Origin of the sequence: Nitratireductor aquibiodomus NL21 = JCM 21793 (assembly GCF_000615975.1) — a bacterium.
In the GTDB taxonomy this organism is placed as follows: domain Bacteria; phylum Pseudomonadota; class Alphaproteobacteria; order Rhizobiales; family Rhizobiaceae; genus Nitratireductor; species Nitratireductor aquibiodomus.
The window spans coordinates 1-54,875 of record NZ_BAMP01000022.1; the positions used below are offsets into that span (position 1 = coordinate 1).

The following is a 54,875-nucleotide window of genomic DNA, read 5'->3' on the forward strand; positions in this document are numbered from 1 at the left end:
CGCCCGGCCGCCCTTGTGCCGCGCCAGGGGGCAGCGCCCCCAAGCAACCGGCCCGGCCAGAGCGAAGCGGAGGCCGGGGAGAAGATCTGATCGGGATACGTCCAGCCTGAAAACCGGAAAGTCGTGTATCTCGATCTCCTTGTTCCTTGAGAGGCGGCGGCCATGAGCAAAAAGAAGCCCCGCTCGGTTGAGCGGGGCAGTTCGGGGAGCCGGTCTTAGTCGCCGTTGCGGCGGGACCAGATGAGGTTGTGGGACTTTCCGTCCTCGGCTTCGACCAGGCTGGCATAGATCGGGGCCGGGAAGCTCGGATCGTCCAGCTTGACGCTGAGGTATTCGCGCTGCGTCTCGCGGGTGACCTTCTTCCAGGCTGCGCCGAACTCGGTAGCGCCGGCGAAGATGCGGAAGTCGGGGCCGCGCTCGCTATCGCCCTCGGTGGCGGTGAACTTCGCCTTGACGTTGAGGGTCAGGGTCTTGACCGCGCCGGTGAAGCCCGCGCCGTTCTCGTTCTTGGTGAAGGTGCCGATGGTTGCCATTGTCGTATTCCTTTTCCTGTCGGGCCGCACCATTGCGACCTCGATGGCGGTCGTTCGACCGGGGACGATCGGCCCCGCACCCCTTGGGGCTGGAACAAAGTGGAAGGCGGCTGGCGACGGCTTTTTTGTTTCGCGCTGCAAAGCCGAAGGCGGCGGAAAAAGCTGGCGACGGACGTTGCGGGAAGACGAGCGAGGCGAAGCCGGTCTTCGGTCAGACCTTGCCAGTCGAGGACGCGGATGGGGCGTCCGAACAGGAAATCAGACGGAATACGACAATGGCGACCGTCGTGTGCCTCGCCGGGATCGGGGACGGTGCTGCATGGGCTGCGCCGGTGCGGTCTTCCCTGATCCGACCGGCAAGGTGAGTTCGCCCTGTCGCCAGCGAGGGTGATAGCGGGTGTGGTCTCGTCTGACCTTCGCCGGTGCTGCCGGGTCCGGTGTGGCTGGAAGACCGCCTGCGGGGCGCTGCGCCATGCCTCGGCCAAGCGGACGGTCCGGGCGCTTTCTTGGCGCTGATCCGCCTGCCGGTCGAAGTCGAGCGCGGAAAGCCCAACCTCGTCGTAGTCCTGCCGTGGCGACTAGGACCAGCTCCCCGAATTGCCTTGTTCAACCGGGTGGGGCTTGCCGCGAAATGGCCGCCGCCGCCCTTGCGTTATGGGATTGAAGCCGAATGGCGGAAACGCGCCGAAGGCGTGGTTCCGGCGTAGCCGAAAGCCCGGCCCGAAGGGCAACGCCCTGTTCAGTGCCGTGCCGTCCACGGATCAATGACCGGAACACCTGCCGCATTGAAGGCGCTGGAATCGCGTGTGGCGACCGAAAAACCGTGAGCGGTTGCGATGGCGGCAATGTAGCCGTCCGGCGTGGGAAAGCCCTTACCAGCGCTGCGAGCTGCGACGGCCAGATTGGCATAGTGGTGGGCGGCTTCGGTATCGAAGGGCAGGATTCGACCATCGAACAGGGCAAGAAGCTCGTCCAGCGTGTCGGCGAGCTTCTGCTTGCGGCGTCCGTCCGGCAGCGCGGCGATACCGAACAGCAATTCCGCGACGGTGACGCTGGAAAGATAGAGAGTTTCGGCGGCCTGCTCGTCAAGCCAGTCGCGCACGGTGGGGTCCGGCTCCGGCTTCATTGCTTCGGAGACGACATTGGTATCCAGAACGATCATTCAAAGCTCATCGGCTTGGCGGGCGTCCTGTCTCGGGCCTGTTCCAGCGCCTCGAAATCGGCATTGGTCAGCCCGGCCTTGCGGCTCACCGCCGACAGGGCAGAGCCGATGCGCAGACGGTCGGCGGGGCGAACTGCCGCCTCCAGAATGTCGCGCATTTCGGCTTCGGCGCTGCGACCATGATGGGCCGCGCGCACCTTGAGGGCGCGGTGTGCCTCGTCTGACAGGTTGCGAATGGTAACGGCGGGCATTTGATGGCGTCTCCGGCGAAGTGATGGCGGTGCTATCAATATAGAGAATGTGCTATCGTCCGGCAAGGTGCGGCGACTATCTGGCGGGCTGACCGATGCCCGCCGCCAATCGCATCCATGCCGCTATGCCGACGCATCCACCCCCGACGATGCAGAAGATTTGTCGCCAGATTTCGGACGGCACGGCTTCCTTGGTGACGCCATGGACCAGCGCATAGCCTGCGACGGCGGCGGGAACGGCGAACACAAGCGCCACGATAAAGCGGATGGCGGGCGAGCGGATCGTCTCGAACAGGACCGCCAGGACGCCGAAGGCGACGCCAGCGGAGAACAGCCCGACCAGCCCCGCGCCGATCAAGCCCGAGCCGGTCTGATAGGCGAATTGCGCGGCTGTCAGCCCGAGCATGAAGGGCAGCGCATAAATAGCGAGCGTGTAGGCGAGGACGCAAAGAAGCGCGACCAGCGCAACACTCATGAACATCACGGCGACCATGATCTTTCACCTTTACCTTACTGCACCGCCTTTCGTGCAATCGTGACGATGACTGCTCACCATGGCGATGGTGCCTCTATGTCCTTGTCCTGTCGAGCCTGTTGGGGCTGACGGTCCTTGATTTGTCGAGGTCATCCGGCCGCGCGGCCGGATTTTTCCCGATGGAAGGCCGGGGCCGCTGGCGCGGCCCCGGTTCATCATCATTCCGCCGCGACGGCGAATGGCTCGTCTTCCATGGTCCCGGCGCTGTCGGCTTCCGGCATGGCGTCGGCCACGACGGGGGCCTGCGGCTGCTCGTCGGCCAACCACGCGGGCGGCTCGGTGCGCAGCGGGATCGGGAGCCAGCCGGTCCCGGCTAGAAGCTGCTCGGCCTTTTCCGCCATCTCCTGCTTCTTTTTGTCCGCGATCTGCTCGGCGGCGTCCTCGCCAACGGCTTCACGCACGGCGGCAAGGATTTGGGCCTTGGTGACGCGCCCGAGATAGGTCCGCACGGTAGGCGTCCAGTGCGCCGTCATGTCGAGCGCCACCGCCGTCGCCAGCCTGTCCGCCGTCTCGTGGGCGTGGCGCTTGTTCTGCTCCCACGGCAGTTTGAGGGCGTTGACGGTCTGCGCGGCGCAATGAGCGAACAACGCCATGACGCTGGCATGGTCCAGCCCGGCGATGAAGGCCCAAAGGTCCGCCACGTCGCGCGGCATGTCAGACGCCCATGCGGCATGACGATCCGCCAGTGCCTTCGCCGCTGCCGTGTCCTCGATGCCGTCCGCATGCCCGCCGAGGCTGGCGCTGATCGGGCGGATTTCGAGGCAATGGGCATCCCCGCCGCCGCGATAGAAGGTCTGCGCGGCGAGCGCATGGGTGACGGCGATCAAGGCCATGTCCGGCTGCTCGCCAAGGGCGAGACGCAGGGCAAGGGTGCGATGCGCGGTCAGGTCGCGGATGAGCGAATCCGACAGCGGCTTGCCGTCTTCCTCCGCTTCCTCGTCCTCGGTCTCAAGCGCGGAAACGTGGTTCCCGTCCTCGTCATGTTCGCCATCGTCCATGATTTCGCCATCGCGGTTGACGCGCACACCGTCGATGATGGTGCCGCCGTCCTGCGCTGCGGGTTCTTCCGGTTCCGGGGCTTCGTCCTCGGGCCGGATAAAACCCCGCTCGATGCGGGCTTCCCCATCGTAATTCAGGACCACGAAAACGCCGCCGCGCGCGATCTCATCGGGATCGTAGGCGTAGCGCTCGCCGCCGAACTTCTCGATTTCGGCTTCAAGCTCGGCAAAGCGCTTGTCCACATCGGGCGGCAAGTCCTCGCTCTTGTCTTCCCACTCCGCCGACAAGCGCTCAAGTTCCTCCTGCGCGGCATCGTGGGCGGCAATGTCTTCCTCGGTAAGCTCTACCTCGTGCGGATAGGTGCGGCGCATGCCGTGGGCGTGAGGCCAGTCGATATAGGCCGAAACCCATTTCCACCCCTCTGCCTCCTGAACCTCCGCAGCGATCCTTTCCAGCTTTTCCAGCACAAGCCGGTCCAGTAGCGCGGCGTCCTCATAGAAGCCGCCGCGATCCTCGGTGAACAGGTCGCGGATGATGTAGCCGCCAGCCTCCTTGTAGCTTCCGGGCCGATGAATACCGCGCGCCGATCCGAAGCCGCCACGTTGCAGGCGGTCAGGTTGCGGCGGATGATCACGGTTCCTTGTTGTGGGACAGGTTCTCAAAAACGTGTTCCTGCCGGGCATGGTCGTCGGTGATGGCGAACGCCTGCAACTGGTCCATGGTCAGCCCGCCGTCGCGGTAAACCTGAATCAGCTTGGGGCTGACGGCTCCAAGGCGAAGCCGCTGCTTCACCACATGCGCGGACGTGCCGAACCGGGCCGCGATTTCCTCCGCTCCCCATCCGCGATTTTCCGAAAGCTCGCGGAAGCGCTCGAACTCGTCGGCGGGGTGCAAGTCCTCGCGGTTGACGTTCTCGTCAAGGCTGATTTCCGCCGCATCGTTCGCGGTGTCGATCACGCAGCGGATCGGCTCGGTTTTCTTGATTTCCTTGCGCTTGGCGCGCAATAGCTGCGCCAGCCTGCGGCCTTCTCCGACGCTGACCAGATAGAAGCCGGTCGGCTCTCCGTCCGTAATCTCCGGCTCCACCACAAGGTTTTGCAGCATCCCCTTGGCGGCGATGCTCGCGGCCTTCCCCTCGATAGACGCCTCGCTGTGCGGGGTTTTCCGGGCGTTCTTCGGATGCTTCTTGAGCTTGTTGAGCGGGATGAAAACCGTTTCGCCATTTTCGGGAACGGTGATGGTCTTGGCATTGGTCGTCATGGTCTTTCTCCTAATGGCTTGGGTTGGAGCGCAGCGCTGCGCTGCAACCCTGGCCGTCGCCGAGACCGGGGGGTGCAAGGTGCAAGGGCGGCCGGGCGGAGGGGGATCACCCAGGCTGCACAAGCGGATCGAAGTCATGACGACAATGCGCAGCACGCATCCGCGCGGAAGGCTGGGGATACCGCCCGGCCGCCCTTGTGCCGCGCCAGGGGGCAGCGCCCCCAAGCAACTGGCCCGGCCAGAGCAAAGCGGAGGCCGGGCGCATCGACCGGATCAGGATATGGGAAGGTGGCTGGCCTGAAACCCTGCCATCCTGATCGCATCTTCATCTGGTGAACAAAGAGAGTAGTATGCCGATATTGTCAGTGTAGTTGGCGAGGCGGCTTCGCCATGACCGAAGAACGCAATCGGGAGATTCTAAGACGCGGCGAGCTGGTGAGACCTTTCCGGCCCTTGCGCGGGATTACCAGATCTCGCGGGAACGTGTGCGCCAGATAGTCGAGCGAGAGGACAGGAAGGAACAGCGCCAGACTGAATTGGCCGAGGCCGACAGCCGCCCGGATCAACCGAACCCTCTGCATCTGGAACCGCATGAGCGAAGAATCCTTGCCGAGTTTTGCGGCAAGGCGGAGTTCACGCCGGATGATGTCCAGGAGCGCGGCTTCTGGCGAGGCAATCTCCGTTGCGATGACAGGGCGTGGCGCGCAATCGTGAAATGGATGGCGCTCACCGGTAAAAAACCCATAAAGCCGCCGGGCATGTGGACGATTGAGGAGTGGCAACAGCACGATTTTGGTCGTGCGCGTAGGCGCTCGTAAACGGATGCAATCCGCCTATTCAGGTTTGCAGAACAGCGTCCGAAACAGTCGCTCCGACCGCTCCGCACCTTCATCGGTCAAGATGACGGATTTCGCCTTGCTGACTGGATTGCCGATGTAGCCCTTTTCGTGCAGCCGGTTCATGGCGTCCCAATCGAAGCCCTTCCAAGCGCGTCCGTCGCGGTCGAGCGACAGGAACAGCAGGGCTAAGATTGCATCGTCAATCTTTTCCTTGTCGATTTCCATCTGCCGATACCTCGCAGCGTTCCAAGATGTTTGTCACGCACAAAAGATCGGCGGCGCTTTAAACGCCGTCAATCTCGTGCAAAGGTCTATTTAGTAGGGTCATGGAGGGCGATGGAGTAGACATAGTTCTCATCGCTATCTCGCATGTCCCGCCATTCATTTCCCCCGGCTTCTCATTTCCCTGAATGGCGGCAAAGAGCTCGCTCTTTTCTAGTGGCGATTATTTTCCTTTTATTTCAATTAGTTGGCCTGCACTTGTGCGCATCGAAGCCGCGGCCGGCTCTGATTTCTCATGATTCTGACTGGAGGTCAGAACATGAAACTCAAGAGCCTTCTGATTGGCTCCGCAGCTCTCGCAGCTGCTGCAACCGGCGCCAAGGCGGCCGACCCGATCGTCGTCCCCGAGCCGGAGCCGATGGAATATGTGCGCGTTTGCGACGTCTACGGCGCAGGCTTCTTCTACATCCCCGGCACCGAGACCTGCCTGAAGATCGGCGGCATGGTCCGTTACCAGATCAACTGGGATGAGAACGACGACGGCTGGAACAAGTACGCTCGCGGTGAGCTGAACATCGACGCCCGCTCCGAGACCGAGTACGGCACGCTTGGCGCGTTCATCAAGTTCCGCGCAACCAGCAACAACGCTGGCTACACCCCGGCCGGTTCGGCAACGCCGTGGGCGACCACCGCTGGTCCGCTTCCGGCAGCTGGCGTCAACGATGGTGACGCACTGTCGCTTGGCGTGGGTTCGAGTGTTGGCCTTCAGCAGGCGATCATCTCGCTTGGTGGCCTCTCCATGGGTCTCTCTGACACGCTTTACGACGCTGGCCTCTCCGGCGAGTTCGACAGCGGCGGTGGCGATCGCGTTCACTTCATCAGCTACACCTTTGTTGCAGGCAATGGCGTTACCGCAACGCTCGCTCTTGAAGAAGCCGATAGCAACTACGACTACACGCCGAACTTCGTCGGTAAGGTCGGCATCGCTCAGGGTTGGGGTTCTGCTGACCTCTGGGCAGCTTACGACGCGACCGCTGAAGAGTTCGCGCTTAAGGCAATCGTGAAGGCTAACCTGACTGATCGTCTGTTCGCCGAAGCAATCGCCACGTATGAGAGCGGCATCAACTTCTACTCGACCGATCCGTTCAACGTGACTGGAACGGGCATCCCGTCCACGATCCGTTTCGGTTCGGAGTGGTCCGTGGGTGGCCTCATTGGCTACAAGTTCACGCCGAAGCTGAAAGCTTCTATCGGTGCTCAGTACTACGACAATGTCGGCAACGACTTTGTTTCCTCGGTTGTGGGTGGCGACGTGAACTTCCTGAGCGCAGGCGTCACGGTCGACTACGAGATCGTCGAGAATTTCGACGCGAAGCTCGCTGTCAACTACGGAAAGCTCGACACGCCGGCTGGCAATGTCGACAACTGGAGCGGCTTCGTTCGCTTCCAGCGCAACTTCTAAGATGCGCGGTTAGAAAAAAATACGGAACCCGGCGGAGAGATCCGCCGGGTTTTGGCTTTGAAGACATCGCTGGTAGCGGGCGTCATAGGCGCAAATGCTTCGGGTGACAGGGTTTAGCGAGGTCTTCAGTCAGGCTCTCTCAAGGGCGAGTTCGTCACATTTTTTGAAAACTCCAGGAAGGAGAAACCATAACCCGCCGTCAGGGGCTCATCAGGGCGGGGCCATAAGTAAGTGAAAAAATGCTTTTTTTTCTGGACTGGCCTAAGTCACGAGTGCTAGTCCCCTTAGCCGGGGATATGACTAGCTTGGGGAAATCGAGAATTTTTATCTCGAAGGGGTGGTTCACAACTCAGAATTTTACCGAACACGCATTTGACATAAACGCCCGGGACGTGACCTGACATGGGGGCGGTCAATAGTCCTGGTAGCGAGTGGGGCCTCTCGAGGTCGCGCTATTCCGTCACGTTCGGTAGCGAGCATTTGCGTCTCGTTTCTGAGTACAGTTTAAAAGAACTCTTCACAAAGTATGGGGACATACTTTGGGAACCTGGCACGCATAAATACAATGTCACCTTCTTCATCGGTGAGCTTGATGAGCTCTTGATGGGGAAACGATTCAGTGCGTTCGAGCAGAGTCTGCTCGATGAACTGATCGGCAAACTGCGCGCCCGCGGAAACAGCAATGCGACCATCAATCGAAAGATGGCCGCGCTGAGCAAGCTTCTGCGGAAAGCGCATAAGATGGGTGACATTCACAGCCTGCCGGAATTCCGGCGCCAGAAAGAGCGCTCCGGGCGCATAAGGTTCCTTTCCTGCAGCGAGGAGGAAATGCTGTTCGCGGCAATCCGCCGGCGCAGCGAGGATGCCTGGCGGCTTTCGGTGTTTCTGGTCGATACGGGCTGTCGTCTCGGCGAGGCCATTGGCCTTACCTGGAACGACGTGCGGGACGGGCGTGCGAGCTTCTGGATCACCAAGTCGGCACGTGCCCGATCGGTACCATTGACAAAACGTGCTCAGGAGGTCTCGAACCTTCCCAGAAATGGGGAAAAGGGCCCGTTTGCAATGCTTCGGCAGGCGCAGTACCGCACGATCTGGAACGAGGCGAAGGCGGAGATTGGGCTGTCACAGGACACCCAGGTGGTGCCGCATGTTCTACGCCACACCTGCGCATCCCGTCTTGTTCAGGGCGGCATCGATCTGCGCCGCGTGCAGATGTGGCTCGGTCATCAGACACTGACCATGACCATGCGCTACGCGCATCTGGCAACAGGCGATCTGGACCCCTGCGTGGGCGTTCTCGAACGTTGCTCCAAAACGGCCACCGCTAAGCAGGCATAGCCTTGCGGCCATGCCTTGCCGCTGTTGTGGGAGAAAATCTGGTCCTGCCCGCCGAAACGGCGGGCAGGCACCCTGGCTCGTCCGGGTTCAGGCTGATTTTTCCGCACGCCTGATGAAGGCGGCAATCTCTTTCGGCAGCGCTCCCGTTTCCAGAAGCGGGGCATGGCCCTGACCGGCGACCACGATCTGTTGCATTGTCGGGTGGCGTGCGGCCATCTCCTCAAGTGTTCGGCTGGAAAGCAGGCGGGAGTTTTCGCCGCGAATTGCCAGCACCGGAGTTGCCTTCAGCCTTCAAACAGCGGCCAGAGTGCGGGAAGGGGTGTGTCGAGGTCGATCGCTTTCAGCGGCTTTAGTAGTTTGGGATCGAAATCGGCGCGCAGGCGCCCTTTCTCTTCTCTGTAAAGCGCCTCGGTAAAACGCCACCAGTCTTCATCGTCGAGGGCCGGGAACGCTTCTCCGTGAATGGCCTTCTGGATTTTGACCGCCTCGGCCATCGTACCGGGTTTGGGCGCGCGCTGCAGATAGGCGCGGATCTGGGCGAGCCCGTCTCCCTCCACCACCGGGCCGATGTCGTTTAGCACCACGGCTTTCATGAGGGTGGGGCGTGCGCCGGCCAGGGCCATGATGATCAGCCCGCCACGCGACGTGCCGATGAAGGCCGCATGTTCCACCCCAAACGCGGCAAGGCCGGAAACGATGTCAGCGGCTTCCACCGTCACGTCATAGCGTCGCCAGTCCGGGTCGTTGTCGGAGAGGCCGCGTCCGCGATAATCGAAGGCGATCACCTTCCGCGGGGTGGTGGCGTCGGTGGAGAGCTTTTCGGCAAGGGCATGAAAATCGCGGGCATTGCGTGTCAGGCCGGGCAGGCAGACCACCGGCAGGCCGGGATTGGCTTCGCCATAGAGGCGGGCATGCAGCTTCAGGCCATCCTGCGCTGAATAGAAGACATCGCGAAAGCCGCGCTCAGGCATCATATCCTCCAGAGACGTCCCGCATCAGCCAGGACGTCCCGTATCAGTTGTCTCCACGCCTCGGGCACAGAGGATTTTAGTATCAGGCAGGTGCACCTGACGTCCGCACATGTGCGGTGAAACGATGCCCCGGTCAACGATAGCCGGGTCATGGGGCGGGCAACTCAATCAGCTTCCTGCGGAAATATCCGCAACAATGTCGAACTGGCCGGTAAGACGCATTTTGTAGATCTGCAGGTTCTCCATCACCCTTTGAACATAGTTTCGCGTCTCCGAATAGGGAATGCGTTCGATCCAGTCCACAATGTCTTCCACCGGCTTCCCGCGCGGATCGCCGTAGCGCTCCATCCATTCGGCCGCGCGGCTCGGTCCGGCGTTGTAGCCGGCGAAGGTGAGAATATAGGAACCGTTGAACCGCGCGAGCTGTTCTTCCAGATAGGCCGCCCCCAGGGTTGCGTTGTAGGTTGCATCGGTTGTGAGGCGCGCCCGCGAATAGGGAAGGCCGCTCTTGCGCGCCATCTCCCGTGCCGTCGCCGGCATGAGCTGCAGCAGGCCGCGCGCGCCGGCCGGTGAAACCGCCGCTGGATTGAACTCGGTTTCCTGCCGGGCAATCGCATAGGCGAGCGCCTGGCGGGTGGAAGGGATGGCGGCGGCTACGGGTATGGCACCCACCGGGTGTGCCAGTGCGCCGATGTCGAGCCCCCGGCCTGCCGCAATCTTGCCGACCCGCAGGGCGGTCGTGTAATCGCCGCGCGCCTCGGCCATCCGGGCGAGCAGGGTCAGTTCGCCGGGCCTGTCCAACGTCTCTGCCAGTTTTCGATAAAGGCTGCCTGCGCGCCAGACATGGTTGGTCTTCTCCAGGCTCTGGATTGCACGCACCATTTCGCGGGCGGAAAAATGGCGGCGGTCTTCGTCGTCGGGTTCCGGCGCATCGGCTGCAAGCGCGGCGCGACCGAGCCTTGCTGTCGCCAGTTGCCCGTAGAACGTTGCACCGAAGCGGGCAGCCTCTTCATAGGAGGCGGTTGCATCCCCCGGAGCACCGGCCTCCACCGCCCGCCCCAGCCAGTAATTCGCCCGCGCATTCGAGATCGGGCCCTCGGCAATTTCCGCAATGCGGGCGAAATGCGGCGCGGCCTTCCGGGCGTCCTTCAGGGCGCGCAGCGCATACCATCCCGCGTGAAACTCCGCGTCGGCGGCGCGTGAGGGGCTTTCTGCCGAGTGGGCAGCCGCCACCCTGTAGGCCGTCTCCGCATCGCCGGTGTCGAGCAGTTCGCGCGAGAGCACGCGCCGTTCCACCCACCATTCGTCCGGATCGATCAGGCTTTCCGCATCCCGCGGCGCGGTCAGCATCAGCCTGGCAGCTTCATCGAAGCGCCCGGCACGGCGCAGGAAGCGTGTCCTGGCAAAGATATATCCGGCGCTGCGTTCCGCCTCGGGCACCGCGTCGAGCAGGTTTTCCGCACTCCTGTCACCACGAATAACCGCCGCCCATGCCTTTGTCAGGGCCGCGCCGCCGGCGCGTTCCGCAACCCGTTCGGCCGAACGCACCCGCGTGTCATACAGCATCTGCTCCATGCGCACCCGGTGGTCGGTCCTAGAAAGCAGATCATCGAATGTCTCCAGAAAGGCTGTTTCACCCGTCGCATCGAGTTTTGCCTTTCGCCAGAATCCGGAGACAAGCGCGCGCGCCTTTTCCTCTTCTCCCAAAGCTGCATAGGACCTGGCGAGCACCATCGTGCCCTCGAGGGTTCTGGGCTCCGTGTCGCCAAGCAGGCTCACCACCACCTGAGGTCGCTGCTTCTCGCGGTAGAGCGCGCGCTCGGCATGCTCGCGCAGTGTCAACATGCCGGGCCAGTCGCCAAGCTCCCTGGCGATGGCCGCAATTTCGCCGCTCGAGAATGTGTCGCTCGCCGAAAGCGCCATGGCCCAGGTCAGAATTCGCCGTTCGAGACTGTCTTCCTTCATGTGGTTGCGAAGGGTGCGCGCGGTCGCCGGATCGCTGAGCGAGAGCGCATCGAGCCCCGCGATCAGGGCGCGTTCGTTGGCCGATTGTCCGCCCTGGCCGTCCATCACATTCGGGCGAACGGCGGCGGTGTTTGTCAGCGCGTTGATGGCGGCTGCAGGCGAGTTGACCGCGTCGGGGCGTGCGAAAGGGATCGGGCCCATGTCCGGCAGGGCCTGCGCATGCGCGAGTGGCGAGACTGAAAGAAGAAGCAGCGAAGCAAGCGCAGCCTTTGTCGTCATACACAAACGTCCCGAACGTTGGACCCTTTGGGCAGCAGGAGCTGCTTCCAGAACAGGCAATATCGTTTCACGATGGCGCAGAGCCTGCGGATACTGGCGTAACACACCATCTTTGCAGGATTCTTGCGGGCAAGAGATGGCAAGACTATGGTGCGCCGCCTGATCTTCGGTTAGAAGCATCCGGCGCCGGCCTGGGCTGGCAGCAAACCATCAATTTCATTCAGGAGTTCGACATTATGTTCAGGGGGTCTCTCACAGCGCTTGTGACACCGTTTGCCAGGGATGGCAGCCTGGACAAAAAAGCGTTCCGCGAACTCGTTGAATGGCAGATTGCAGAAGGCAGCAGCGGGCTGGTGCCCGTTGGTACGACCGGCGAATCCCCGACGCTCACGCATGAGGAGCACCGCGAGGTTGTCCGGATATGCGTCGAGGCGGCTCAGGGGCGCGTTCCGGTCATCGCCGGTGCAGGCTCCAATTCGACCCGTGAGGCAATCGCGCTGGCAAAGTTTGCCGAAGAAGTGAAGGCCGACGCGGCACTGGTGGTCACACCCTACTACAACAAGCCGACGCAGGCAGGGCTCTATGAGCATTTCGCGGCTGTAGCCCGTGCCACGAGTTTGCCCATTATTATCTACAATATCCCCCCGCGTTCCGTGATCGACATGACACCGGAGACCATGGGGCGTCTGGCGAAGGACTTTTCCAACATTGTCGGCGTGAAGGACGCGACGGCGAAGGTGGACCGGGTCTCCGAGCAGCGCATGACCTGCGGCAAGGATTTCATCCAGCTTTCCGGCGAGGACGCTTCCGCGCTGGGCTTCAATGCGCATGGCGGGGTGGGCTGCATCTCGGTGACAGCCAATGTCGCACCGCGCCTGTGTGCCGAGTTCCAGGCGGCCACGCTCGCCAATGACAAGGAAAAGGCGCTTGAGTTGCAGGATCGGCTGATGCCGCTGCACAAGGCGATTTTCATCGAGCCAGGGCTTTGCGGTGCAAAATACGCATTGTCTCGTCTCGGCCGGGTCGAGAACACCGTGCGTTCGCCGCTTGTGCCGATCGAGGCCTCGACTGCGGAGCGCATCGACGCTGCCATGCAGCATGCAGGGCTGCTGAACTGACGCATTTTGCAGCCGGGCAGGGCACCTGGCGTCGCACAAATGCGGTGAAACGAACGGGCGGCTCTTCTGCCGTCCCAGGGAAAGCGGAAGTGCCACGGCGCTTCCGCCGCATTTGGAACTGATGGCAAAAGACAAGAATCCCAACGTCAAGACGATTGCCGAAAACCGTAAGGCGCGCTTCTCCTATGAGGTGCTCGATACGCTGGAAGCCGGCCTCGTCCTGACAGGAACCGAAGTGAAATCGCTGCGCGACGGTCACTCGAACATCCAGGAGGCTTATGCTTCCATCGAGGATGGCGAGTGCTGGCTGATCAATTCCTATATTCAGGAGTATTCCGCCGGAAACCGCTTCAACCACGAGCCCCGCCGCAGGCGCAAGCTGCTGGTGTCCAAGCGCGAGCTGTCGCGCCTGGCCCAGTCGATCGAGCGCGAAGGCATGACGCTCGTGCCGCTCAGGCTCTATTTCAATGCGCGTGGGCTTGCGAAACTTCAACTCGCCGTGGCGCGCGGCAAGAAGCTGCACGACAAACGCGAGACGGCCAAGAAACGCGACTGGAACCGGGAAAAAGCAAGGCTCCTGAAGCAGCACGGCTGAAGAGGCGCAGGGCGCCGCGCCGCTATCGGACTCTATTTGTCCAGAAACGCGTGTATATCACGGAAAACGCTCACGAACATCTCTTCCGTCAGACGGCCGGTGTTCGTGTTGTAGCGTGAGCAGTGATAGCTCGAGAAAATGGCAAGTCCGGCAAGCTCCTGATGCCCGCCATGTGTGAAGGGATGGGCTGCAACGCGCCCGCCGAGCGCCCGAACGGTTGACTGATGGGCGATCACGCCAAGCGTGAGCACCGCTCTGAGATTCTTGAAGCGCTTCAGCGTCGGCGCAAAGAAGTGCTGGCGGCAGGTGTTGATCTCGGCGCCCACTGGCTTGTTCTCCGGCGGAACGCAGCGCACGGCGTTGATGATCGCCGTATCAACGAGGGACAGGCTATCATCCGGCCGGGCTTCGTAGCTGCCCCTGGCGAAGCCGAACGTCTTCAGCGTGCTGTAAAGAAGGTCTCCAGCGTAATCGCCGGTGAAAGGACGTCCCGTCTTGTTGGCGCCGCGAAGCCCCGGCGCCAGGCCGACGATGAGAAATGCGACGGCGTCATCGCCTCCTTCGGGCAGGAAGGTGGGAACGGGCGCATTGTGCCATTCGGGTTCGCGGGCGCGCCAGTCGGCAATGAACTGGTGAAGGCGCGGGCAAAGTGGGCAGTCGCGCGGCGGCTCGGTTTCACGCGCCGAAACAGGTATCATAGATCGTCGAAGGTCTCGTCTGCGTCGTCTTCGGGTTCCACCTTGCGGGAAGGCCGTTCGCTTGTTGCACGGCCGATTTCCTCGCGCAATGACGAGAGGTCGATGAAATTGTCCGCCTGCCGGCGCAGATCGTCGGCGATCATGGGCGGCTGGGACTGGATGGTCGATACGACGCTCACCTTGCGGCCCTTGCGCTGCAGGGCCTCAACCAGCGTGCGGAAATCGCCATCGCCGGAGAAGATTACATAGTGGTCGACCACGTCGCTGAGTTCCAGCGCGTCGATCGCCAGCTCTATGTCCATATTGCCCTTGATCTTGCGGCGCCCGGCCGAGTCGGTGAATTCCTTGGCGGGCTTGGTAACGACCTTGTAGCCGTTGTAGTCAAGCCAGTCGATCAGCGGGCGAATGGAGGAATATTCCTGATCTTCCACAAGGGCCGTGTAGTAGTAGGCACGCAGAAGGTAACCGCGTTCCTGGAAGCTGCTCAGGAGCTTCCTGTAATCGATGTCAAATCCTAAGGCTCTCGAAGTGGCATAGAGATTGGCACCATCGATGAAGAGAGCAATTTTTTCCCGCGGATCGAACATCGTCAAAATTCCTGTTTCAAATAAACGTTCAGCGCTCAAATGAGAGGCTCCGGGCCGAAAATCGACCAAAAAGCCATCTCTTATGAGGAAATAGCGCTGGAATATGATTGTTCCAACCAATATATAAATTCGTCACAAATACAAGCGCGCGAGACGCAGGCTGCGCCGCCATCGCCACGCCCCATTTCCGTGTTGATCGGAGAGCGGGCGTTGAGCGTTGGCCTTGAATTTTGCGATGTGGCAGGCTATTGACGCGCTGGATTTCCTTGCAGATTTACGCATGAAAGGGGCACTGAATGGCCCGTGTGACCGTTGAAGACTGTATCGACAAGGTCGATAACCGCTTTGAGCTCGTGCTTCTGGCCGGCCATCGCGCCCGTCAGATTTCGCAGGGTGAGGCGATCACCGTCGACCGCGACAACGACAAGAACCCTGTCGTTGCGCTGCGCGAGATTGCCGATGAAACCCTGTCGCCTGGCGATCTCAAAGAAGATCTGATCCATTCGCTGCAGAAGCATGTCGAGGTGGACGAGCCCGAGGCTGACCTGCCCGAGATCAGCGAGCCGGCCGCCGCTTCCGCCGAAGCCGGTGCCGATCAGCCGGAGGAAGAGATTTCCTTCGACCGCATGAGCGAGGAAGATCTGCTTGCCGGTATCGAAGGCCTCGTTCCGCCGGAAAAAAGCGACGATTTCTGATCGATACGGATGTTCGGCGCGGCATTCTCTTCCTTGCCGAAACATTCTTGCCTATCTTAAACATGCGCCGTGAATTTCGCGGCGCATGTTTTGCTTTGCGTAGATAACAACAACAAAAACGAGGAAGCCGCCCATGATGCGTCAATACGAGCTTGTCGAGCGTGTCCAGCGCTACAAGCCGGACGTCAATGAGGCGCTACTCAACAAGGCTTATGTCTACGCAATGCAGAAGCACGGCCACCAGCGCCGTGCCTCCGGCGATCCGTATTTCTCGCATCCGCTGGAAGTTGCCGCTATCCTGACCGACATGCATCTGGACGAGGCGACGATCGCTGTCGCCCTGTTGCATGACACCATTGAGGACACCAGCGCCACGCGGGACGAGATCGACGAGCTGTTCGGTCCGGATATCGGCAAGCTGGTTGAAGGGCTGACCAAGCTGAAGCGTCTCGACCTCGTGTCGAAGAAGGCGCACCAGGCGGAAAACCTGCGCAAACTCCTGCTGGCCATCTCGGAGGATGTCCGCGTCCTTTTAGTGAAACTCGCGGACCGCCTGCACAATATGCGCACGCTCGACCATGTTCCCGAGCACAAAAGGCTGCGCATCGCCGAAGAGACGATGGACATCTATGCGCCGCTCGCCGGACGCATGGGCATGCAGGATATGCGCGAAGAGCTCGAGGAACTGGCCTTCCGGCATATCAACCCGGAGCTTTCCGCGCGGTCACCGAGCGGCTTGCCGAGTTTTTCGAGCGCAATCGTGGGGTCATCAAGGCCATTGAGGAGGCGCTGTCGCATCTCTTCGCCGAACATCAGATAGAGGCGACGGTAAAGAGTCGTCAGAAGAAGCCCTGGTCGGTGTTCCGCAAGATGGAGACCAAGGCGCTTTCCTTCGAGCAACTGTCCGACATTTTCGGCTTCCGCGTGCTCGTCGACAGCATCGAGGACTGCTATCGCGCCCTTGGGGTCATCCATTCCACTTGGTCGATGGTGCCGGGCCGGTTCAAGGACTACATCTCCACCCCCAAGCAGAACGACTACAGGTCGATCCATACGACGATCGTCGGCCCGTCGCGCCAGCGTGTCGAACTGCAGATTCGCACCTATGACATGCACGGCATTGCCGAATACGGCGTGGCGGCCCATTCGATCTACAAGGATTTCGGCGGCAAGGTGAACGGCGCGGATCACCGTATCTCGCGTGACACCAATGCTTATGCGTGGCTGAGGCGCACCATCGAGGCGCTTTCCGAAGGCGATACGCCCGAAGATTTTCTGGAGAACACCAAGCTGGAACTGTTCCAGGACCAGGTGTTCTGCTTCACGCCCAAGGGGCGGCTGATCGCGCTTCCACGTGGCGCAACGCCCATCGACTTTGCCTATGCGGTTCACACCGAGGTGGGCGACACCTGTGTGGGCGCAAAGGTCAATGGCCGCATCATGCCGTTGATGACCGAGCTGAAGAACGGCGACGAGGTGGAGATCATCCGTTCCAAGGCGCAGGTGCCGCCGGCGGCCTGGGAATCGGTCGTGGTCACGGGCAAGGCGCGCGCCGCCATCCGCCGCGCGACACGAAACGCGATCCGCAAACAGTATTCAGGCCTTGGCGCGCGTATTCTTGAGCGAGCCTTCGAGCGCGCAGGCAAGAGTTTCTCCCGCGACGGCCTCAAGCCGGTTCTCCACCGCCTTGGGCGTCAGGATGTGGAGGATGTTCTGGCGGCGGTCGGGCGCGGCGAACTTTCGTCGCAGGATGTCGTGCGCGCGGTGTTTCCCGACTACAAGGACGAACGCGTGACACAGGCGCCGAAGGAGCGCGAGGAGGGCTGGTTCAATCTGCGCAATGCCGCCGGCATGCTGTTTCAGATTCCCGGTCGCTCGTCGCGCAAGGCCAAGCGTGCCAAGGAAAGCGCTGCCCCATCGGACAAAGGGGTAGGGGGCGCTCTGCCGATCCGTGGCGTTTCGGGTGATCTGCCCGTCAGTTTCGCTCCCGAAGGCGCGGTGCCCGGGGACCGAATTGTGGGCATTCTCCATCCGGGGTCGGGCATCACCATCTATCCAATCCAGTCGCCGGCGCTGACCGCCTTCGACGACCAGCCGGAGCGCTGGATAGACGTGCGCTGGGACATCGACGAGAACACGAAGGAGCGGTTCCCCGTCCGCATGTCCGTCACAGCCATAAACGAACCTGGCTCGCTGGCGGAAATCGCGCAGGTGATTGCGTCGAACGACGCCAACATTCACACGCTCGCCATGGAGCGAACCGCTCCTGATTTCACCGAGATGCTGTTCGATCTCGAGGTCTGGGACCTAAAGCACCTGACCCGCCTCGTCTCACAGCTGAAGGAAATCAGCTGCGTAAGCGACGCACATCGGGTGAATGGCTAGGGTCCTGACCCTGGCAGCTGTGCCGAAAGCACGGCCCGTCCGGATCCGTGCCATCGGCAGATCGAAGTGCTGTTTCGTCCGAAATGAGTAGCCCGGGAACGACCAGGATAAGTTGACCCCTTGAGGGTCCGGCGCCCAACATCCTGAATGCACAGTGGTCAGAAACACCAGTCTTTGGAGTTATTGAGAGGTGGATTAGCCGCTCTCACTCTGATCGCCCTTGTGCTGTTTCCTTTTGGTGGTGTGCACATGCACGTGACCCCGCCAGCCGCTGCGGCGGATATCTCCTCCAGTCACGCCGTTTCCCACACGCAGGATCACGCACACGAACACGGCAATGAGCATGGCGACGAGGCGCACGGCAGCACGGGGTCTGCCGATACGGAATGCTGTATGGCCCACTGCATGCCGATTGACAGCCTGAAGCATGAAATCATGGTCCATGCGCGGTTTGACGCCTGTTTCGCTGCGGGGCCCATGGCTGCACTCTGTTCCAATCTGGTGGAAAAGCCGCTCAAGCCTCCACGCAAAAAGCTCTCCTGAACCGTCCGGTCATATTCGCCGGCCACGTCGGCTCCCGATGCGTCCTGCATCGGAAGCGGGCGCTGCCAGCATGACGGGCGCACGCTACTCATGTTCAAGAGAGGCTGAAATGAAAACCTTACTGCATTTCGATGGCGGCAGGATCAAGCGTTTTGCCCGACCGTGGCACTCGGCCCTGTCAAAGGTCCACCTGGTGGCCCGTCGCGCGGAACTGACCGGAGCATATCCCGATCGCGAAAGCGCTGTAAGCGCCGCACCCCGCTGGGCTTTGACCGATTACGATCATGAAGACGTGGTTCCGGTTGCGCTCGACAAGATGAGCAGGATCATCGACTGGGACTATCCAGTCATGTTCTGGCTCGAGCGGGAATTGCGGGCGCGGGCAGGTCGCCGGGTTCGCCTGCTGGACGCCGGCGGGCATGTTGGCACGAAATATCGCGCTTTCCGCGAGCTGCTCGATCTTTCAGGCGTGCAATGGCAGGTCTATGAACTGCCGTCCATGGTGAAAGCCGGCCGGGCCATGGCGCGCGCCGAGGGTCTCGGTCCGGAACTTTCCTTTTGCGACAGCTTTTCCGAGATCAGGAAAGCCGAGATACTGCTGTGTTCCGGGCTGCTGCAATATCTGGACATTCCGTTCGCGGACTTTGTCGACAGACTGCCCGAGCGGCCGCAGGTGATTCTCCTGAACAAGGTGGCACTGCGGGAAGGTCCGTCCGTCTATACGCTGCAGCGCGGCGGGCCGACCTTCCTGCCTTACCACATTCGCAACAAGAACCGGTTTCTCGCGGACCTTGACGCACTTGGCTATCGCATTGTGGACAGCTGGTGCATTCAGTACCTGGCTCACAGAGTTGCGAGCCATCCCGAACTGGGCTGGAGCGAGAGCCGTGGATATATGCTGCTGCGCAAGGATCTGGCGCTTGGCGATCGAATACCTGCCGAGCCTTCAATGGCGAAAGCGGGTTAGGCCAGGCGCCCAAATTCCGCCGCTTCATGTGAATAGCTCTATCGTGTTTCCTGCTTTTGTAGCCGGAAACACGATTATTAACCCGTTTCCCTTGCCCCGTCCGACCGAGCTTGCCTATATCGAACCAGAGACATGTCCCAGGGAACCCGTCGTTAAGAAAACGGGCTCTAGGATTCTGTCGGCAGGGGGAAGCCTGGTTGCTGTTGGGGGTGCTTCGTAGTCGCTATGTTGTTTCGACGTAGAAAACCGGCGGATCTATGGGAGAGGACGCGGACCATGGTCTGGCCGCGTCGCTCGTTCTGGCGATCCGCACAATATTTCGTCAAGCGTGTCCTGCGTTTGACAGCGACGCCGCACGCCATCGCTGCAGGCATCGCTGCCGGTGTGTTCGCGTCGTTCACGCCCTTCATGGGATTCCACTTCTTCATCGCGGCCGGTCTGGCATGGTGTATCGGCGGAAACCTCGTCGCTTCGGCCATTGGCACCGCTGTCGGCAACCCGCTGACATTCCCATTCATCTGGGGGGCGACACTGGAAACGGGGCGTCTCATCCTCTATGGGCGAGAGCTCTCGCACGGTGCCCCCATACATCTGGGCAAGATGCTGCGCCACCTGGAGTTTTCCCAGCTCTGGGAGCCGGTCATCAAGCCGATGTCCGTTGGCGCACTGCCCCTGGGCATTTTCTTCGCCCTGGTGTTCTACTTCGTGACACGCTGGGCGACATTCACCTTCCGCGAGCAGCGCCGCAAGCGTCTCGCCGAGCGGGCACGCCGCAAGGCCGGCCGGCAAGCCTTCGACGCAAGGACCGCGACGAGTTCATGATTATCGGAATTGGAAGCGACCTGATCGACATCAGACGAATCGCCAAAACGCTTGATCGCTACGGAGCGCGCTTCACGCAGCGTGTCTTTACGGAGATCGAACGGACCAAGTCCGACAGGCGCCGTGAGCGCGCCGCCTCTTATGCGAAGCGCTTCGCCGCCAAGGAGGCATGCTCCAAGGCGCTTGGCACAGGCATCTCGCGTGGCGTCTTCTGGCGCGAAATGGGGGTCGTCAATCTTCCCGGCGGCAAGCCGACAATGGAGCTGTCGGGCAAGGCCAGGGCGAGGCTTGAGGGCATGACACCTTCAGGCATGAAAGCGCTGGTTCATTTGACCATCACTGACGACTATCCCCTGGCTCAGGCATTTGTGATCATCGAGGCGGTTCCCGACAACGGAAACTGACGCCGAAAACTGCGCAAGGGTTGTGCTGTCGCATTGCCGCCGCCTTTCTGGCGCGATAAGACCGAGCCGAAACACTCGAACCGAGGACATGATGAGCGTGGCTGACAAGACAAAGAAGAAATCGGGCGGCGTGGGCGAAACCGTCAATGTGATTGTCCAGGCGCTTATCCTCGCGCTGGTTATCCGCACCTTCCTGTTTCAGCCATTCTCCATTCCGTCCGGTTCCATGCGCCCGACCCTGCTTGAGGGCGATTATCTGTTTGTCACCAAATGGGCCTATGGCTATTCGCGTCATTCTCTTCCGTTCTCGCCGCCGCTCTTTTCTGGCCGTATCTGGGGTTCCGAACCTGAGCGCGGCGACGTGGTCGTCTTCAAGTTTCCGCCCAATCCTTCCATCGACTATATCAAGCGCGTGGTCGGGATGCCGGGCGACAAGATTCAGATGCGGGAGGGTGAGCTCTACATCAACGACAAGACCGTGGAGCGCGAGAAGATCGGCCAGATCGACGATCCCGACATTACCGAGATGGACCGGCCGGTGGACGTCTACCGGGAGACGCTGCCCAACGGCGTTTCCTACGAGACGCTGGACCTGACGGCGAACGGCATTGGCGACAACACGCGCGAGTTCATCGTGCCCGAGGGGCATTACTTCATGATGGGCGACAATCGCGACAACTCCGCCGACAGCCGTTTCTCGGTCGGTTTCGTGCCGGCTGAAAACCTTGTCGGACGCGCCAACATCATCTTCTTCTCCATCGCCGGTGGCGCAAGCCCGCTGGAAATCTGGCGCTGGCCTTCGGAAGTGCGCCCGTGGCGCATCTTCGACTGGGTCGACTAGAGTTTGCGTGGATCATGACTGCCAAGCGCCTGCGTGGCCCCCAGTTAGTCAAAGCGGTCGCCGATTGCACCGGATTTGAATTCACGAATGCCGCGCTTGTCGAAGAGGCAATGACACATGCCAGCGCGCGGAGCCGCTCGGGTTCCGATTACCAGCGGCTTGAGTTTCTCGGCGACCGTGTGCTGGGGCTTGCTGTTGCCGAACTGCTCTATGAGAGCTTCCCCAAAGCGCCCGAAGGCGAACTCTCCGTGCGGCTCAACGCGCTCGTCAATGCCGAGACGCTGGCAGAGGTCGCCGACGAGTTGAAGATCAGTCCGCTTATCCATATGGGCAGCGACCTGCGCGGTGCTGCGACCCGCAAGCAGATCAACCTGCGTGCCGATGTGATGGAAGCCCTGATCGCGGTGGTATACCTTGAAGGCGGCATCGAGCTGCGCGTGCCTTTGTGCGCCGTCACTGGCGTGAGCGTGCGCAGGCCGAAGGGGCCGATCGCCGCGATCCGAAAACCGCCCTGCAGGAATGGGCGCATCAGGTTGCCGGCGTCACGCCAGGCTATACTGTTGAAGACCGGCAGGGACCTGACCATGATCCGGTTTTTTCCGTAACCGTCAGGATCACCGGATATGAGCCCGCGCACGGCAGGGGCCGTTCCAAACGCGAGGCGGAACAGGCCGCCGCCACCGGCATGCTGGAGCGGGAAGGCGTGTGGCAGAGCAATGAGAGCACATCATGAGTGAAGACGTTCCCGCAGCCGGCGCACAGGGCGAGACCCGGTCCGGCTTTGTGGCATTGATCGGCGCCCCCAATGCGGGCAAGTCGACGCTTCTTAATCAGCTTGTCGGTGCCAAGGTGTCCATCGTCACCCACAAGGTGCAGACGACACGTGCCATCGTACGTGGCATCGCAACCCACGAAAACGCGCAGATCGTGTTCATCGACACGCCAGGCATCTTCAATCCCCGCCGCACGCTCGACCGCGCCATGGTCACGACCGCCTGGGGCGGGGCCAAGGACGCCGACATCGTGGCGCTGCTGATCGATGCGGAGCGTGGCATCAAGGGCGATGCCGCCGCCATTCTTGAGAAGCTCAGGGACGTGGCGCAGCCAAAATCCTGATCCTCAACAAGATCGACCGGGTAAAGCGCGATTCCCTGCTGGAGCTCGCCGCCCGGGCCAATGAAGCGGTGGGGTTTGAACGCACTTTCATGATCTCGGCGCTGCAGGGGTCGGGCTGTGACGATCTCCTCGCCCATCTTTCCGAAACGCTTCCAGCGGGCCCCTGGTACTATCCAGAGGACCAGCTATCCGATCTGCCGATGCGTCAGCTCGCGGCGGAAATCACGCGCGAAAAGCTCTTCCTGCGCCTGCACCAGGAACTGCCCTATGCGATCCACGTTGAAACCGAGAAATGGGAAGAACGCAAGGACGGCTCCGTGCGCATCGACCAGGTGGTCTATGTGGAACGCGACAGCCAGAAGAAAATCGTGCTCGGTCACAAAGGCTCGGCCATCCGTGCCGTGGGGCAGGCCGCCCGTGAGGAACTGGCGGGAATCCTCGAACAGAAGGTCCATCTCTTTCTGTTCGTGAAGGTGCGCGAGGGCTGGGGCAACGACCCTGAACGCTTCCGCGAAATGGGGCTTGAATTCCCAGGTTGAGGGAAGGACAGTGACCTGATGGAATGGCGCGATGAAGGGATCATTCTGGGCGCCAGAAAGCATGGCGAAACGAGCGTCGTCCTGGAAACGATGACGGCGGCTCATGGCCGGCATCTCGGCCTTGTGAAAGGCGGCCGGTCGCGCCGCATGCAGCCACTTCTCCAGCCGGGAAATCGCGTTGATCTGGTCTGGCGCGCCCGCCTTGAAGAGCATCTGGGCACGTTTCAGGTCGAACCGCTGGAGTTGAACGCCGCGCGCCTTCTGGCCTCGGCGCTGGCCATCCACGGCATACAGCTTCTGGCCGCCCATCTGCGCCTGATGCCCGAGCGCGACGCCCATGCAGGGCTTTATGAGACCCTCAAAGTAATCACTGCGCATCTGGATGAGCCCGAGATCGCCGGGCCGCTGATGGTGCGCTTTGAACTGGCACTGCTCGACGAGCTGGGATTCGGGCTCGATCTCACGCAATGCGCGCTGACGGGCAGCCGCGAAAGCCTTGCCTATGTGTCGCCGAAATCCGGCCGTGCGGTGACCGAAGAAGCCGGCGCTCCCTGGCGCAACAGACTTCTGCCGCTACCGCGCTTTCTGACAGTGAAGGCGCGGATGGAGACGCCGCCCGATGCGCTTGAGGACGCTTATCGTCTGACCGGGTTTTTCTTCCACCGAAACGTGTACGAACCGCGCGGGATGGACGAGCCCGCTGCGCGCGGCGGTTTTCTGGCGGCACTCGCCCGCAGCGCCGAGGACGCGGCCGGTTGAACCGACGGCCTACTCGGCTGGCGCAAGAGCAGGGCGCGGCACGGCTGCTTCCCGGATCGGCCAGTGAACCAGGGCTGCAAAGAGACCGAGTATCACGCCGAGCCACCAGACCGGGTCATAACTGCCAAACAGGTCGTAAAGATAGCCGCCCAGCCAGACGCCCAGGAACGAGCCCACCTGGTGTGAAAAGAACACGACCCCACCCAGAAGCCCCAGATGCCCTGTGCCGAACATGATCGCCACCAGCGAATTGGTCGGCGGCACGGTGGATAGCCACAAAAGCCCCATGACGATGGCGAAGACGATTACGCTTGTGGGCGTTTGCGGGAGCAGCAGGAATGCCGTTACGGCGATTGACCGCGCGATGTAGATCAGGGCGAGAAAACCGGGCTTGGAATAGCGCTGGCCGATATAGCCCGAGGCGAGCGAGCCGATGATGTTGAAGAAGCCGATCAGGGCTAGCGCCACCACCGCATAGCGTGCATCAATGCCGATATCGCCGATATAGGCCGGGAAATGCGCGGTGATGAAGGCGACCTGGAAGCCGCAGACAAAGAACCCCGCGACCAGAAGCACGAAGCTGCGATGCGCGAAGGCCTCCCGAAGGGCCTCTCTGACCGTCTGCTTGAAGGTTTCCGCGCTGTTGCGCGCTGTCGCCGCATTGCCGACGAGTGGTATGGCCAGAAGCGGAACAATCAGCATCGCCACGCTCATGTAAACCAGCGTATCGGACCAGCCGAACGCATCGATCAGGCCCTGGCTTATCGGCGCGAAGATAAACATGCCGGCAGAGCCAGAAGCTGTCGCAAGGCCGAAAATAAGGCTGCGCTTTTCGGCAGGAACGCTGCGGGCGAAGGCTGCGAGGATGATGCCGAAGGAGCCGCCGGCAACGCCAAGGCCGACAAGAACGCCGCCGCCGATGTGAAGCATGGCTTCATGCGTGGGCATCGACATCATCAAAAGGCCGACGGCGTAAATAACGGCGGAGAGGGCGAGAACACGCCACGTTCCAAACCGGTCCGCGATGGCACCAAAAATCGGCTGGCCGATCCCCCAGAGCAGGTTCTGGATCGCCATGGCGAGGCCGAATGTGGTGCGGTCCCAGCCCGTTTCGGCAAGTAAAGGGAGCTGGAAGAAGCCCATGGCCGAGCGCGGGCCGAAGTTCAGGGCTGCAATCAGACAGCCACAGATGACGACCGCCCATGGAAACGCATGTGGCATGGCCGCGCGGGCGGGGTTTTGTTGTGTCATGTTGCCTTCACGCGTTTCCAGTGTGTCAGTTCAATAATCCGAAGGATAAGGATAGCGCAGGCTGAACTTCAGCGTAATCGACAAATTGTGCATCTTCGATCAGTTTTTCTCATGATTGCTGTCGAAGATCGGGAATAAACTCGTCTATGCATGCGTTGATCGGACAGAAGCAATCTCCCGTAGAAGGCGGGCAGGGGGCATGGACGGCAAGAAGAAGGCGATTGTCGGTGAAATTCCGGGGCTGCGACGCTATGCGCGGGCTCTTCTGCGCGATGCCGATGCTGCCGATGACCTCGTGCAGGATTGCCTCGAGCGGGCCTTTTCGCGGCTCGACAACTGGCAGACGGGTACGTCGCCACGACGATGGCTGTTCACCTTGATGCACAATCTGTTCGTCGATGGTGTGCGGGCACGAAAGCGGCGGAGCGAACTCGTCTCGGGCGCAGCGGTCGACATGCGGGCTTCGGTCAGCGCGCCGGAACAGAACGGCATGCTCGATCTTCGTGACGTGCTCGATGCCCTGCAGGAAATCAGCCCGGAACGGCGCGCCGCGATCCTTCTGGTGGGGGTTGAAGGCATGAGCTACGCCGAGGCAGCGGATGTTCTGGACATTCCTACGGGAACGTTGATGTCGCGCGTGGCGCGTGGACGGCAGGATCTGCGTGACATTCTTGATCTGGCGCGACGCCGGCGCATTCTCAAGGCGGTGGAGTGATGACACAGCGCAGCTTTGATGAAAGGGACATTCACCTCGCACTTGATGGCGAGCTATCACCGGAGGATATGGCTGCCTACGAGGCCTGGCTGGAAACCCGCGCTGATATGCGTGCGCTGAGCGCACGCTACGTCTCGGACCGGGCGTTGCTGCGTGACACACTGGCCACGCTGGCGCGTGAGGAGGTGCCGCAACGTCTGCAGGAAGGGGCCCATTCTGCCAGCCGCAAGACGAAGGGCGCCCGGCACATGCCGTTGCGGAGGCTCGCTGTCGCTGCCGTCATGCTTGTCGCGGCCGGTGCGGCAGCCGGTTTCTGGGCGGGGCAGCAGGGGTTTGGTGGCGGCGAAACGCTCGCCGCGCTGGACGTGGTTGGCGAGGCCGTCGCTGCGCACCAGGTTTATGCTGCGGAAAAGCTCCATGTTGTTGAAGTGGGCGCGAGCGAGCGCAGCCATCTGGTCGGATGGCTGTCCAACCGCGTGGGCACCAGGCTTGTCGCCCCCGATCTGCAGGCCGAAGGTTTTGACCTTATGGGCGGCCGGTTGCTGCCCTCGGGCGGAAAGGCCGCCGCGCAGTTCATGTATGAAGACCCTTCGGGTGAACGCGTTTCGCTCTATGTCGCCCACTGCGTGAAGGGAGAGACGACAGGCTTCCGACTCTTTGAGGATGAAGGCGGCCGCGCATTCTACTGGCAGGAAGAGGGCTTCGCCTACACGGTTGCCGGAGCGATTTCAGAAAAGCGCCTGCTGGAGATCGCGAACGTCACCTACCGGCAATTGCTCGCCGGTAGGTGAGACGCGCATCAGCGCTTGGCCGTGCTCTTTTTGGCCGGCCTGGTGGTCTGGGCCTTGCTGTCGAGCGGCAGATAGTGAACGTCGCGCTGCGGGAAAGGAATGGAGATACCCTTCTCGTCGAACGCCTTCTTGGCCGCTTTGGTCAGGTCAAGGCGGGTCTGCCACCAGTCCGCGGTCGTGGTCCAGTAACGCATGGTGATGTTGACGGCGCTGTCGCCCAGTTCTGAAACGAAGGTCGCGGGTTCCTGATCGGCCAGAACACGGTCGTCGGAGGCAGCAAGGTCGAGCATTGTCTTCTGTGCGAGGTCGATGTCGTCATTGTAGCCGATGCCGATCACCAGGTCGTTGCGGCGGCGCGGATTGCGCGAATAATTGGTGACGGACGTGTTCCACAGCGAGCTGTTCGGCGCGAGGATGTAGAGGCCATCGACCGTCTTCATCTCTGTTGCGAAGAGGCCGATGGTCTGGATCGTCCCGGAAATGCCGCTCGCCTCGACAAACTCGCCGACACGAAACGGTTTCAGAACGAGGAGCATGATGCCCGCGGCGACATTCTGCAGCGTGCCCTGCAGGGCGAGGCCGATAGCGAGGCCGGCCGCACCGAGTGCGGCGATGATGCTCGCCGTTTGAACCCCGAACTGGGCCAGCACCGTGACCCCGACCAGGATCAGAACCGCGTACCGGGCAATCTTGGAAAGAAAACTGGTGAGCGTGACATCGAACGAGGGAAAACGATCGAGCGTGCGGCGCACCCACTTTTCCACCATCCCCGCGACAATAAAACCGGCGATGATGAGAATGATGGCGCCGAGAATCGAGAAGGCGTAAGATACGGCGAATTCGCTGATCTGGGCCAGAGCTGCCTGGGCGGCTGTCATGAGGTTCTCAGTTTGCATTTCCATATTGGGGAATGTCTCCGTTCCATGTTTGTCGTTTCCGGCCTTCAGGGGACGGTATTGACCCGTTTGCAGCGCTCAAAACGCGAGGAGATGGCTTTGCGGACGTCCCGTCGCGTCTGGCCTGCTGGTGCCGCGTGTCTAGCAATCCCTGCCGGTTGCTGCAAATCGGGGCTTGGGCTTGTGGAGCATGGGCCTTCAGGGGCGCCGATGTTGCCTGGAGCGTGGTATGTCGATTGATGTTCGCTTCGCCCATCTTGAAGATCTCGATGCGCTGGTTGCAATCGAGAACGCGGCGTTCTCGGGCGACAGACTTTCCCAGCGCTCTCTCCGGCGCCTGATCGGATCGCTGGCGGCCATCACCTGCGTTGCCGAAGAGGGTGAAAAAGTCCTCGGATATGCGCTGGCGTTGACACGCCGGACGAGTGGCATCGCGCGGCTTTACTCCATTGCCGTCGCACCGGATGAAACCGGCAGGGGGGTGGCGGCGTTGCTGTTGCATCATGTCGAGAACGCAGCGCGTGCACGAGGGTTCCAGTCGATGCGCCTTGAGGTGCGGGCAGACAATGAGCCGGCCATACGGCTTTACGAAAAAACGGGATATCGTAGCTTTGCCCGATATGAGAATTACTATCACGACGGTATGAGCGCATTGCGTTACCAAAAGGCGCTGTGCGCATTGAACACGGAGAACGGCCCCAGATGAGTTGGGTCATCCTGACTGGCAAGAAAGGCGATCTCGACGAGACCGCCACCCCTTATAAAATCATCACCAACCGCGATTATCTGGCTCATCCGGCGCTGTTTCGCGGACAGCGACCCAAGGTCATCAATCTTTCATCCAGCTATGCCTATCAGAGCCGTGGCTACTATGCGTCGCTGCTTGCCAGTTCCCGCGGTCATCGAGTGATCCCCTCGGTCGAAACCATGATCGACCTCTCTGCGCGCAAGCTCTACGAGAACGCGCTCCCGGAACTTGAACAGGCCCTCAACCGCTGCCGCACCGAACTTGGCGGAAGCTTTCCTTCAACCGTCAGCGTGTTTTTCGGCATCGGACCCGAAAAGGCCTGGGAACGCTTCGCGAAGCTCCTGTTCGACTGGTTTCGCGCGCCCGCTCTGGAAGTCGTCATCAAGGACGGCGAATGGGCAACGATCACACGCATCGGGTTTCGCGCCCTTTCACGCATGAGTTCGGAAGAGAAGGAGCGCTTCACCGCATCCCTGCACACCTATACGAGCCGGCAGTGGCGTGAGAGCCGCACCCGGGTTCCGGCGCGCTACGGTTTCGCCACCCTCATTGATCCAAGGGAGGAACTCCCGCCGTCGAGCGTTGCTTCGCTCAAACACTGGTCGCGCATCGCCGCCCGCATGGGTGTTGAAGTGGAACCGATCACGAAGAAGGATCTGCCGCGCCTGGCAAACTTTGATGCGCTGTTCATTCGCGAGACCACGTCCATTTCCAACCACACATACCGTTTCGCCCGGCGTGCCGAGCAGGAGGGCATGCCGGTGATCGACGATCCACTGTCGATGATCCGCTGCACCAACAAGGTCTATCTCAATGAGTTGATGACGACGCACCGCGTGCCCGTTCCACCGACCATGATGATTGCCGGAACAGCGGACCTCGAGCGCGCTGCCGATCTGCTCGGTTTCCCGCTGGTGCTCAAGACGCCCGACAGTTCTTTTTCACGCGGCGTGAAGAAGGCGGCGAACATGGCGGAGCTCAAGGCGCTGGCGACAAAATGGCTGGAGGATTCCGATCTGCTCATCGCGCAGAAGTTTCTGCCCACTGCCTTCGACTGGCGTATCGGGGTTCTCGACGGAAGGCCGCTTTTCTCCGTGCAATACCTCATGGCAAAGAAGCACTGGCAGATCGTCAATCACGAAAGACAGGGGCGTCCGGACGAGGGAGGTTTTCGCTCGTTCACCCTGGCGGACACACCGTCGGACGTGCTCGACATCGCCGTGCGTGCCGCGCGCTGTATCGGAAGCGGGCTTTATGGCGTGGATCTCAAGGCAACGCCGGAAGGTGTCTACGTCATCGAAGTCAACGACAATCCCAATCTCGATCATGGCTGTGAAGATGCCGGAGAAAAGGACGCTGTCTGGACCAGCCTCACCCAGTGGTTCATCGACCGTCTGGAGAGGTGAGGGCACCTCTCCATCTGTCGACATCGCGGTAGATCAATCGGGGACCGAGACGCTCACTCCCTTTTTTCCAAAGCCCTTGTTGATGGCTTCAGTCAGAGCCGAGCGGGATTTCTGCCACCCTTCGCTTCTCGCCCAGAAGCGGAGCGTTAGATGTGGAGCGCCACCATCTATCGCCGAAAAGAGCGTTTCTGCCTGGGGTTTCTTCAAGATGCTCTTTTCTGCGTCGAGAATTCTCAAGAGCCCCTTCTGAACCTGCTCGGGGCTGAGATCGTTTCCAACATCGATCTCAAGCTCCACCCTGCGAGCCTTGTTCCTGGAATGGTTTGTGATGGCCGCGTTCCAGAGTGTGCTGTTGGGAGCGAAGACGATGAGCCCGTCATCGGTTTTCAGTTCCGTCGCAAAAAGCCCCAGAGTGCTCACGGTTCCTGATATTCCATTCGCCAGCACATGCTCGTCTACTTCAAACGGCCGCAGAATGAGCAGCATCACACCTGCAGCGATGTTCTGCAGTGTTCCCTGAAGGGCGAGGCCGACCGCGAGGCCGATAGCGCCGAGCGCTGCAATAATGCTGGCGGTTGGCACGCCCAGCTGCGTGAGTGCCGCAACGCTGGAAAGGGCCAGGACGGTATATCGGGCCAGAACCGAAAGAAAGGAAGTCAGGGTCGCGTCGAATGAGAACACCTGGCTAAGTGTGTTGCGCACCCAGCGCTCCAGCATTTTTGCTGCAATGATGCCAATCACCAGAAGGGCAATAGCGCCAAGAAACGTCAATCCGTAATTCAGTGCAAATTCCGTGACGTAACCGAGCGCTGTATTCGCTGTTTGAATAAGACGTCCTGCTTGCTTTTCCATGTTTCGAACATCTCCGTGCCGTGTTCGGGGTTTCCGTTTTCAGAAACCGAAGCACCGCCCCGTCGACGTTCTCATCCACCTGATAATCCTGGCAGGAGGATCAGAAGCGCTGAACTGCATCAGTCTGGATGACGCGTATATCAAGCGTCTTTGAGTTGTAAAAGTATATATGTAATATAATTTTTATAGTGTGATGGCTGGTTTGGATTTAAATTGTATATCTATTTTGAATGAAAAAATAAAACTATAAAATAGAGAACATTATATGGCGTTTCTTCTTTTTTCATCAATTACCGTAAAGCGGTCGAGGAAGGCTTTTTGAGCCAGTTTCGGGGGCTGAGGTTCGAGTTTCAGCCCTTCCGGGGGCAGTCCGCGTGGACGTCCGAAAAACCGCGCGGCCTCCGTTGCGCCAAAGCCTGCGAGCTGTGTCGCCTCGTAGAATGCGGCGATCTGATCGGCGCGTTTGATCGCTTTCTTCAGCTTTAATGGCAGATTGGGAGCCAGAGTGAACCGTTGATGGATCGCGCGCTGCAGACGCTTCTCGACAGACTTGTAGTCGTCGCCCAGTGTGGCCTTGAACGGGGAAATCATGTCACCAATGACATATTCGGGCGCATCATGCAGCAGCGCGGCCATGGACCACTCGGGTGTGACGTCGCGCGTGATCCGGCAAAAAATCTCCTCCACCAGAAGCGAGTGCTGAGCGACGGAATAGGCGTGGTCGCCTTCGGTCTGTCCGTTCCAGCGGGCAACACGGGCAAGGCCGTGTGCGATATCGCTTATTTCAACGTCCAGTGGGGACGGGTCGAGAAGATCAAGCCGGCGGCCGGACAGCATTCTCTGCCATGCGCGGGGAGGCGCTGCTTTGGTCGAAGCCGGCATCAGCCCGCACTTTCCGTGGATGCTGGAAAGCTGAAGCCAGCCCATTGTGGGATGGCGAACGTCACAGGGATATCGCCTGCCATCACCGGTATCCCCGCATCCATCGCGTCTTTGACCCTGTCGATCCGCACGATAGCCAGAGCCCGGGGGCCCGAGACCGTACCGAGCGTTCCGAGTGGCTTGCCGTCAGCGCGCAGCTCGGTGCCCGAAGCGGGCAGGCAGATGCGCCGCTGACGATCAGGAGCCTCCGGCGAGCCGTTCCCCGGTGATGCATCCGCGAGACCACCTCCTGGCCGACAAAGCAGCCCTTCTTAAGCCCGATGCCACCATTCTGGTCGTAAAGCACGTCATGAGGAAACGCGTCGCCCAGTGCAAAGTCGCTGCCGCTTTCGGCAACGGCACTGGCGATCCGCAGTCCGTCCAGGTGCTTCCTGGCGCTGTCGGCTTCGGGCGTCTCGCCATAGTGCCTCCGCATGTTCAGGTCTGCGGGAAAGCGACAGTCCGTCAGCGTTGAATCATCTTCTGAAGAAGCAGAATCACTTTGCCACGAAACCGCGATAGTGCGTTGTTCTATCTCTGAAATATCCACTTTTGCGCGCAGCTTGTAGAGGGTCAGGCGCTTCACCAGATCGGCGGCGATATCCGCTCGGCATTCAATTCGGAACGCGTCGCTGCCGGCGCGGGAAATGAGAAAATCGAACAGAATCTTGCCCTGAGGGGTGAGCAGGGCGCTCGGACGGCATTCGCCATCCTTGAGAGCCGAGAGGTCGTTCGTGATCACGTTTTGAAGAAAGTGTTCGGCCTCGGAACCCTGCAACTGGAAGAGGGCTCGATTGTCTAGGTGGCAGGTCGGCATGGCTGATCCGGCAAGGTAAAGGGGTCATCTTGCTTCTAGCTAGGATGCTTTACCGCCGACGACAACCCGGCAACTGCCATGAGAGGCTCAACGACTGGCCTTCTCCCTGAGACGGGCCGCAGCCTCGGCAAGAGCTCTGGCGCTTCTGGCGCTCAGGCCACCGTTTTCATAGTCGCGGCGCAGTGCCTCCTCGATCTGCTCGGCGATGTTGTCGAGTGAGGGGGAGGGCGTGTCGTGCGGCGCGCTTCGGTGGTCGAAAAGATTGATCCAGTGATCCGTCTCTCTGCCAAACCGCATCAGGCGGTCGAGATAGACCTCGGCGCTTCCACTGCGTGAAATGAGGCCAAACAGACCAGCGGCGATCGACAGGGGACTCATGACGACATCGCGCATGCCGTCGGCCATGAGCTTCACCTGAAAGAGGATGACACGCCTGACAAGGCGTCCGCGCCTCCCCGCGCTTCGCGGCGATGTGGCAAGACCGCTTTGCGATTGCGCTATCCCCTCCATGGGACACCTCCCTGAGTTCCACCGGATATGGGGGCGTTCCAGGCGATTGCAAGAAACGGCTCAGTCTCCGGCCACGAAAAACGCCCAGTGTCCATCTGGCGTTATACCCACGCGATAAAAGATGTAGGCGCCGAAACTCTTCATGTCCTCATAGTCACCGGCAGTCACAAGCGTGAACAGTTCGACGCGCTGCTTCTTGTCGAGGGATTCGAGCGGGATGGCGAAAAAATAAGGCCAGACATACATTTCCTGGGGCGTGCCCGCATCGAGATGCACATAGCCCGCCTGCAGGACTTCGAGCAGTATGGCCAATATTTCCTGGCCTTCCTCGTCTCCTGACAGTTCGATGAGAAAATCAAGCGGATCGCCATCGAGTCCTCCGAGCGAGAGGCGCGTCGCGCTCTCCCCGCTGCCGATCAGTGGGCGCAGACGTTCGATGTCCCCGCTTTTGGCAGCTTCGACGATTAGTCCATGCATCCGCTGTACCGGTTCGGGGACCTGCTCCAGATCGTAAAGGATCTCCGGCAACTCCTTTCCGATCTGGGTATCCGGCCGCACCACATCGCGCAGTGGCGTATCTTCAACGGGAGTCGCATCCTCACCCGGCTCAGAACTTTCCGGCGTGTCGGTGTCGGCGTTCGGGAAGCGAATCGGCGGCGGCAGTGGCACGCGCTCGACACTATCGGACCCGCTCTCGCCTTCCTCTGCCGGTTCGACTTGCTGCAGTTCGCTGAGGGCAAAAGCGGGCAGGGCGTTCGCTCCAGTCAAACCAGCCGCAGCCAGGCCGGCCATCAGAAGGCGTCGCCACCGCGTTCGTCCCTGCATGCTTGAGTGGTTTTCGACGTTCACCAGATGCCGCTTCATTGTCACGTCTCAGTTTCCGTAGCGCTGCACGATCTCGCTGGATATGCGTGAGCCCTCGTTCATATAGTGGTCGATGGCGGAAAGCGCCTGGTCCGTACAGTTTTCATAGGTCCCTGCAAAGGATCTGTAGCCGCGATTGAAGCTGGCAATCAGCTTTTCGCGGCGAGCCGGCGTCGGTGCTTCCGTTTCCAGAAGCTCTTCCATCTTCCCGCGCCAGGCGTCGGAACCCTCTCCGCACAGATTGCGCAGATAGTGGATTGAACCAAGCACTTCAGCGAGCCTCAGAAGCGGTGTTTCATAAGTCGCGTCGTTGGCCCGTGCCGCAGGCGCAGCCATGAAAAGGGCCATCGCGAGGCCGAAAAGTGCTGAACCATTGCGCATGCCGTGTTGTCTCCCAGCGAGCGCCGCCTGTCAAACGCCCGCAGTTGCAGGAAGGCGATCACCAGACATTCAGGAAAGTGGCAAGATTGAGGGCGCAGGGGCCCATGGGCTCAGCTATCGGTCGAGTGTTGCAGTTCTTCAATAACCGCGCGCGTGCTGTCTGTTAGGGGCATGGCAGTGATCGCCTCGGGTGCATACCACCCGGCCTCGCTTGCATCGTCACCAGCGGTGATGGCGCCTGCCGCAACGGTGGCGCGAAACACGATCAGCCGAAAGGTCTGCTGTCCGTCATCTCCGTTCAGCAGGATTTCTTGATAGGGGCTGGCCGTTTCTATGACCAGTCCTGTCTCCTCCAGCAATTCGCGTGCGAGCGCCTGCTCGAAGGTTTCTCCCGCTTCCACGCGACCACCGGGAAAGGCATAGAGGCCCTTCGCGGGCGGGCGGCCGCGGCGCACCAGAAGAACCTGCCCGTCCTTTAGAACGGCCGCGGAAACGGCGAGGATTTCCTCTGATTTCAAAGGCACACCCCTTGCATCCTGCCACCCGATCACCAACAGTCCCGACCGTGTTTATGTCTTGAGAATACGGGGGACGCAATCGTGCGGGTGATGCGGAGCACGGGATTTGTTGCAGGTCTGGCGTTCATGTTGTCTTTGTCGGCATGTGCAACGCTGAACGAGACCGAGTGCGAATCGGTGAACTGGAGCGATCTGGGACGCAGCGACGGCGCTGCCGGACGCAGCCCGTCCTATGTTCAGAGGCACCGTGAGGCCTGCGCGAAGTACAGTCTGCCGGTGGATGAAAGCGCCTGGCGCGCAGGCTGGGAAGACGGCATTCGCCGCTATTGCACCCCCGAAAATGGCCTGAGCGCCGGGCGCGACGGGCGCAGTTACGCCAATTCCTGCCCTTCCGACGTTGCGCCGGGATTTGAGAGCGCTTACCGCGTCGGCAAGCGCGTGCATGACGCCCAGTCGGAATATGACCGTCTCAAGCGCGAACTCGAGCAGCTTTACGACGATCTCGAAGACGCCGCCAAGGGCGAGGACCGTCGCAAGGTGCGCAACCGGATTTCGCTGAAGGAATCAGACCTGTTCCTTGCCGAGGGCCGCGTGCGCGATGCCGAGCGCCTCTACGACCGCTACCTCTATGAGGAGGCGGCCGGCCGTTACTGAAACACTGGTCGGGGTATCAGCTCATGTGTGGTCGTTTCGCTCTCACCGACACACCGGACGCGGTGCAGTCGCTCCTTGCGGTGACAGACTTCGAGCCGTTTCCCCCGCGCTACAACATCGCCCCGACACAGCCCGTTCTGATGGCTCTGTCCGGCCCTGCGCGGGCGGCCGGCTCCAACCTGCCATCGCGGCAGAGCATGCTGGTGCGCTGGGGCCTCATTCCCGCCTGGGCAAAAAATCCGAACGACTTCTCACTTCTGTTCAACGCCCGCTCCGAAACGGCGGCGGAAAAGGCGTCCTTCCGCACCGCCATGCGCCATCGCCGCGCGCTGGTTCCGGCGAATGGCTTTTACGAATGGCGGCGCGTTGGTTCGAAACGCGCGGAGCCATACTGGATCCGGCCCCGCGGTGGCGGCCTGATCGCCTTTGCCGGATTAATGGAAAGCTGGTCGGAACCCGGTGGCACGGAGATGGACACGGGCGCCATCCTGACGACGGAGGCCAATGCGGACCTGCGCGGTATCCATCATCGTATGCCCGTGGTCATCAAGCCGGAGGATTTCGGCCGCTGGCTGGACTGTCTCAACCAGGAACCGCGCCATGTGGCCGATCTTCTGAAACCGGCCGAGCCTGGCTTCTTCGAGGCGGTGCCCGTGTCGGACCGGGTCAATAAGGTGGCAAATGCCGGTCCGGACCTTCAGGAGCGCGTGGAACGCCGCGAGGCTGAGGACACCGACCCAAAGCCCGGAGGCGACAGCGGCCAGCTCGATCTCTTTTAAACGACGGTCCGCATGAGGTGGACGGCCTCGGCGCCAAAGCGATAGACGCCCTCGCGCAGCCCCCGGAAAGACTGGCGCGACACATCGCTGACCGGCAGCGGAAGCTCCTCCTGCGAAATGCGCCCCAGCACAAGCTCCGCCAAAGCCTTGCCGAACACGGTGCCCGGCCCAATGCCGCGCCCGTTATAGCCGGAAAAACCGACGACATTCTCGCCAAGGCGATGGAATTTCGGCAGGTGATCGGCCGTCATGCCGATATGGCCATACCAGCAGTGGTCAAACCGTGTCCCTTTCAGTTCCGGGAACAGGCGGGCGATGGCCCGCTCCGCCCAGGCGCGGTGAACCGCCTGGCCCGTCCCCTTCAGGGCCCCCACGCTTCCGAACACAAGCCGCCCCTCCCGATCCCAGCGGAATGAGGTCAGTATCTGCTTCGTGTCCCACGCACCCTGCCGCTCCGGCAATATCCGGTCCCGCACTGCCTGCGGCAGGGGCGGGGTGGCAAAATTGAAATAGGGCAGGTGGACGATCTCTTCGCGGATCTGAGACCATGGCGTGGTGGTATAGGCGTTGGTTGCCACGATCACATGGCGCGCCAAGAGCGCACCCCGAGGCGTTTCAAGCCGCCAGCCATCGCCGCTGCGCTCTGCTTTTGTCACCCGGGAACCGGTGTGAAGCCTTGCGCCGGCCCGTGCTGCCGCATGGGCGAGGCCCCGCGCATAGGAGAGCGGCTGTATCGTGCCTGCACGTTCATCAAGCAGCGCGCCGGCAAATGCCGCGCTCCCGACCTTCTTCGCCGTTTCCTGCCGGTCGAGAAGCCGCACCGGAGCACCACGCGCCTGCCATTGCCGTGCGCGCTCCTCAAGCTGTCTGAGCCCGCTTTCGCCGACGGCGCAGTGCAGCGTACCGACAGGCATCGCCTCGCAGTCCATATCGTGCCGCTTCGCCAGGTCGAACACAACGCGCGGTGCGTCGCCGAGAATTTTTAGCAGGCGCTCGCCATAGGTCTCACCGAGAATGCCGGGCAGGTCGTCGGGCATGACCCACATGCCCGCATTCACAAGGCCGACATTGCGGCCCGAGCCGCCGAAACCGATTTCATCGGCTTCGAGAACCACGACGTCCGCACCGGCCTCTGCCAGGTGAAGTGCCGCCGAAAGACCCGTATACCCCCCGCCGACAATGGCGACCATCGCCGACTGATCGCCGGAAAGGGCTGTTGTCTGCGACGCGGCAGGGGCTGTTTTTTCCCACAGACCATGGGAAAGCGGGTCGTTCATCATCTGGCGAACTCACTGGACACTGAGACTGTCCCGACACATCACATGCCGCCTGCCGCCGGTCCAAGCGAAAAATCCGCATGACGTTATGCTGAGGCCGCATTGAAGCGCCAGATGCGCTGCACATCATCCTTGGCATCGCTCTCGCAATGTCTGGAAACTGTGCTGCCCCTTGCCACCCGCTCCGGTCACACCGGAGCGAAGCCTCAGTCGGTCTGCGTGTCGTAAGGGGATTGTTTCGGCGCCGGTGCCGGCTTTTCGGCCTTGCACTGCAGAGCGGCATTGATCGCTGCCGGTCCAACCGCGTGATACTGGCTAAGCAGGAGTTTTTCCTGTTCGGCGGTATACTCTGCTGGCTTGTTCATGTCGCGGGGCATATCGAATCCTTGGTTCCGCGTTGTCGTCCCTTCCGCGCAGATGGGGACCAAATCCGACAAAATCTTGACAGACCGCCCCGTCGGAAGACGCATTCCTAAAATTGCCGCATCAGCCTTAACATTTCCTTCACAATGCCATTTTGCTTGCAATACCTCTTTCGGGCCGCAACGCCGGGTTTCGCCGCGATCCCCAGCCTTTTGGCTTTCAGCTTTTAGTCTTGACGCATTTGCCACCTGCGGCGATAAGAACGCCTATGAAAACGCTGTGCACCATTATCGGTATTTGCATTATCGGCTAGCGCCTCATCGCTGGTCCGGACGTTTTCGCCCTCCTTTCCCGACGAGAAAAACGCCCAGGCCAGACGGCCGGAGCAAACCGTGCCCGCAATATCGCACCGCTCCGGCATGGCGATGGGTTGAAAACGGAAGGCGAGGATGACGAACGGTTTCAGGGGCCTCAGGGTCTACAACACGCTGACGCGGGCCAAAGAGGACTTCGTCCCCATCGATGAGAAAAATGTCCGCATGTATGTGTGCGGGCCAACGGTCTACGACTATGCCCATATCGGCAATGCGCGTCCGGCCATCGTCTTCGACGTTCTTTACCGTCTCCTGCGCCATCTCTATGGCGAGGACCACGTCACCTATGTGCGCAACATCACGGATGTCGACGACAAGATCAACGCGCGCGCCCGCCGCGACTATCCCGACCTGCCGCTCAATGAGGCGATCCGCGAAGTCACGCAGAAAACGGCCGATCAGTATCATGCCGACGTTGCCGCCCTCGGCTGCCTGAAGCCGACCATCGAGCCGCGCGCCACCGATTTCGTCCTGCCGCGCGCGGACGGATTGACTGATATGGCCAGCCTGATTCAATCTCTCATCGATCGCGGCCATGCCTATGAGACGAAAGGAGAAATCCTTTTCGACACAGCGTCCATGGAGGCCTATGGCGGGCTTTCGAAACGCAAACTGGAAGACCAGCAGGCCGGCGCCCGCATTGCGGTCGAGGCGCACAAGAAGAACCCGGCCGATTTCGTTCTCTGGAAGCAGTCATCCGCCGATGAGCCAGGCTGGGACGCGCGTTTCACCATCCGTGGCGCAGCAACGACCTTTCGCGGCCGCCCCGGCTGGCACATCGAGTGCTCGGCCATGTCCGCGGCCTATCTCGGCGAGGAGTTCGACATTCACGGCGGTGGCCTCGACCTGATCTTCCCGCACCACGAGAATGAGATCGCGCAATCCTGCTGCGCCCATGGCCGCGATGTCATGGCGCATTACTGGATGCACAATGGTTTCCTTCAGGTGGAGGGGCGAAAAATGTCCAAATCCGAGGGCAATTTCGTCACCATCCATGAACTGCTCGAAACGGAGAAATTCGGCGGGCGTAAATGGCCGGGCGAGGTTTTGCGTCTTGCAATGCTGATGACGCACTACCGCGAGCCGATCGATTTTTCGGTGCGCAAGCTCGAAGAGGCGGAGGCGGTGCTCGACGGGTGGTATCGGGCTGTCGGCGATGTCGAAGCAGGTGATATCGGATGCGCCGATACTATAGCCGCGCTCAGCGACGATCTCGGAACAACCGCTGCCATTGCCAGCCTTCACGAATTGCGCAGCGAGGCGACCAAAGGCAGCAGCGCGGCAAAACAGGCCCTCAAAACGAGCGCAGCTCTTCTCGGGCTGCTCGCAGGAACTGAAAGCGACTGGTTCGCCGTCAAGGCGTCGGAAGCCGCCATCGATGCCGGGTTCGTTGAAACCGCGGTGGAAAAGAGGCTCACGCAGTTGCGCGAGAAAAACTTCGCCGAAGCCGACCGCATCCGCGACGAGCTTGCCGCTCAGGGCGTCCAGCTCATGGACTACAAGGATACGGAGAGCGGCGAACGCCGCACCAGATGGGAGGTGAAACGGTGATCGACCATATCGGCATCAAGGTTGCGGATTTCGAGCGTGCGAAGGCGTTTTACGACAGGGCGATGGAACCGCTTGGCGCGTCGCTTCTGATGATGGTGCCGCCGGAATACACCGATGGCGTCAAGGTCGGCGGCTATGGCCGCGACCGGCCGGTCTTCTGGCTGACGGAAGGCGCGCCCGCCGGCGAACCGAAACATGTCGCCTTCACGGCCAACACCCGTGAAGAGGTGGACGCCTTTCACAAGGCCGCACTCGAGGCCGGCGGCCGCGACAATGGTGCGCCGGGCCCGCGGCCCCACTACCATGCAGACTACTACGGTGCCTTCGTTTTCGACCCTGACGGCAACAATGTGGAGGCCGTCTGTCACAGGCCGGCCTAGAGCAATTCCAGGAAAAGTGGCTACCGGTTTTCCGTCCGGAACTGCGCAAGAACGATAAGATTGAGCGCTTTTACGCTTCAGGCAAAAGTCAAAGCGCTCTGGGAGAAAGGGCAGGGAATGAGCCTCGACAACAAGCCCGTCTATTCCGGCGGTTGCCAGTGTGGGGCGGTGCGTTTTCATATCGAAGGCGCACTCGGCGAGGCTTCGGTCTGCCATTGCCGCATGTGCCAGAAGGCGAGCGGCAACATTATGCTTCCGCTGGTCTCGGTGCGTGGCGCGAAACTCACCTGGACACGCGCTGAACCCAAGCGCTTCCAGTCGTCCAGCCATGTGCGGCGGGGCTTTTGCCCGCACTGCGGCACGCCACTCACCTATGAAGCGCCCGACGGGCTGGCGATAACCATCGCCGCCTTCGACCACCCGGAGGAAATCGCGCCGGTGGTGCAGTGGGGCATGGAAGGAAAGTTGCCCTATACCGACGGCATCGCGGCCCTCCCGGGTTCCACCTCCGAGGAAGACGCGGACGCGGTGGAGTTTCTGCGCAACCTGGTCTCCTACCAGCACCCCGATCACGACACGGACGAATGGCCGCTGCCTGAAAACGCACGGAAAGACACTGAGAATGACTGAATTGCGCACGCTTTATCCTGAAATCGAGCCCTTCGACAGCGGTATGCTGGATGTGGGCGATGGCCACACGGTCTATTGGGAGCGCGTGGGCACCCGTGGCGCAAAACCGGCCGTGTTCCTGCATGGCGGCCCGGGCGGCGGCTGTTCACCCACGCATCGCCGCGCGTTCGATCCGGAAAAATACGACGTGATGCTCTTCGACCAGCGCGGCTGCGGGCGCTCGAAGCCCCATGCAGAGCTGGAGGCAAACACCACCTGGCATCTGGTGGCCGACATCGAGCGACTGCGCGGTATGATGGGCGTTGGTAAATGGCAGGTCTTTGGCGGCTCCTGGGGCTCCACACTGGCGCTTGCTTATGCCGAGAGCCATCCCGAATGCGTCTCCGAGCTGATCCTGCGTGGCGTCTACACACTCACCCGCGCGGAGCTTGAATGGTACTACCAGTTCGGCGTGTCGCAGATGTTCCCGGAAAAGTGGGAGCGCTTCATCGCCCCGATCCCGGAGGCCGAACGCGGCGACCTGATGGGCGCCTATCGCAGGCGCCTCGTGTCCGAGAATCGTGCCCTCCAGCTCGAGGCGGCAAAGGCATGGAGCCTGTGGGAAGGGGAAACCATCACCCTTTTGCCCGATCCCGGCCTCACGGAGCAGCACGGCGGCGACGATTTCGCCATCGCCTTCGCCCGCATTGAAAACCATTTCTTCGTTCATGGCGGCTGGTTTGAGGAAGGCCAGCTTCTGCGCGATGCCCACAAGCTCACCGGCATTCCCGGCGTCATCGTTCACGGCCGCTACGACATGCCGTGCCCGGCCCACTACGCCTGGCAATTGCACAAGGCCTGGCCTGACGCGGAATTCCACCTGATCGAGGGGGCGGGGCACGCCTTTTCCGAGCCCGGCATTCTCGACCGTCTTATCCGGGCAACAGACCAGTTTGCGGGTAAATGACCATGGCAATAAGAGAACGCATCTACCTTTTCGACACCACGCTGCGCGATGGCCAGCAGACGCCGGGCGTGGATTTTTCCGTCGAGGACAAGATCGCCGTGGCAAAGCTGCTCGACGAATTCGGCTTCGATTATGTGGAAGGCGGGTATCCCGGCGCGAACCCCACCGACACGGCCTTCTTTTCGAAGAAGCGTACCGGAAAAGCTGCTTTCGTCGCCTTCGGCATGACCAAGCGTGCCGGTGTCTCCGCCTCCAATGATCCCGGCCTCGCGGCTCTGCTTCAGTCGGCCAGCGATGCGATCTGCTTTGTCGCCAAGAGCTGGGATTACCATGTGCGCGTCGCGCTCGGCTGCACCAATGAGGAAAATCTGGAATCGATCACGGCCTCGGTCGAGGCGTCGGTTGCCGCCGGCAAGGAGACGATGGTCGACTGTGAGCATTTCTTCGATGGCTACAAGGCCAATCCGGACTACGCGCTGGCCTGCGCGAAGGCGGCCCATGACGCAGGCAGCCGTTGGGTGGTGCTGTGCGACACCAATGGCGGCACGCAGCCGGCAGAGATCAGGGAAATCGTGAGTGCCGTGATCGCGGCTGGCATTCCCGGCGCGCATCTGGGCATTCATGCTCATGACGACACGGGCCAGGCCGTGGCCAATTCGCTTGCCGCCGTTGAGGCAGGGGTGCGCCAGATACAGGGCACGCTCAATGGCATCGGCGAGCGCTGCGGCAATGCCAATCTGGTGACGATCCTGCCCACGCTGGCGCTCAAGCCTGCTTATGCGGAACGCTTCACGACCGGCATTCCCGACGAGAAGCTGGCCGACCTTTCGCGTCTTTCCCACGGCTTTGACGAGCTTTTGAACCGCGCGCCGGAGCTGCAGGCGCCCTATGTCGGCGCATCGGCCTTCGCCACCAAGGCCGGCATCCACGCCTCTGCTGTGCTCAAGGAGCCCGAAACCTATGAACATGTGCCGCCGGAAAGCGTGGGCAACACGCGCCGCGTCATGGTCTCGGACCAGGGCGGGAAATCGAACTTCATTGCCGAGCTGAAGCGCCGCGGTGTTGCCGTCGACAAGGCCGACCCGCGCCTCGATACGCTGATTGCGCTCGTCAAGGAGCGGGAGGCCGAGGGCTATGCCTATGAAGGAGCCGATGCGAGCTTTGAACTTCTCGCGCGGCGCACGCTTGGTCGCGTGCCGGAGTTTTTCAGGGTCGACGGTTTCCGCTGCATGGTGGAGCGTCGGTTCGATGCCAATGGCGAATTGAAAACCGTGTCGGAAGCCGTGGTCCGGGTGACCGTTGACGGCGAGACGCTCATGTCTGTGGCGGAAGGCCATGGGCCGGTCAACGCGCTCGACATCGCCCTGCGCAAGGATCTCGGCAAGTATCAGGCCGAAATTTCGGATCTGGCGCTGGCCGACTACAAGGTGCGTATCCTCAACGGCGGTACCGAGGCGATAACCCGCGTCTTGATCGAATCCTTCGACGGGACGGGCGCCCGCTGGTGGACCGTCGGTGTCTCCGACAACATCATCGATGCGTCGTTCCAGGCCCTGATGGATTCCATCGTCTACAAACTGGTCAAGAACCGGGACAAGGCAGATGCCGCAGAAGAGAACGCCGCCTGATCGAGACGAGCGAATGCGCTGGACCAATAAAATGAAATGGCGCCGATCCAGATCGGTATGACAGGATAATCGAACGCCCGTCACCCCCGCCGGGCTTTTCGTGGAAAGCAGATGTCCGAGATAGCAGAAGCAGAAAAGCCGCTTGAGGCGGACCCCAACGACGCGACGCGCGGCTTCTTCTTCGCTCTGTCTGCCTATGGTCTGTGGGGCTTCCTGCCGCTCTACATGAAGCTTGTCTCCCACATCCCGGCGATGGAGGTGGTGGCTCACCGCGTTCTCTGGTCTCTCCCGGTGGCGGCGGTCATCCTCTATTTTCTGGGACGCACGGCCGATATCCGCCAGGCGCTGCGCTCGCCGCGCACATTGCTGATGGCAGCGCTGACGGCGGCGATCATCTCCTGCAACTGGGGCATCTATGTCTGGGCGATCGCGGTCGACCGTGCCGTCGAGACAGCCCTCGGCTACTATATCAACCCGCTTGTCAGCATCGCCATGGCGGCGCTCTTTCTCGGCGAGCGCCTCAACCGTTACCAGATTGCCGCCGTCTGCCTAGCAGGCGTTGCCGTGCTGATCCTCACGACCGATGCGGGCGGTCTGCCCTGGGTGTCCCTCAGCCTCGCCTTCAGCTTCGCGGCCTACGGCATTCTGCGCAAGACCCTGCCCATCGGACCAAGCCAGGGCTTTTTCCTTGAAGTCCTGATCCTTGCTCTGCCCGCCCTCGGCTATCTCATCTGGCTCGGCGCGTCGGGCGAGGCGCATTTCATGCTTTCGAACCCGGCCGACATCGCTCTGCTCATCGGCTGCGGCCCGGTCACGGCCATTCCACTTATCCTGTTCGCCATGGGGGCCAAACGTCTGCGCTATTCCACCATCGGCATCATGCAGTACACGGCGCCGACCATGATCTTCCTGATCGCCGTATTCGTCTTCAAGGAGCCGTTCGGCGGCGGCAAGGCGGTGGCGTTCGCTTTCATCTGGGCAGCCCTTGCCCTTTATAGCTGGTCGATGCTGCGCGACGCGCGCCGGGCAAAAAAATAGCCGCCCCAGAGGGGGGGGCGGCGAATGAAACCCGGGATGCCGGGAAGGGGTGCGGCGAGCATCGACGGGTCAGGGACGGCGTGCGCGGAACATGCGAAGCCGGAGAACGCTGAACGCTCAAACCCCGGACGATGGATGGATGCATAGGCCATGCACCGCGCAATCGGATCGAAGCAGGCCAGTGTTACAGCGAGACTGCAATCGGGTAACGGCAGGATGACAATCCCGCGCTATTCATTGAAATCTGTGGACAGTCACAGCCGGTCGATAACCGTCTGGTCCTCACCATTCGATGACGCGCGCTGAGCGGCTGCCTTGAGGATTGCGGGGACGATATCCTGCGCCTGATCCACCACGATCGGGCGGACCCGGTGGCCGGAATGCACGAAGCCTTCCTGCTTCATGTGATCGACGAGCGTCAGGAGCGGGTTCCAGAAGCCGCCGATATTGGCGAACACCATAGGCTTTTCATGCCGGGAAAGCTGTGCCCAGGTCATGATTTCAACGATCTCTTCAAGTGTTCCAATTCCCCCGGGCAGGGCGACGAACGCATCCGAACGCTCGAACATGGTATGCTTGCGCTGGTGCATGTCTTCGGTGACGATGAGTTCGTCTAGCTCGGCCAGATCCACCTCGTTGGCCTCGCGGCGGATCAGGAATTTCGGAATGATCCCGGTCACCGTGCCGCCGGCGTCCATTGTGCCACGGGCAACCGCGCCCATGATGCCTTTGGTGCCTGCGCCATAGATCAGCCGCAAACGGGCTTCCGCCAGACTGCGCCCCAGCGTCAGTCCTGCCTGAAAATGACGTTCATCGCGTCCATTGCTTGAACCGCAATAGACGCACACCGACTCGATTGTGCTCATGAAACCATTGCTCGTCTGCGTTACCGTTATGGTCAAGAGGACAAAGGCTTTTTCTTGTCGCTTGAGCGAAAAAGCGTTACAGCCTGTCACAAAGGGACTATCGTGGGTTTATGGGCTTGACACCTTTAAAGGGGCTTCTTTTTCTCTCCGGCGCTGTCGTGGCGGGCCTCGGGGCCGCATATGTTCTGGGCGCGTTTGACGCACAGGAGCCACGCCCGGCTGCCCTGTCATCATCGCCGTCGCCCGATGCGGGCGCACCGGCGGCGGCCGCGAAGCAGGATGCGGGTGCAGCCAGCAGGGAAGCGCGCCTGGAGGATGCCAGCCAGGCAGAGGATAACAGCGCCTCGGAAACGCTGAAGCAGGCTCAGGAGATCGCCCCGCCGACCTTCGATATCGTGCGGGTCGAGCCGAACGGCTCTATGGTGATCGCCGGCAAGGCAGAGCCCAACGCGCGGATCGAAATCATCAATGGGGCGACCGTTCTCGGAACCGCCACAAGTGGTGCGTCGGGCGACTTCGCGGCTGTGCTTGAGGCCCCCCTCGAGCCGGGCGATTACCAGATCGTGCTGCGCGCCACCACACCCGACAATCTCGCCGCCACGTCCCTTGAAACGGCAATCGTCACCGTGCCCGACGACGAGGCGGGGCAGGTGCTTGCCCTGGTCGATCAGCCGGGCGCACCGAGCCGTCTGATCACGGTGCCCGAAGCAAAGGCGCCGCAGGAAGGCGAGAGCGAGACACAGGCTGAGGTCGCGCCTGAGCCATCCGCGACCGGGCAGGAGCCGCCGGCCGCGGCAGAAAAACCACAGGGCGAGCCGGCCCCGGTCGCCAACGAGGCCGAAGGTGAACAGCCGGCAGAGGCCGCGCAGACGGAGGAACAGTCACCGCCAGCCACCACAGCAGCGGAAGCCGCAGGTTCCCCCTTTATCGAAGCGGTCGAGATTGACGGGCGCCAGGTTTTCGTGGCCGGCGCTGCCCGTCCCGGCAGCACGATCCGTGTCTATGTGAACCAGATCCTTCTCGGAGAAACTGTGACCACACCGAACGGGCGTTTCCTGATCGAAGCGACCCGTGAACTGCCCATTGGCGACTACATTGTCCGCGCCGACATGCTTTCAGACGATGGGCGTACGGTCGTTGCCCGTGCTGCCGTGCCTTTCACACGGGCCGAGGGTGAACAGGTTGCAGCCGTCGCTGCGCCGGATTCCGGTTCGGATGTGCGCAACGATGCGGTTGACGGCAAGAATGCGCGCCTGCCGCCGGCGGGGGCTTCCCCGTCCGTGCAGGAGCCCGATGCGGCGGCGGAGGCTGCGAGCTCCGGCGCGGAGACCACGGCGCCGAAGCTTGCTCCGGTTGACGGTTCGGTGATCATTCGTCGCGGCGACACGCTCTGGCACATTTCCCGGCGCGTCTATGGCCGTGGCATCCGCTACACGACGCTCTATCTGGCCAACCAGGACCAGATCGAGGATCCCGACCGCATTTGGCCGGGGCAGGTTTTTGCCGTGCCCGAGAGCACCGAGGAGGGCGAAGCGGCCGATATGGAGGCCATCGAAGATCAGATGGTCGAGCCGGAAAACGCCAATTAGCCGACATTAAATTCCCTCTTTCTCTTGAAATCGCAGAACCTTTCATCGTATATCGCCGATGAACGATGAAAGGTTCTGCCATGCCACGCTCGTTGTCAGGCGCCTGCTGTGCGCATCACACCATGACGAAGGGGTTGAGCGCACTGTCTCACCCTGTGCGGGTCGAGATACTGAAGCATCTTTCGGGCTATGATGCGTGCTGCTGCAAGGATGTGGTGCGTCATCTGCATCTGGCGCAGTCCACGGTTTCCCAGCACCTGAAAGTGCTTGTGGAGGCGGGATTGGTGCATGTGCGCCCTGAGCGGCAAAGCTCGCGCTATGAGGTGGACACCGAGGCTCTTGCAGGCCTGACAGAAGCCCTGGCGCGTCTGACACAGACCTGCATCGATGCCAGCAAGAGCAGAACATCCAGCCACGGGGCCGAAGCGAATGACCAATAAGACCGTATCCGCCGAAGGCTCCACCTTCCAGACCCTTCGCAATCTGTGGCCCTATATGTGGCCATCCGACCGGATCGACCTGAAGCGGCGTGTCGTCATCGCCGCCTTCTTCCTGGTGCTTGCCAAGGTCATCCTCGTTTTTGTCCCATATTTCTACAAATGGGCGACCAATGCCCTTTCTGGGGAGGGGGAGGCGCCGGGCTTCCTGCCGGCCATGCTGGCCGGTCCGATCGTGCTCGTCGTGGCCTATAATGTCGTGCGTGTGGTCCAGCTCGGTTTCAACCAGTTGCGCGACGCACTCTTTGCCAGTGTCGGGCAGCACGCCGTGCGCCAGCTCGCTCACCGCACCTTCGTCCACATGCATCAGCTTTCGCTGCGCTTCCATCTGGAGCGCCGCACGGGGGGGCTTTCGCGCATCATCGAGCGCGGCACCAAGGGGATCGACACGATCGTTCGCTTCACGATCCTGAACTCGATCCCCACCGTTCTGGAATTCTTCCTCGCCGCCGGCATTTTCGCCTTCGCCTATGGCTGGATCTATGTGGCAATTGTCGCCGTCACGGTATGGCTCTACACTTGGTTCACGATCCGGGCGAGTGACTGGCGCATCGGCATTCGCCGGCAGATGAACGATTCCGATACGGACGCCAACACCAAGGCCATCGATTCCCTGCTCAATTTCGAAACGGTCAAATATTTCAACAACGAAGCCATGGAAGCACGGCGTTTCGATCGCTCCATGGCGCGTTACGAAGACGCGGCAACTCGCACCTGGACATCGCTCGGCTGGCTCAATTTCGGACAGGGAGTCATTCTGGGGCTTGGCATGACCGCCGCCATGGGGCTGTCCGCCTATGAAGTGATGCGCGGCACGCAGACGGTGGGCGATTTCGTCTTCATCAATGCCATGCTGATGCAGCTTTCCATCCCGCTGAATTTCATCGGCTTTGTCTATCGCGAAATCCGCCAGGGCCTGACCGACATCGAACAGATGTTCGACCTGCTCGACGTTCGCGCCGAGGTCACCGACAGGCCTGATGCAAAGATACTGACCGTCGATAAGGGCAATGTTCGCTTCGAGAATGTGCGCTTTTCCTATGATCCCGAGAGGCCGATCCTGAAGGGCATCAGTTTCGAGATCCCGGCAGGCAGGACCGTTGCCGTGGTTGGTCCCTCCGGCGCCGGAAAATCCACCATCTCGCGCCTTCTTTTCCGCTTCTACGATGCCCAGAATGGCGAGATCACCATAGACGGGCAGAACGTGAAGGACGTGACGCAGGAGAGCCTGCGTGCGGCCATCGGCATGGTGCCGCAGGACACGGTGCTCTTCAACGACACCATCGCTTATAACATCCGCTATGGCAGGCCCGACGCAAGCGATGAGGAGGTGCGCAGCGCGGCCGAGATGGCACAGATCGGCCCCTTCATCGAGAGCCTGCCGGAAGGCTATGGAACGATGGTGGGCGAGCGCGGGCTCAAGCTCTCCGGCGGTGAAAAACAGCGTGTCGCCATCGCCCGGACCATTCTCAAGGCCCCGCCCATTCTCTTGCTGGACGAGGCGACCTCGGCACTCGATACGCACACGGAGCAGGAAATCCAGGCAGCGCTCGACACGGTCAGCCGTGGCCGCACCACGCTCGTCATCGCGCACCGCCTGTCCACCGTCATCAACGCCGATGAGATCATTGTGCTGAAAGGCGGGGAGATCGCCGAACGTGGCCGTCACCCCGAGCTTCTGGCTGCCGGCGGGCTCTATGCGGAGATGTGGAGCCGTCAGCGTGAAGCCACCGAGGCCGAAGAGCGGCTGCGCAAGGCGCGTGAAACGGATGAAATGGGCGTGGTGGTGCGCCGCCAGCCGGCCTATTGACGGGCGTCACGGCTCCCTCCCTGAACCACTTCATGGGCTTTGTGACGGCACGCAGGTGTTGGAAACGAGCCGGCAGCCCGGTTGATGCGTTGCGGGAGAACCCGGATTCCGTTACCAAGGCGGCACATTCATTCGATTTGAAAGTGGCCGCCGATGAGCCTGATTGACACGATCCGCAACACGCTGGTGCCGATCCACCGCGAAGGGTATCCCTTTATTGCGGCTTTCGCCGGCGCAACCATTGTCCTGGGGCTGATCTCGGGGCCGCTGTTCTGGATCGGCCTGATCCTCACGGCCTGGTGCGTCTATTTCTACCGCGATCCCGAGCGCGTAACCCCCGTCGACGACAATCTGGTGATTGCGCCGGCCGATGGCGTCGTGTCCTTCGTTGGCCCCGCCGTGCCGCCGGCAGAGCTTGGCATGGGCGAGGGGGAGATGACCCGCATCTCCGTTTTCATGAATGTCTTCTCCTGCCACATCAACCGTGCGCCGGTGCGGGGCCGCATTTCTCTGATCGAGCATCGGCCGGGCCGGTTTCTCAACGCCGAACTCGACAAGGCGAGCAGCGAGAACGAGCGCAATGGCCTCGTGATCGAGAGCCCGCACGGCCCTGTTCCGGTGGTGCAGATCGCCGGGCTCGTGGCGAGGCGCATCGTCTGCTGGGCTGAGGCGCCGGGCAGATCACCGTCGGCGAACGGTTCGGCCTGATCCGCTTCGGATCCCGTGTCGACGTTTACCTACCGGCAGGTGCTGTGCCACGGGTTGCGATCGGCCAGACCGCGGTTGGCGGCGAGACTGTCATTGCGGCTTTCGGGAGCGATCTGAAACAGCCCATCGTCAGGGTTTCCTGATGGCAGGGCCCTTTCCACCATTCGAGCCGCATGGCGGGGGCGGGCCCAAGCTCAGTGAAATTCCGCTGCGCATGCTGGTGCCGAACGTCATCACCGTTCTGGCCATTTGCGCCGGGCTTTCCGGGATTAGGCTTGCTTTCGAGCACCGCGTCGAGACGGCGGTCGTCATGGTCCTGATTGCCGCGTTTCTGGACGCGGTGGATGGTCGCGTTGCACGCATGCTCAAGGCCTCGTCGAAATTCGGCGCACAGATGGATTCGCTGGCCGACATCGTCAATTTCGGCGTCGCGCCGGCTCTGGTTCTTTATGCCTATGTGCTCGATCAGGCGGGTGCGCTCGGCTGGATCGCCGCGCTTCTCTTCGCCATCGCCTGCTGCCTGCGGCTTGCACGCTTCAATGTCATGCTGGACGATCCGGATCGTCCCGCCTGGCATACGGATTATTTCGTCGGCGTCCCCGCGCCGGCGGGAGCGGCACTGGTGCTCCTGCCGATCTATCTGGGCTTTCTTGGCATTGCGCCGGACACCACCATGGCCTTTGCAGCTTCGGCCTATACGGTGCTGATCGGGTTTCTGCTGGTCAGCCGCCTGCCGGTTTATTCGGGGAAGAGTTCCGGTAGCCGGGTTCCGCGCGAATATGTTTTGCCGCTGATCCTGGGGCTGGCGCTCTACGTGCTTCTTCTGACCAGTTTCACCTGGATGACGCTTACGGTCTCAGCACTTGGCTATCTGGTCTTCCTTGTCTTCAGCATGCGCGCCTACGCACGCCGTGCGGAGCTGGAAGACAAAAAAGCGGCGGAAGAAGCCGGCGAAGAGCAGATATAATCCGGTAAGATCAGGTCTCGTTCGTCGGAGCCGGTGCGCCACGCACCTCGATCATCCGTCCAAACAGGGCTTCGGAAGCCCGCATGTCTTCCCGGCCCGAGCGCGCAATCAATGCCTCGATTGTCATCGGGGGCAGGGTGCGTACGTGGCGCGCGGGCACGAACCCGCGCCGTTCCATATAGACAGGAACCACATGTGCCTCTGCCTTGAGCGCAATGCGCGCGACGGCACGAAACAGGCGAAATGCCTTGGTGTCCGGTTCGGTGTCGTCGGGCATATAGACGGCAAGCCGGCCATTGCCTCTGAGGCGGCGCACCAGCCGGCGGCTGACAAAAACATGGTGTGCGTTGAAGGCGATTGTCCGCGCGAGCGCGCGCCAGGGTTCGAGAAAGGGCGACTTTGCCGATGCTTCATCGAGAATGTGCAGCGTGTCGTCGGGCAGAAGAGCAAGCATCGTCGCCGGGTCGAGACCGGATTGATGCCACACGGCATAGATAACCGGTGTGTCGGCCTTTCGCGCCGCATCGACCTCACGGTCGCTTATGCGAAACAGAAGCTTTAGCGGCGCGTGCAGCGCTGCCTGATGAAAGCTGACGCCGCGCCGATACTGGACGATGCCTGCCATGACGGCCCAGACCGCCAGGACAAGCAGCACGAATTCGATGATCAGTATCATGCCGCATCTCCCAATCGCCGGTTCTTCACCTGTCGGCAAAGTCCGGCATCAATCTCTACGTTCGGGTCAATTGCGTATCGAACGCTGTCCCTTCCGCAGCCCTTTCGGCGCGGCGTCTTCGTCCGCTGCCGCGTGGAAAGGTAACGAAAGCGTCCGGCAGGTCAATCGCGAAGTCTGGTCTGAAACCGAGCCTGTGTCCGCCTCACTGGGGCATCTGGTAACGTGTAAAATGATTTTTCTTTACGTCGAAGATCAGGCCTGTTTCCGTCAATTCCGGGCTCGCAAGCGGCAGGATTTTGGCTGCCACTTCAGAAGGATGCGGCAACGTCGCGGGATCTTCGCCCGGCATGGCCTGCGCACGCATGGCTGTGCGGGTCGCGCCCGGGTTTACCGAGTTGACCCGTAGCGGCATGTTCTTGGTCTCGTCGGCCCAGGAGCGCGCCATCGCCTCGACAGCCGCCTTGGAGGCCGCGTAGGGCCCCCAGAATGCCCGTGCGGAGTGTGCCGCCCCAGAGGACATCACGATCGCACGCCCCGCGTCCGAGGCGCGCAGCAGCGGGTCCACCGTCCGGATCAGCCGCCATGTGCCGGTGACATTGATGTTCATGACCTTTTCGAAGACCTTCGCCTCCACATGGCCAAGCGGCGCGATCACGCCGAGAATGCCCGCATTGGCGACCATGATGTCCAGCTTGCCCCAGCGCTCGTGAATGGCGCCGCCAATCCGGTCGATACCGGCCATGTCGGTCAGGTCGAGCGGCACCAGCGTGGCCTCGCCGCCCGCAGTCTTGATCTCGTCGTCGAGCTCTTCAAGACCGCCGACAGTCCGCGCCACGGCGATGACATGCGCGCCGCAGGCTGCAAGCTCTTTTGCCAGAAAATAGCCAATGCCGCGGGATGCGCCGGTGACGAGAGCCAGTCGGCCTTTCAGGTCTGGTTTTTTATCTGTCATTGACCGCCTGCTGCGAGAAGGGAAAGCGTGCGCACATTGTCTGTGCTGTCGTGATCGGTCAACCGCGTGGGGTAGTCCTTGGTGAAGCAGGCATCGCAATATTGCGGCCGCTCGGCATTGCGCGCTGCCTCTCCGACCGCGCGGTAGAGCCCGTCAATGGTCAGGAAGGCAAGCGAATCGACCCGGATGAAGTCGGCCATCTCCTCGACAGACATGCGCGAGGCGAGAAGTTTGGCCGCTTCCGGCGTGTCGACGCCGTAGAAGCAGGGCGAACGCGTGGGCGGCGATGCGATGCGCATGTGCACTTCGGCCGCGCCAGCATCGCGCACCATCTGCACGATCTTCTGGCTCGTGGTACCGCGCACGATGGAATCATCCACCAGCACAACCCGCTTACCCTCGATGCATCGGCGGTTTGCATTGTGCTTCAGTTTCACGCCCATATGGCGGATGGAATCGGTCGGCTGAATGAAGGTGCGTCCGACATAGTGGTTGCGGATGATGCCGAGTTCGAAGGGAAGGCCGGCTGCCTGCGCATAACCGATGGCGGCAGGTGTTCCTGAATCCGGCACCGGCACGACAATATCGGCCTCCACCGGCATTTCACGCGCCAGCTCCGCGCCGATTTCCTTGCGCACGTCGTAGACATTGCGTCCCTCGACCAGGGAATCCGGCCGCGCGAAATAGACATACTCGAAGATGCAGAAGCGCGGCTTCTCCTTGTTTTCAAAGGGGAAGAAACTCTCGATGCCCTTTTCGGTCACGACCACCATCTCGCCCGGCTTCAAATCACGCACGAAGCGGGCGCCGATGATGTCGAGCGCGCAGGTCTCCGAGGCCAGGATGTACGCGCCGTCGAGATCGCCCAGAACCAGCGGGCGGATGCCCAGCGGATCGCGGCATCCGATCATCTTTTTCGAGGTAAGAGCGACAATCGAGAAGGCACCCTCGATCTGCCGCACCGCCTCAATGAAGCGCGTATTGGTGTCGCGTTCCTTGCTGGTGGCGACAAGGTGCAGGACCGTCTCCGTATCGGAGGTGGACGAGAAGATCGCCCCTTCCTTCTGCAGCTTGCGCTGCACGGTCATGGCATTGGTGATGTTGCCATTGTGGGCGATGGCAAGACCGCCGTCCGACAATTCGGCAAAGAAGGGCTGGACGTTGCGCAGGCCCGAGCCGCCGGTCGTTGCATAGCGCGTATGGCCGATGGCGCGGCTGCCGCTCAGGCGGTCCAGGACCGACTGTTTGGTAAACGTATCGCCGATCAGGCCGATATGGCGCTCCACATGGAACTGGGTGCCGTCGAAGGAGACGATGCCGGCCGCTTCCTGTCCGCGGTGCTGCAAGGCGTGCAGGCCAAGCGTTACGATGGCTGCGGCGTCACTGCGTCCGAAAATGCCGAACACGCCGCATTCATCGTGAAAATGGTCGTCCGCTTCGCCTGCGAGAGGCAAATTGTCTTCCAGTGCCATTTCTGGCCGCCCTTTCATTGTGACACAGACGGCCCGCGACCGTCAGTTTGCGGTTTCGCCCTCGCCGGATGCGCCATTGGTGAGGCGATCGAAAACCGTATTGTCCGGATCGTCCGGAAGCATGGCCTGGATCCACTGACCCACGCCATCCAGCAATGGCCGGGATTTGGCTTCCGCAACCCAGCTCGGCGGGTTCGCACCCATCAGCCAGTTGAGAAACAGAAGCGCAACCGCCACCACCAGAATACCGCGTGCGGCACCGTAGAGGAAGCCAAGTGTGCGGTCGAGCGCGCCAATGCGCGAATCGATGATGAAGTCCGCGATCTTCATCGTGATGATCGTCACCACGATCAGTGCCACGAGGAAGACGGCTGCTGCCGCGACGGCCAGGGCCAGCATGTCATTGCTGATATAGGGCTTCACATAGGGCAGAACCAGTGGATGAAAATAATAGGCCGCCACCGCAGCCGCCGCCCACGAAGCGATCGACAGCACCTCGCGCGAGAAACCGCGCACCATGGCCAGCATGGCCGAAACGAGCGTGAAGCCGACAAGAATTCCGTCAAGCAACGTGATTGGCATTGTCACCCCTACTCCTTTGGCAGTTAGGATGCCCCCGCAAGGTCATGTTCTTTATCTTCCGGGCCACTGTGCCGCCAATCGATTTATTCAGGCCGCCTTGGCGCCCGCGATCCGGGCCACCAGTTCGGCCAGCGCTTCGGGGCGCGCCGCCCGCGATGCGATCGCACCCGAACCGTCTTCATTGCCCGGCGGCATGACCGCTTGGGCGAAGCCGAGCTTTTCGGCTTCCTTGAGACGGCTCGCTGCATGCGCAACGGGTCTGACAGCGCCCGAAAGGCTGATTTCGCCGAAATAGACGCAATCGGCGGGCAGGGCAAGCCCGGTGAGTGATGAGACGAGTGCTGCGGCCACCGCAAGGTCGGCTGCCGGCTCCGAAATCCGGTAGCCGCCGGCCACGTTCAGATACACGTCATGGGTTGCAAAACGCACCCCGCAATGGGCTTCCAGAACGGCCAAAACCATGGAAAGTCTGGCAGAATCCCATCCCACCACGGCACGGCGCGGTGTGCCGAGCGGCGAGGGGGCAACAAGCGCCTGGATTTCCACAAGAACCGGTCGTGTGCCCTCCATACCGGCGAATA

General features: G+C 61.3%; 55 protein-coding genes and 6 pseudogenes (1 of these 61 running past the window's edge). 34 read left to right on the forward strand and 27 right to left on the reverse strand.

What is annotated here, in order from left to right; translation table 11 throughout:
* Positions 1 to 215: 215 nt before the first annotated feature.
* The gene (locus JCM21793_RS08345) at positions 216 to 533 is read right to left on the reverse strand and encodes a DUF736 domain-containing protein (protein ID WP_025030088.1); all 318 of its coding nucleotides are present in this window, start codon (positions 531 to 533) and stop codon (positions 216 to 218) included.
* Between the two features lie 506 nt (positions 534 to 1,039).
* Between JCM21793_RS08345 and JCM21793_RS08355 the strand changes: the two genes are divergently transcribed.
* Complete coding sequence (locus JCM21793_RS08355) at positions 1,040 to 1,240, forward strand: hypothetical protein (protein ID WP_155983401.1); 201 nt, start codon at positions 1,040 to 1,042, stop codon at positions 1,238 to 1,240.
* 32 nt (positions 1,241 to 1,272) lie between these two features.
* Here JCM21793_RS08355 and JCM21793_RS08360 read toward each other — a convergent pair whose 3' ends face one another.
* From JCM21793_RS08360 to JCM21793_RS24860, 4 genes and pseudogenes are all read right to left on the reverse strand, one after another.
* A complete protein-coding gene (locus tag JCM21793_RS08360; RefSeq protein WP_025030091.1) occupies positions 1,273 to 1,695 on the reverse strand; it encodes a type II toxin-antitoxin system VapC family toxin in 423 nt (140 codons plus the stop codon).
* On the reverse strand, positions 1,692 to 1,946 hold the full coding sequence (locus JCM21793_RS08365) for a FitA-like ribbon-helix-helix domain-containing protein (RefSeq protein ID WP_025030092.1): 255 nt from the start codon (positions 1,944 to 1,946) through the stop codon (positions 1,692 to 1,694). Before JCM21793_RS08365 ends, JCM21793_RS08360 begins: the two co-directional genes overlap by 4 nt.
* 76 nt (positions 1,947 to 2,022) lie before the next feature.
* Positions 2,023 to 2,439, reverse strand: coding sequence for a hypothetical protein (locus JCM21793_RS08370; protein ID WP_025030093.1), 417 nt, complete (start codon positions 2,437 to 2,439; stop codon positions 2,023 to 2,025).
* A 200-nt stretch (positions 2,440 to 2,639) separates the two neighbouring features.
* Positions 2,640 to 4,740 (reverse strand): annotated as a pseudogene (locus tag JCM21793_RS24860) (ParB/RepB/Spo0J family partition protein).
* A 536-nt stretch (positions 4,741 to 5,276) separates the two neighbouring features.
* Here JCM21793_RS24860 and JCM21793_RS08380 point away from each other — a divergent pair.
* On the forward strand, positions 5,277 to 5,558 hold the full coding sequence (locus tag JCM21793_RS08380; RefSeq protein WP_155983402.1) for a hypothetical protein: 282 nt from the start codon (positions 5,277 to 5,279) through the stop codon (positions 5,556 to 5,558).
* A 15-nt stretch (positions 5,559 to 5,573) separates the two neighbouring features.
* Here JCM21793_RS08380 and JCM21793_RS08385 read toward each other — a convergent pair whose 3' ends face one another.
* On the reverse strand, positions 5,574 to 5,804 hold the full coding sequence (locus JCM21793_RS08385) for a DUF6429 family protein (protein WP_025030095.1): 231 nt from the start codon (positions 5,802 to 5,804) through the stop codon (positions 5,574 to 5,576).
* A 316-nt stretch (positions 5,805 to 6,120) separates the two neighbouring features.
* Here JCM21793_RS08385 and JCM21793_RS08390 point away from each other — a divergent pair, with 316 nt between their 5' ends.
* Both JCM21793_RS08390 and JCM21793_RS08395 read left to right on the forward strand, forming a co-directional pair.
* Positions 6,121 to 7,263, forward strand: coding sequence for a porin (locus JCM21793_RS08390; RefSeq protein WP_025030096.1), 1,143 nt, complete (start codon positions 6,121 to 6,123; stop codon positions 7,261 to 7,263).
* A 402-nt stretch (positions 7,264 to 7,665) separates the two neighbouring features.
* Positions 7,666 to 8,601: a tyrosine-type recombinase/integrase gene (locus tag JCM21793_RS08395; RefSeq protein ID WP_081784668.1), complete on the forward strand. Its 936-nt coding sequence runs from the start codon at positions 7,666 to 7,668 to the stop codon at positions 8,599 to 8,601.
* An 87-nt stretch (positions 8,602 to 8,688) separates the two neighbouring features.
* Here JCM21793_RS08395 and JCM21793_RS24865 read toward each other — a convergent pair.
* Both JCM21793_RS24865 and JCM21793_RS08405 read right to left on the reverse strand, forming a co-directional pair.
* Positions 8,689 to 9,575, reverse strand: a pseudogene (locus tag JCM21793_RS24865) (alpha/beta fold hydrolase).
* Between the two features lie 165 nt (positions 9,576 to 9,740).
* Positions 9,741 to 11,816 carry a lytic transglycosylase domain-containing protein gene (locus JCM21793_RS08405; protein ID WP_025030098.1) on the reverse strand — a complete coding sequence of 692 codons (2,076 nt, stop codon included), beginning with the start codon at positions 11,814 to 11,816 and terminating at the stop codon, positions 9,741 to 9,743.
* A 236-nt stretch (positions 11,817 to 12,052) separates the two neighbouring features.
* Between JCM21793_RS08405 and dapA the strand changes: the two genes are divergently transcribed.
* Together dapA and smpB are read left to right on the forward strand one after the other, a co-directional pair.
* Positions 12,053 to 12,934 carry a 4-hydroxy-tetrahydrodipicolinate synthase gene (gene dapA, locus JCM21793_RS08410; protein ID WP_007008477.1) on the forward strand — a complete coding sequence of 294 codons (882 nt, stop codon included), beginning with the start codon at positions 12,053 to 12,055 and terminating at the stop codon, positions 12,932 to 12,934.
* Positions 12,935 to 13,055: 121 nt separating this feature from the next.
* Positions 13,056 to 13,529 carry an SsrA-binding protein SmpB gene (gene smpB, locus JCM21793_RS08415; RefSeq protein ID WP_007008478.1) on the forward strand — a complete coding sequence of 158 codons (474 nt, stop codon included), beginning with the start codon at positions 13,056 to 13,058 and terminating at the stop codon, positions 13,527 to 13,529.
* A 32-nt stretch (positions 13,530 to 13,561) separates the two neighbouring features.
* Here the strand turns inward: smpB and JCM21793_RS08420 are convergent, their stop codons facing one another.
* On the reverse strand, positions 13,562 to 14,227 hold the full coding sequence (locus JCM21793_RS08420) for a uracil-DNA glycosylase (protein WP_025030099.1): 666 nt from the start codon (positions 14,225 to 14,227) through the stop codon (positions 13,562 to 13,564).
* Entirely contained in the window at positions 14,224 to 14,814 is a 591-nt protein-coding gene (locus JCM21793_RS08425; RefSeq protein ID WP_007008480.1) for a LabA-like NYN domain-containing protein, read from the reverse strand. Before JCM21793_RS08425 ends, JCM21793_RS08420 begins: the two co-directional genes overlap by 4 nt.
* 296 nt (positions 14,815 to 15,110) lie before the next feature.
* On the opposite strand from JCM21793_RS08425, the gene rpoZ reads away from it, so the two are divergent.
* The 11 genes and pseudogenes from rpoZ (at position 15,111) to recO (ending at position 23,885) form a co-directional block, all read left to right on the forward strand.
* The gene (gene rpoZ, locus JCM21793_RS08430) at positions 15,111 to 15,509 is read left to right on the forward strand and encodes a DNA-directed RNA polymerase subunit omega (RefSeq protein ID WP_007008481.1); all 399 of its coding nucleotides are present in this window, start codon (positions 15,111 to 15,113) and stop codon (positions 15,507 to 15,509) included.
* 133 nt (positions 15,510 to 15,642) lie between these two features.
* A complete protein-coding gene (locus tag JCM21793_RS31435; protein WP_370671632.1) occupies positions 15,643 to 16,329 on the forward strand; it encodes an HD domain-containing protein in 687 nt (228 codons plus the stop codon).
* A gap of 50 nt (positions 16,330 to 16,379) precedes the next feature.
* Positions 16,380 to 17,894, forward strand: coding sequence for a RelA/SpoT family protein (locus JCM21793_RS24870; protein ID WP_370671633.1), 1,515 nt, complete (start codon positions 16,380 to 16,382; stop codon positions 17,892 to 17,894).
* Positions 17,895 to 18,143: 249 nt separating this feature from the next.
* On the forward strand, positions 18,144 to 18,437 hold the full coding sequence (locus JCM21793_RS29450; protein WP_025030100.1) for a hypothetical protein: 294 nt from the start codon (positions 18,144 to 18,146) through the stop codon (positions 18,435 to 18,437).
* A 109-nt stretch (positions 18,438 to 18,546) separates the two neighbouring features.
* Complete coding sequence (locus tag JCM21793_RS24880) at positions 18,547 to 19,404, forward strand: methyltransferase, TIGR04325 family (RefSeq protein WP_025030101.1); 858 nt, start codon at positions 18,547 to 18,549, stop codon at positions 19,402 to 19,404.
* Positions 19,405 to 19,629: 225 nt separating this feature from the next.
* Complete coding sequence (locus JCM21793_RS08450) at positions 19,630 to 20,226, forward strand: DUF2062 domain-containing protein (RefSeq protein ID WP_025030102.1); 597 nt, start codon at positions 19,630 to 19,632, stop codon at positions 20,224 to 20,226.
* Positions 20,223 to 20,630, forward strand: coding sequence for a holo-ACP synthase (acpS, locus tag JCM21793_RS08455; RefSeq protein WP_007008487.1), 408 nt, complete (start codon positions 20,223 to 20,225; stop codon positions 20,628 to 20,630). The genes JCM21793_RS08450 and acpS overlap by 4 nt, the downstream gene beginning before the upstream one ends.
* Positions 20,631 to 20,721: 91 nt before the next feature.
* Positions 20,722 to 21,471 (forward strand): signal peptidase I, encoded by a 750-nt coding sequence (gene lepB / locus JCM21793_RS08460; RefSeq protein WP_025030103.1) that lies wholly within the window; start codon positions 20,722 to 20,724, stop codon positions 21,469 to 21,471.
* A 14-nt stretch (positions 21,472 to 21,485) separates the two neighbouring features.
* Positions 21,486 to 22,204, forward strand: a pseudogene (gene rnc, locus JCM21793_RS24885) (ribonuclease III).
* A pseudogene (era, locus tag JCM21793_RS24890) lies at positions 22,201 to 23,126 on the forward strand (GTPase Era). Before rnc ends, era begins: the two co-directional pseudogenes overlap by 4 nt.
* Before the next feature lie 18 nt (positions 23,127 to 23,144).
* Positions 23,145 to 23,885, forward strand: a complete 741-nt coding sequence (gene recO, locus JCM21793_RS08475; protein WP_025030104.1) for a DNA repair protein RecO — start codon at positions 23,145 to 23,147, stop codon at positions 23,883 to 23,885.
* 9 nt (positions 23,886 to 23,894) lie between these two features.
* On the opposite strand, the gene JCM21793_RS08480 is transcribed toward recO, so the two are convergent.
* Entirely contained in the window at positions 23,895 to 25,106 is a 1,212-nt protein-coding gene (locus JCM21793_RS08480; protein WP_370671634.1) for an MFS transporter, read from the reverse strand.
* A gap of 229 nt (positions 25,107 to 25,335) precedes the next feature.
* On the opposite strand from JCM21793_RS08480, the gene JCM21793_RS08485 reads away from it, so the two are divergent.
* Positions 25,336 to 25,851, forward strand: a complete 516-nt coding sequence (locus JCM21793_RS08485; protein WP_025030105.1) for a sigma-70 family RNA polymerase sigma factor — start codon at positions 25,336 to 25,338, stop codon at positions 25,849 to 25,851.
* Positions 25,851 to 26,642, forward strand: coding sequence for an anti-sigma factor family protein (locus JCM21793_RS08490; RefSeq protein ID WP_025030106.1), 792 nt, complete (start codon positions 25,851 to 25,853; stop codon positions 26,640 to 26,642). Before JCM21793_RS08485 ends, JCM21793_RS08490 begins: the two co-directional genes overlap by 1 nt.
* An 8-nt stretch (positions 26,643 to 26,650) precedes the next feature.
* Here the strand turns inward: JCM21793_RS08490 and JCM21793_RS08495 are convergent, their stop codons facing one another.
* On the reverse strand, positions 26,651 to 27,544 hold the full coding sequence (locus tag JCM21793_RS08495) for a mechanosensitive ion channel family protein (RefSeq protein ID WP_025030107.1): 894 nt from the start codon (positions 27,542 to 27,544) through the stop codon (positions 26,651 to 26,653).
* Between the two features lie 223 nt (positions 27,545 to 27,767).
* Between JCM21793_RS08495 and rimI the strand changes: the two genes are divergently transcribed.
* Positions 27,768 to 28,244 (forward strand): ribosomal protein S18-alanine N-acetyltransferase, encoded by a 477-nt coding sequence (gene rimI, locus JCM21793_RS08500; protein ID WP_025030108.1) that lies wholly within the window; start codon positions 27,768 to 27,770, stop codon positions 28,242 to 28,244.
* Entirely contained in the window at positions 28,241 to 29,692 is a 1,452-nt protein-coding gene (locus JCM21793_RS08505; protein ID WP_007008497.1) for a RimK family alpha-L-glutamate ligase, read from the forward strand. Before rimI ends, JCM21793_RS08505 begins: the two co-directional genes overlap by 4 nt.
* Positions 29,693 to 29,725: 33 nt before the next feature.
* Here JCM21793_RS08505 and JCM21793_RS08510 read toward each other — a convergent pair whose 3' ends face one another.
* The 7 genes and pseudogenes from JCM21793_RS08510 to JCM21793_RS08540 form a co-directional block, all read right to left on the reverse strand.
* Complete coding sequence (locus JCM21793_RS08510; RefSeq protein ID WP_025030109.1) at positions 29,726 to 30,544, reverse strand: mechanosensitive ion channel family protein; 819 nt, start codon at positions 30,542 to 30,544, stop codon at positions 29,726 to 29,728.
* A 261-nt stretch (positions 30,545 to 30,805) separates the two neighbouring features.
* Positions 30,806 to 31,381, reverse strand: a complete 576-nt coding sequence (locus tag JCM21793_RS08515) for a YfbR-like 5'-deoxynucleotidase (protein WP_244439701.1) — start codon at positions 31,379 to 31,381, stop codon at positions 30,806 to 30,808.
* Positions 31,382 to 31,425: 44 nt separating this feature from the next.
* Positions 31,426 to 32,282: pseudogene (gene ygfZ / locus JCM21793_RS24895) on the reverse strand (CAF17-like 4Fe-4S cluster assembly/insertion protein YgfZ).
* Positions 32,283 to 32,369: 87 nt separating this feature from the next.
* Positions 32,370 to 32,792 (reverse strand): hypothetical protein, encoded by a 423-nt coding sequence (locus tag JCM21793_RS08525; protein ID WP_025030111.1) that lies wholly within the window; start codon positions 32,790 to 32,792, stop codon positions 32,370 to 32,372.
* Positions 32,793 to 32,852: 60 nt separating this feature from the next.
* Positions 32,853 to 33,656 carry a hypothetical protein gene (locus JCM21793_RS08530; RefSeq protein WP_025030112.1) on the reverse strand — a complete coding sequence of 268 codons (804 nt, stop codon included), beginning with the start codon at positions 33,654 to 33,656 and terminating at the stop codon, positions 32,853 to 32,855.
* A gap of 9 nt (positions 33,657 to 33,665) precedes the next feature.
* Entirely contained in the window at positions 33,666 to 34,037 is a 372-nt protein-coding gene (locus JCM21793_RS08535; RefSeq protein ID WP_025030113.1) for a TIGR02301 family protein, read from the reverse strand.
* A 110-nt stretch (positions 34,038 to 34,147) separates the two neighbouring features.
* Positions 34,148 to 34,561: an NUDIX hydrolase gene (locus JCM21793_RS08540; protein WP_036539964.1), complete on the reverse strand. Its 414-nt coding sequence runs from the start codon at positions 34,559 to 34,561 to the stop codon at positions 34,148 to 34,150.
* 120 nt (positions 34,562 to 34,681) lie between these two features.
* Here JCM21793_RS08540 and JCM21793_RS08545 point away from each other — a divergent pair, with 120 nt between their 5' ends.
* Together JCM21793_RS08545 and JCM21793_RS08550 are read left to right on the forward strand one after the other, a co-directional pair.
* Entirely contained in the window at positions 34,682 to 35,209 is a 528-nt protein-coding gene (locus JCM21793_RS08545) for a DUF2799 domain-containing protein (RefSeq protein ID WP_244439702.1), read from the forward strand.
* Between the two features lie 23 nt (positions 35,210 to 35,232).
* The gene (locus JCM21793_RS08550) at positions 35,233 to 35,988 is read left to right on the forward strand and encodes an SOS response-associated peptidase (RefSeq protein ID WP_025030116.1); all 756 of its coding nucleotides are present in this window, start codon (positions 35,233 to 35,235) and stop codon (positions 35,986 to 35,988) included.
* On the opposite strand, the gene JCM21793_RS08555 is transcribed toward JCM21793_RS08550, so the two are convergent.
* A complete protein-coding gene (locus JCM21793_RS08555) occupies positions 35,985 to 37,268 on the reverse strand; it encodes an NAD(P)/FAD-dependent oxidoreductase (RefSeq protein WP_025030117.1) in 1,284 nt (427 codons plus the stop codon). The genes JCM21793_RS08550 and JCM21793_RS08555 overlap by 4 nt on opposite strands.
* Before the next feature lie 203 nt (positions 37,269 to 37,471).
* Positions 37,472 to 37,630 carry a transcriptional regulator gene (locus JCM21793_RS29175; RefSeq protein ID WP_141686065.1) on the reverse strand — a complete coding sequence of 53 codons (159 nt, stop codon included), beginning with the start codon at positions 37,628 to 37,630 and terminating at the stop codon, positions 37,472 to 37,474.
* Positions 37,631 to 38,077: 447 nt separating this feature from the next.
* Here JCM21793_RS29175 and cysS point away from each other — a divergent pair, with 447 nt between their 5' ends.
* From cysS to rarD, 6 genes are all read left to right on the forward strand, one after another.
* Positions 38,078 to 39,553, forward strand: a complete 1,476-nt coding sequence (cysS, locus tag JCM21793_RS08565) for a cysteine--tRNA ligase (protein WP_025030118.1) — start codon at positions 38,078 to 38,080, stop codon at positions 39,551 to 39,553.
* Positions 39,550 to 39,933, forward strand: coding sequence for a VOC family protein (locus JCM21793_RS08570; protein ID WP_007008509.1), 384 nt, complete (start codon positions 39,550 to 39,552; stop codon positions 39,931 to 39,933). Before cysS ends, JCM21793_RS08570 begins: the two co-directional genes overlap by 4 nt.
* 117 nt (positions 39,934 to 40,050) lie before the next feature.
* Positions 40,051 to 40,563: a GFA family protein gene (locus JCM21793_RS08575; RefSeq protein WP_025030119.1), complete on the forward strand. Its 513-nt coding sequence runs from the start codon at positions 40,051 to 40,053 to the stop codon at positions 40,561 to 40,563.
* Positions 40,556 to 41,509, forward strand: a complete 954-nt coding sequence (pip, locus tag JCM21793_RS08580) for a prolyl aminopeptidase (RefSeq protein ID WP_025030120.1) — start codon at positions 40,556 to 40,558, stop codon at positions 41,507 to 41,509. The genes JCM21793_RS08575 and pip overlap by 8 nt, the downstream gene beginning before the upstream one ends.
* Complete coding sequence (gene cimA, locus JCM21793_RS08585; protein WP_036539953.1) at positions 41,506 to 43,137, forward strand: citramalate synthase; 1,632 nt, start codon at positions 41,506 to 41,508, stop codon at positions 43,135 to 43,137. Before pip ends, cimA begins: the two co-directional genes overlap by 4 nt.
* A 111-nt stretch (positions 43,138 to 43,248) precedes the next feature.
* Positions 43,249 to 44,175 carry an EamA family transporter RarD gene (gene rarD, locus JCM21793_RS08590; RefSeq protein ID WP_036539955.1) on the forward strand — a complete coding sequence of 309 codons (927 nt, stop codon included), beginning with the start codon at positions 43,249 to 43,251 and terminating at the stop codon, positions 44,173 to 44,175.
* Between the two features lie 254 nt (positions 44,176 to 44,429).
* Here rarD and JCM21793_RS08595 read toward each other — a convergent pair whose 3' ends face one another.
* Positions 44,430 to 45,041: an LOG family protein gene (locus JCM21793_RS08595; RefSeq protein WP_025030123.1), complete on the reverse strand. Its 612-nt coding sequence runs from the start codon at positions 45,039 to 45,041 to the stop codon at positions 44,430 to 44,432.
* Positions 45,042 to 45,151: 110 nt separating this feature from the next.
* On the opposite strand from JCM21793_RS08595, the gene JCM21793_RS08600 reads away from it, so the two are divergent.
* The 5 genes and pseudogenes from JCM21793_RS08600 (at position 45,152) to pssA (ending at position 50,612) form a co-directional block, all read left to right on the forward strand.
* Positions 45,152 to 46,630, forward strand: a complete 1,479-nt coding sequence (locus JCM21793_RS08600) for an Ig-like domain-containing protein (protein ID WP_025030124.1) — start codon at positions 45,152 to 45,154, stop codon at positions 46,628 to 46,630.
* A 122-nt stretch (positions 46,631 to 46,752) separates the two neighbouring features.
* On the forward strand, positions 46,753 to 47,070 hold the full coding sequence (locus tag JCM21793_RS24900; RefSeq protein WP_051556142.1) for an ArsR/SmtB family transcription factor: 318 nt from the start codon (positions 46,753 to 46,755) through the stop codon (positions 47,068 to 47,070).
* Positions 47,060 to 48,937 (forward strand): ABCB family ABC transporter ATP-binding protein/permease, encoded by a 1,878-nt coding sequence (locus JCM21793_RS08610; RefSeq protein WP_025030126.1) that lies wholly within the window; start codon positions 47,060 to 47,062, stop codon positions 48,935 to 48,937. The genes JCM21793_RS24900 and JCM21793_RS08610 overlap by 11 nt, the downstream gene beginning before the upstream one ends.
* Positions 48,938 to 49,090: 153 nt before the next feature.
* Positions 49,091 to 49,788: pseudogene (locus JCM21793_RS24905) on the forward strand (phosphatidylserine decarboxylase).
* Positions 49,788 to 50,612, forward strand: a complete 825-nt coding sequence (gene pssA, locus JCM21793_RS08620; RefSeq protein WP_025030127.1) for a CDP-diacylglycerol--serine O-phosphatidyltransferase — start codon at positions 49,788 to 49,790, stop codon at positions 50,610 to 50,612. The pseudogene JCM21793_RS24905 and the gene pssA overlap by 1 nt, the downstream one beginning before the upstream one ends.
* Before the next feature lie 10 nt (positions 50,613 to 50,622).
* Here the strand turns inward: pssA and JCM21793_RS08625 are convergent, their stop codons facing one another.
* The 5 genes from JCM21793_RS08625 to radA form a co-directional block, all read right to left on the reverse strand.
* Positions 50,623 to 51,288: a 1-acyl-sn-glycerol-3-phosphate acyltransferase gene (locus JCM21793_RS08625; RefSeq protein ID WP_025030128.1), complete on the reverse strand. Its 666-nt coding sequence runs from the start codon at positions 51,286 to 51,288 to the stop codon at positions 50,623 to 50,625.
* A 202-nt stretch (positions 51,289 to 51,490) separates the two neighbouring features.
* The gene (locus JCM21793_RS08630; protein ID WP_025030129.1) at positions 51,491 to 52,240 is read right to left on the reverse strand and encodes an SDR family NAD(P)-dependent oxidoreductase; all 750 of its coding nucleotides are present in this window, start codon (positions 52,238 to 52,240) and stop codon (positions 51,491 to 51,493) included.
* Positions 52,237 to 53,712 carry an amidophosphoribosyltransferase gene (gene purF, locus JCM21793_RS08635; RefSeq protein ID WP_025030130.1) on the reverse strand — a complete coding sequence of 492 codons (1,476 nt, stop codon included), beginning with the start codon at positions 53,710 to 53,712 and terminating at the stop codon, positions 52,237 to 52,239. The genes JCM21793_RS08630 and purF overlap by 4 nt, the downstream gene beginning before the upstream one ends.
* Before the next feature lie 42 nt (positions 53,713 to 53,754).
* Complete coding sequence (locus tag JCM21793_RS08640) at positions 53,755 to 54,294, reverse strand: CvpA family protein (RefSeq protein ID WP_007007707.1); 540 nt, start codon at positions 54,292 to 54,294, stop codon at positions 53,755 to 53,757.
* 87 nt (positions 54,295 to 54,381) lie between these two features.
* On the reverse strand, positions 54,382 to 54,875 hold part of the coding region annotated (gene radA / locus JCM21793_RS08645) for a DNA repair protein RadA (RefSeq protein WP_025030131.1) (this coding region is incomplete at its 5' end). 551 nt of the annotated region lie beyond the right edge of the window; 494 of 1,045 annotated nt are visible.

Coding starts and splice junctions, on each gene's coding strand:
- JCM21793_RS08345 (WP_025030088.1), bottom strand. CDS start 533: ATGGCAACCATCGGCACCTTCACCAAGAACGAGAACGGCGCGGGCTTC.
- JCM21793_RS08360 (WP_025030091.1), bottom strand. CDS start 1,695: ATGATCGTTCTGGATACCAATGTCGTCTCCGAAGCAATGAAGCCGGAG.
- JCM21793_RS08365 (WP_025030092.1), bottom strand. CDS start 1,946: ATGCCCGCCGTTACCATTCGCAACCTGTCAGACGAGGCACACCGCGCC.
- JCM21793_RS08370 (WP_025030093.1), bottom strand. CDS start 2,439: ATGGTCGCCGTGATGTTCATGAGTGTTGCGCTGGTCGCGCTTCTTTGC.
- JCM21793_RS08385 (WP_025030095.1), bottom strand. CDS start 5,804: ATGGAAATCGACAAGGAAAAGATTGACGATGCAATCTTAGCCCTGCTG.
- JCM21793_RS08390 (WP_025030096.1), top strand. CDS start 6,121: ATGAAACTCAAGAGCCTTCTGATTGGCTCCGCAGCTCTCGCAGCTGCT.
- JCM21793_RS08395 (WP_081784668.1), top strand. CDS start 7,666: ATGGGGGCGGTCAATAGTCCTGGTAGCGAGTGGGGCCTCTCGAGGTCG.
- JCM21793_RS08405 (WP_025030098.1), bottom strand. CDS start 11,816: ATGACGACAAAGGCTGCGCTTGCTTCGCTGCTTCTTCTTTCAGTCTCG.
- dapA (WP_007008477.1), top strand. CDS start 12,053: ATGTTCAGGGGGTCTCTCACAGCGCTTGTGACACCGTTTGCCAGGGAT.
- smpB (WP_007008478.1), top strand. CDS start 13,056: ATGGCAAAAGACAAGAATCCCAACGTCAAGACGATTGCCGAAAACCGT.
- JCM21793_RS08420 (WP_025030099.1), bottom strand. CDS start 14,227: ATGATACCTGTTTCGGCGCGTGAAACCGAGCCGCCGCGCGACTGCCCA.
- JCM21793_RS08425 (WP_007008480.1), bottom strand. CDS start 14,814: ATGTTCGATCCGCGGGAAAAAATTGCTCTCTTCATCGATGGTGCCAAT.
- rpoZ (WP_007008481.1), top strand. CDS start 15,111: ATGGCCCGTGTGACCGTTGAAGACTGTATCGACAAGGTCGATAACCGC.
- JCM21793_RS31435 (WP_370671632.1), top strand. CDS start 15,643: ATGATGCGTCAATACGAGCTTGTCGAGCGTGTCCAGCGCTACAAGCCG.
- JCM21793_RS24870 (WP_370671633.1), top strand. CDS start 16,380: ATGGAGACCAAGGCGCTTTCCTTCGAGCAACTGTCCGACATTTTCGGC.
- JCM21793_RS29450 (WP_025030100.1), top strand. CDS start 18,144: ATGCACGTGACCCCGCCAGCCGCTGCGGCGGATATCTCCTCCAGTCAC.
- JCM21793_RS24880 (WP_025030101.1), top strand. CDS start 18,547: ATGAAAACCTTACTGCATTTCGATGGCGGCAGGATCAAGCGTTTTGCC.
- JCM21793_RS08450 (WP_025030102.1), top strand. CDS start 19,630: ATGTTGTTTCGACGTAGAAAACCGGCGGATCTATGGGAGAGGACGCGG.
- acpS (WP_007008487.1), top strand. CDS start 20,223: ATGATTATCGGAATTGGAAGCGACCTGATCGACATCAGACGAATCGCC.
- lepB (WP_025030103.1), top strand. CDS start 20,722: ATGAGCGTGGCTGACAAGACAAAGAAGAAATCGGGCGGCGTGGGCGAA.
- recO (WP_025030104.1), top strand. CDS start 23,145: ATGGAATGGCGCGATGAAGGGATCATTCTGGGCGCCAGAAAGCATGGC.
- JCM21793_RS08480 (WP_370671634.1), bottom strand. CDS start 25,106: ATGCCACATGCGTTTCCATGGGCGGTCGTCATCTGTGGCTGTCTGATT.
- JCM21793_RS08485 (WP_025030105.1), top strand. CDS start 25,336: ATGGACGGCAAGAAGAAGGCGATTGTCGGTGAAATTCCGGGGCTGCGA.
- JCM21793_RS08490 (WP_025030106.1), top strand. CDS start 25,851: ATGACACAGCGCAGCTTTGATGAAAGGGACATTCACCTCGCACTTGAT.
- JCM21793_RS08495 (WP_025030107.1), bottom strand. CDS start 27,544: ATGGAAATGCAAACTGAGAACCTCATGACAGCCGCCCAGGCAGCTCTG.
- rimI (WP_025030108.1), top strand. CDS start 27,768: ATGTCGATTGATGTTCGCTTCGCCCATCTTGAAGATCTCGATGCGCTG.
- JCM21793_RS08505 (WP_007008497.1), top strand. CDS start 28,241: ATGAGTTGGGTCATCCTGACTGGCAAGAAAGGCGATCTCGACGAGACC.
- JCM21793_RS08510 (WP_025030109.1), bottom strand. CDS start 30,544: ATGGAAAAGCAAGCAGGACGTCTTATTCAAACAGCGAATACAGCGCTC.
- JCM21793_RS08515 (WP_244439701.1), bottom strand. CDS start 31,381: ATGCTGTCCGGCCGCCGGCTTGATCTTCTCGACCCGTCCCCACTGGAC.
- JCM21793_RS08525 (WP_025030111.1), bottom strand. CDS start 32,792: ATGGAGGGGATAGCGCAATCGCAAAGCGGTCTTGCCACATCGCCGCGA.
- JCM21793_RS08530 (WP_025030112.1), bottom strand. CDS start 33,656: ATGAAGCGGCATCTGGTGAACGTCGAAAACCACTCAAGCATGCAGGGA.
- JCM21793_RS08535 (WP_025030113.1), bottom strand. CDS start 34,037: ATGCGCAATGGTTCAGCACTTTTCGGCCTCGCGATGGCCCTTTTCATG.
- JCM21793_RS08545 (WP_244439702.1), top strand. CDS start 34,682: ATGTTGTCTTTGTCGGCATGTGCAACGCTGAACGAGACCGAGTGCGAA.
- JCM21793_RS08550 (WP_025030116.1), top strand. CDS start 35,233: ATGTGTGGTCGTTTCGCTCTCACCGACACACCGGACGCGGTGCAGTCG.
- JCM21793_RS08555 (WP_025030117.1), bottom strand. CDS start 37,268: ATGATGAACGACCCGCTTTCCCATGGTCTGTGGGAAAAAACAGCCCCT.
- JCM21793_RS29175 (WP_141686065.1), bottom strand. CDS start 37,630: ATGAACAAGCCAGCAGAGTATACCGCCGAACAGGAAAAACTCCTGCTT.
- cysS (WP_025030118.1), top strand. CDS start 38,078: ATGACGAACGGTTTCAGGGGCCTCAGGGTCTACAACACGCTGACGCGG.
- JCM21793_RS08575 (WP_025030119.1), top strand. CDS start 40,051: ATGAGCCTCGACAACAAGCCCGTCTATTCCGGCGGTTGCCAGTGTGGG.
- pip (WP_025030120.1), top strand. CDS start 40,556: ATGACTGAATTGCGCACGCTTTATCCTGAAATCGAGCCCTTCGACAGC.
- cimA (WP_036539953.1), top strand. CDS start 41,506: ATGACCATGGCAATAAGAGAACGCATCTACCTTTTCGACACCACGCTG.
- rarD (WP_036539955.1), top strand. CDS start 43,249: ATGTCCGAGATAGCAGAAGCAGAAAAGCCGCTTGAGGCGGACCCCAAC.
- JCM21793_RS08595 (WP_025030123.1), bottom strand. CDS start 45,041: ATGAGCACAATCGAGTCGGTGTGCGTCTATTGCGGTTCAAGCAATGGA.
- JCM21793_RS08600 (WP_025030124.1), top strand. CDS start 45,152: ATGGGCTTGACACCTTTAAAGGGGCTTCTTTTTCTCTCCGGCGCTGTC.
- JCM21793_RS24900 (WP_051556142.1), top strand. CDS start 46,753: ATGACGAAGGGGTTGAGCGCACTGTCTCACCCTGTGCGGGTCGAGATA.
- JCM21793_RS08610 (WP_025030126.1), top strand. CDS start 47,060: ATGACCAATAAGACCGTATCCGCCGAAGGCTCCACCTTCCAGACCCTT.
- pssA (WP_025030127.1), top strand. CDS start 49,788: ATGGCAGGGCCCTTTCCACCATTCGAGCCGCATGGCGGGGGCGGGCCC.
- JCM21793_RS08625 (WP_025030128.1), bottom strand. CDS start 51,288: ATGATACTGATCATCGAATTCGTGCTGCTTGTCCTGGCGGTCTGGGCC.
- JCM21793_RS08630 (WP_025030129.1), bottom strand. CDS start 52,240: ATGACAGATAAAAAACCAGACCTGAAAGGCCGACTGGCTCTCGTCACC.
- purF (WP_025030130.1), bottom strand. CDS start 53,712: ATGGCACTGGAAGACAATTTGCCTCTCGCAGGCGAAGCGGACGACCAT.
- JCM21793_RS08640 (WP_007007707.1), bottom strand. CDS start 54,294: ATGCCAATCACGTTGCTTGACGGAATTCTTGTCGGCTTCACGCTCGTT.